The organism is Rhizobium sp. Leaf341, from assembly GCF_001424325.1.
In the GTDB taxonomy this organism is placed as follows: Bacteria; Pseudomonadota; Alphaproteobacteria; order Rhizobiales; family Rhizobiaceae; genus Ferranicluibacter.
This window is the reverse complement of the sequence record NZ_LMPE01000010.1, coordinates 1-57303: the sequence shown is the minus strand read 5'-3', so window position 1 is coordinate 57303 and position 57303 is coordinate 1. Positions and strand designations below refer to the sequence as shown.

The following is a 57303-nucleotide window of genomic DNA, read 5'->3' as shown; positions in this document are numbered from 1 at the left end:
GTCGAGGCCCTCCTCCGGCCTTGTCGCGCAGACGCGCGCAACCCCTGCCAGGGTGCAGCCTGTCTCCCGCACGTCGCGTCAAGCCTGCGGCTTACGCGAAAAGACCGGGCGGCTCCAATTCATTTCCCTGAACGATCAACGAATTCTGGTGACACACGACCGTCGCTTTTGCCTGCAAGGTGGAGAGCGGCGGGCTTTCCCGCCCAGAGCAGGCCGGATCGCCGGAGGGGATCGCACCGAGGATCGTCCGGCACGGGATCCGGCTTGAGAAGAACCGGCACGAAAGGAACGTCATGTCCTCCCCCTCAGCGCCCGTCTGCCCGTCCGAGGGCCGCCCATCCCCAACCCGCCTGTCCCAGAGCCGCCTGCCCCAGAGCCGTGCAAACCTGACCGGAACAAACGCCGGCGTCAGCCGCCGCACCTTTCTCGGGGGACTTGCTTCGGCATCCGGGCTTGTGATGCTCCATCCCTTCGCCGCCCGCGCGGCCGCCAACCAGGCGCATCTGCGCATCATGGAGACGACGGACATCCACGTTCACGTCTACCCGTACGACTATTACGGCGACAAGCCGAACGAGACGCTCGGCCTGTCGCGCACGGCCTCGATCATCGACGCGATCCGCGCAGAAGCCGGCAATTCCTTTCTGGTCGACAATGGCGACATCCTGCAGGGCAATCCGATGGGCGACTTCATGGCCTATCAGAAGGGTCTGAAGGCCGGCGACGTCCATCCCGTCATCAAGGCCATGAACCTGCTCGGCTACGAAGCCGGCACGCTCGGCAATCACGAGTTCAACTACGGGCTCGACTACATGGAGAAAGCGCTGGGCGGCGCGAACTTTCCTTACGTCTGCGCCAACCTGACAAAGGGAATGCTGGCCGAGGACCCGACCCGGGACGCGCTGTTCTTCAAGCCCTATACGATCATCGAGAAGACCGTGACGGACGGCACCGGCGCGGCGAGCCCGCTGAAGATCGGGCTCATCGGCTTCGTTCCGCCGCAGATCATGCTCTGGGACATCAAGAACCTCGAAGGCAAGGCGCAGACGCGCGACATCGTGGAAGCCGCCCGCGCCTGGGTTCCGGTGATGAAGGAAGACGGCGCCGACATCATCGTCGCCCTGTCGCATTCGGGCATCGACGGCACGGGCCAGACCGACCGCATGGAAAACGCCTCGCTCTATCTGGCCGGCGTCGAGGGCATCGACGCCGTGCTGACCGGGCATCAGCATCTGGTTTTCCCCGGCCCCAAGAGCTTTGACGGCATTGCGGGCGTGGATCCGGTCAGGGGCACGCTGCAGGGGAAGCCTGCGGTCATGGCCGGCTTCTGGGGCTCCCATCTCGGGCTCATCGATCTTCTGCTGGAGCGCGACGGCCGGCGCTGGAAGATCATCGACTTCACCACCGAGGCGCGCCCGATCTATCACCGCGAGGACAAGAAGGTCGTGGCCGACGTCAATGACCGGGCCGATATCCTGACCGCCGCCAAGGACGAACATGAGGCGACGCTGGCCTATGTCCGCACGCCCGTCGGCAAGACATCCGCGCCGCTCTACTCCTATTTTGCGCTGGTGGCGGACGATCCGTCCGTTCAGATCGTCGCCCAGGCACAGACCTGGTACGTCAGGGACATGCTGAAGGAGACGGCGTGGAAGGATCTGCCCGTCCTCTCGGCGGCCGCTCCCTTCAAGGCCGGTGGCCGCGGCGGCGCGGATTACTACACCGACGTGCCAGCCGGCGACATCGCCATCAAGAACGTGGCCGATCTCTATCTCTATCCGAACACCGTCCAGGCGGTGGTCATCACCGGGGCACAGGTGAAGAACTGGCTGGAAATGTCGGCGGGCATGTTCAACACCCTCATACCCGGACAGACCGACCAGCCGCTCCTCAATGCCGGCTTTCCCTCGTACAACTTCGACGTCATCGACGGCGTGACCTACGAGATCGACCTGTCCCAACCACCCCGCTTCGACACGGACGGCAGACTTGTGAACGAGACGTCCCACCGGATAAGGGACCTGACGTTCGACGGAAAACCCATCGATCCGGAAGCGAAGTTCGTCGTCGCCACGAACAATTACCGGGCCGGTGGCGGGGGCAAGTTCCCGGAGATCGCCAGCGACAAGGTCGTCTTCGCGGCCCCCGACACCAACCGCGACGTCATCGTCCGCTATATCCACGCCGAGGGCACGATCAACCCCGCAGCCGACGCCAACTGGCGCTTCAAGCCGATGCCGGGAACGACGGCACTCTTCGAAACGGGACCGAAGGCACGGCCGCTGCTCGGCGAGGTCAAGGCCGCGCGGATCGAGGATGCCGGCGACGGTGCCGACGGGTTTGCCAAGTTCCGGCTGGTGCTCTGAGGCTGGCCGAACCGCCATCCGGCGCGCGCCGCGCTTCCAGCGGCGCGCATCCTCCGGCAGTGTTCGCTCGAGACACCCGCCCGGGCTGTCTTATGGCAGCGACGTCTGCAGGCGGACCCTACTCTGCCGCAGCCGCCACCACCTCGTCGCGGTTCTTCAAAAGCTTGAAGACGATACTGTCCATCAGGGCCTGAAACGAGGCGTCGATGATGTTGTCGGAGACGCCGACGGTCCACCAGCGTGCACCGGTGCCGTCGGTGGATTCGATGAGCACGCGGGTCACGGCTTCCGTGCCGCCATTGAGGATGCGCACCTTGTAGTCCGCAAGCTCGAGATCGCCGATCTCGTTCTGGTACTTGCCGAGATCCTTGCGCAGAGCGAGATCGAGCGCGTTGACCGGGCCGTGACCTTCCGCAACCGACAGGGTCTCCTCGCCGTCGATGGTCACGCGGACGACTGCTTCCGACACGGTCTTCAACTGGCCGTTGGCGTCGAATCGCCGCTCCACCATCACCCGGAAGCTCTCGACATGAAAGAAGTCGGGCACATGACCGAGCGTTCGGCGGGCCAGGATGGCAAAGCTGGCATCGGCGCCTTCATAGGCGTAGCCGGTCGCTTCGCGTTCCTTCACGATGGAGATCAGCTTGTCGAGCCGCGGATCGTCCTTGCCGACCACGATGCCGCGACGCTTCAGGGCGTTGATGAAATTCGCCTTGCCGCCCTGGTCCGACACCATGACCTTGCGCAGGTTACCGACGCTTTCCGGCGTGACATGCTCGTAGGTGCGCGGATCCTTCAGAAGCGCCGACGCGTGGATGCCGGCCTTGGTGGCGAAGGCGGAGGCGCCGACATAGGGCATCTGATGGTCCGGCGAGCGGTTGAGCAACTCGTCGAAAGCGTGGGAGAGCTTCGTCAGTTCCTGCAGGCGGTCGGTATCGATGGCCGTCTCGAAGCGGGCGGAGAAGACGTCCTTCAGCGCCAGTGTCGGGATGATCGTGACCAGATTGGCATTGCCGCAACGCTCGCCGATGCCGTTGAGCGTTCCCTGGATCTGGCGGACGCCGGCCTCGACCGCGGCAAGCGAATTGGCGACGGCCTGCCCCGTATCATTGTGGGCGTGGATGCCGAGCCGCTCGCCGGGGATGCCGGCGGCGATGACCGACGCGACGATGGCGCGGATCTCTTCCGGCTGCGTGCCGCCATTGGTGTCGCAGAGCACGACCCAGCGGGCGCCGGCATCATAGGCGGCGCGTGCGCAGGCGAGCGCATAGTCGGCATTGACCTTAAACCCGTCGAAAAAGTGCTCGCAATCGACCATGGCCTCGCGACCGCTGATCACCACGGCGTCCACGGATGCCGTGATGTTGTCGAGGTTCTCCTGGTTGGTGCAGCCGAGCGCCACGGCCACGTGGTAGTCCCAGCTCTTGGCCACGAGACAGATCGTGTCGCTTGCCGACTGGAGAAGCGCGGCCAGCCCGGGATCATTGGCGGCGGACACGCCCGTTCGCTTCGTCATGCCGAAGGCGACGAACCGGGCGTTGCGGGTCCGGCGCTTGGCGAAGAAGGCGGTATCGGTCGGGTTGGCACCGGGATAGCCGCCCTCGACGTAGTCGATGCCGAAATCGTCGAGCATCGCGGCGATGGCGATCTTGTCCTCGACGGAGAAATCGACGCCGGGCGTCTGCTGACCGTCGCGCAGGGTGGTGTCGAACAGGAAGATGCGCTCGCGCGTCATGGTCAGGCGTCCTTTCCGGCAAAGCTGTCGGTCGCGCGGATCAGCCGGTCGAGGATGCCGGGCTCGTTCATGGCGTGACCGGCGCCTTCGACCAGGTGGAACTCTGCCTGCGGCCAGGCCTTGTGCAGGGCGTAGGCGTATTTCGCGGGACACGGCATGTCGTAGCGCCCCTGGATGATGACGCCGGGAATGCCCTGCAGCCGATGCGCATCGCGCACGAGCTGGCCCTCGTCCATCCAGCCGCAATGCACGAAATAGTGCGTTTCCAGCCGGGCGAACGCGTCGGCGAAATCGTCCTCGGCAAACTTGCCGCTGGTGTCGGGCTGCGGCAGAAGCGTGATCGTCTCGCCCTCCCATGTGCTCCAGATCTTGGCGAGCCTGCGACGCAACGCGATATCGTCGCCGGTCAGGCGGCGGTAATAGGCCTGCATCATCTCGTGCCGTTCCTCGGGCGGGATGGGCGCGACGAAGCGCTCGTATTTGTCGGGGAACATCTCGGAGACGCCGAACTGGTAGTACCAGTCGAGCTCGGCCTTCGTCAGCGTGTAGATGCCGCGCAGGACGAGCTGCGAGACCCGCTCGGGGTGGGTTTCGGCATAGGCGAGCGCCAAAGTCGAGCCCCAGGAACCGCCGTGGACCAGCCATGTCTCGACCCCGACCATCTCGCGTAGCCGCTCGATGTCGGCCACCAGATGCCAGGTCGTGTTGGCTTCGAGCCCCGCATGCGGCGTGGACCTGCCGCAACCGCGCTGGTCGAAAAGGAGCACGTCATAGAGCGCAGGGTCGAACAGGCGGCGATGGTTCGGTCCGCTGGTGCCGCCCGGTCCGCCATGCAGGAACACGGCGGGCTTCGCCCCGGGGGTGCCGGCGCGTTCCCAGTAGACCCTGTGCCCGTCGCCGACATCGAGATGGCCGGATGCATAGGCTTCGATCGGTGGGTAAAGGCCGCGCAGGCTGGTGTCCGTGTCGTGCTCTGGGGTCATAGGCTCAGTCCGTGGGTCGGCCAATCGGCGGTCTCGTGATCGGGGTGCTGGAAGGAAATGACGGCTTCCTGCTGCGCATAATAGTCCGGGTCCGTGTGGACCGGCTGGTCGAAGATGGTGGTGACCCAGGGAAGCCGGGCCTTCACGTTTACCTGGATCTGCGGCGCGAGATCCGCCCGGTCATCGAAGGCGCCGATGGCGATCTCGAGGCCGCCGGGGTGGCGATAGGCCAGCGGCGTGCCGCAGGCGGCGCAGAAGCCGCGCGCGATGTTGACGGAGGACTGGAACCAGGCCGGCTCGCCCCGGCTCCAGACGAAACCGTCTTCGGGAACCGTGACCAGCGGGCCAAAAAATCCGCCGAACGCCTTCTGGCACATGCGGCAATGGCAGATCGACGGGCGGCCGAGCTTGCCGTCGACACGGAAGCGCACGGCGCCGCACTGGCAGCCGCCCGTCCTTTCGCGGCCCGTTGTTTCGCCGCCTGTTGTTCCGCCACTTGGCGGGGTCTGGTCCGGGATGATGGCCTTGCTCACTGCGGTCTCTCCTGCGGCGGCCATTGGTCGGTCTCGTGGTCGGGATGCTGGTAGGACACCAGGGACTCCAGGAACGGCGCTGCCGTGATATCGGCCATCGTGTCCTGTTCGGGCAGATCACGGATGCCATCGACGCAGGGCAGCTTTGCCTCGGTGCCCCACTGGATGACGGGCCTGATCGCTCCCGGGTCGTCGAAGGTGGCGATGGCGAGCGCGATACCGTCCGGCGCCTCGTAGGTCAGCGGCGTGCCGCAATCCGCGCAGAAGCCGCGCTGCACATGGTTGGACGACCGGAAATGCCTTGGCTGCCCGCGTGTCCAGGCGAGCCGGGCCGAACGCGCCGAAACCAGCGGCAGATAGTACCCGCCGCACGCCTTCTGGCACATCCGGCAATGACAGACGGAGGCATCGCCGAGCGGACCTTCCACCCGGAAACGCACCGCGCCGCACTGGCATCCGCCTGCACGCATGTCATCCGTCATGCTGCGAACTCTCCTTGGTTGCGCCCTACAGAAAATCCTATGAACATCAGCGACATGGTGCCCGCCGCTCCCAAACGGAGTCCGGAGGCTGACGCGTCGCATGAAGGAAAGATCCATTGCCTGTCGTGCTGCGCAAAAATGCCTTCCATCCTGTACGCTCGCGTTTCGTTTTGCATTTCATGTCGATCGTCGCCGGATAGCAAGGCCGGCGCTCGCTTGACGCCTCTAGCGCCGGATCTCCCAGGTCGTCACACGCTCTCCCGTTTCCGCGTCCTTGCCGTCCTTCAGCTGGATGCCGTCGGTCAGAAGCTCGTCGCGGATGCGATCGGCCTCGGCGAAGTTTCGCGCCTTGAGAAGGTCGAGCCGCTGCGCGATCCGCCGGTTGACCTCGGACCGCGTCTCCTCGTCGTCATGACCGGAGGCGCGATCGTTTGCCTGCTGGCTCAGGTGCTCGATCGCCTCGAAGCCCATGAGGTCGAGGAGCCCGAGAAAGGCGGCCGCAGCGTCCAGATCGCCCTTTGCCGCGTCGGCCGCGAGCTGGTTCATGCCGGTGATCACCGGGTAGAGGTTGAGATCATCGAGAACGGGGCTTTCGGCCGGCAGCGTCCAGGCGCGCGCGTCGGGCCGACCGGCCAGGACGGCTTCGACCCGCGGCTTGGCATCGGCCCAGCGACGCATGATGCCCTGGGCTTCTTCTAGCCGCTTGAGGCTGAAGTCGATCGGCTGGCGATACTGCGTCATCAGCATGGCCAGCCGCAGAACTTCGCCCGGCCAGGCCCGGCCGCCGAACTCCTCCGTGTGGAGAAGCGCGTGAATCGTGACGAAATTGCCGTCCGATTTCGACATTTTCCGGCCTTCGATCTGCACGAAGCCATTGTGCATCCAGACGTTCGCCATCGCGCTGGTGCCATGCGCGCAGCGCGACTGGGCAATCTCGTTCTCGTGGTGCGGAAAGATCAGATCGAGCCCGCCGCCGTGAATGTCGAAGGTTTCGCCAAGATAGCGGTGGCTCATCGCCGAGCATTCGATATGCCAGCCCGGACGGCCGCGGCCCCAGGGGCTGTCCCAGCCGGGCTCGTTTTCGGACGACATCTTCCACAGCACGAAATCGCCGGGGCTCTTCTTGTGGGCATCGACCGCAACGCGGGCGCCCGCCTGTTGTTCGTCGAGATTGCGATGGGAAAGCGCACCGTAATCGGCCATCGAGGTCGTGTCGAACAGCACCTCGCCGGCGGCGACATAGGCGTGCCCCCGCGCGATGAGCGCCTCGATGATCGCGATCATTTCGGCGATGTTGTCCGTCGCACGCGGCTGCACGGTCGGTTCCAGGGATCCGAGCGCACGGGCGTCCGCCAGGAACTGCGTCTCGGTCTTTTCCGTGACGGCCCGGATGGCGTCGTTGAGGGGCAGATCCGGAAAATCGCGCAGCGCGCGGGCGTTGATCTTGTCATCGACGTCGGTGATGTTGCGGACATAGGTCACCTTCGCCTCGCCATAGAGATGCCGCAGCAGGCGGAACAGGACGTCGAACACGATGACCGGGCGGGCATTGCCGATATGCGCGAAGTCGTAGACGGTGGGGCCGCACACGTACAGACGGACATCCTCGGCATCGATCGGCGTGAACACGGCCTTCTCGCGTGTCAGCGTGTTGTAGAGCCTCAGTGCCGGCACGTCCGTCATGCGTATGGTCTCCCTGTCTAGGTTCGTTGTCTTTGTATCGTTGTCGTCACGTCGTCGGCTTCCTGCCCGAACGCCCCGTCCGGATGATCTCCGCGAGGGATCGACCGCGCCGGCCTGCCGGCCTTCGCGTTGTCATCTTTGTCTTGGGTAAGGAGACGAAACGGAAAAGGCCAGCGACGAGCGCTAGCGAATGATCGAGCCGCAGATAATGCAGGTGTCCGTTTTCATGCCGGCTTTATCGCCGTTCTCGTCCTTTGGGTCAAGGGCCGAACCTGACCACCAGAACCGAAAGGCCGTCCGCACCGACGGTTGCATTGCAGCATGAGCTTTGCCGCGTTGCAGCATGCTTTTGCTCGCAAAAAGCTCGCAAGACGGACATGAATTTGTCATGATTGAACCGCTTCAAAACCATAGATTTCTTGGAGAGTCGAGCTTGCGGGGACAACGCAGGAAGCTTGGGTCTCCCGGAACGAAAGGGGTGCAGCAGGTTGTATAAGTGACCAAGCAGCACCCGATCCGGGACGGAATGAAATTAAGGAGAGAGTGACATGACGGAACGCAAGACGGACACGGCGGATACCGCTGCCAAGAACGAGACATTGATCGACCGCTATCGCCCGCTCGGCCTGAAGGCCGTGGCTGCCGCGGCTTTGCATCAGAAGCCCAAGGCATCGACCCAGACGACGAAGGTTTCGGATCGCGCCCGCGACTGGCGCGAGCACTGATCGCGGAAGGCAGCCGAGGTCCCGCAGCGTTGCGACCGGGCGCTCAGAACAGCGACAGCTGAGGCCCGTCACTCTTGTGCAGCGATGCTTCAGGCCCGGCCTTGGCGCCTCCCGGCTTCCTGTCGGACGGGCTCTGGGCGTTGACGGCCTGCCGCGGCACCGCGGCGACGGTGACCGGCGTCTGAATGTCCGGTGTGGTGTTGGCGACCTTGTTGACCGCGTCGGATACGGGCACGAACTCGAAGAGATCGTCGTCGGCCGGAACCATCAGGTCGGCGACATCGCGCGGCTCCTGCGTCTTGCAGTCGAGCCAGCGCTCGAAATTTTCCGGACGGATGACCACGGGCATGCGATCGTGAATGAACGCCATCGCCGCGTTGGCGCGGGTGGTGAGGATCGCGCCGGTATCCATCTCGGATCCGTCGGCCGAAGCCCAGGTTTCCATCAGTCCGCCGAAAGCCACGACTCCTCCCGCCTTCGGCCGGATCCAGTAGGCCTGCGACGGCAGGCCGCTCTCCTTCGGATGACGCCGCCATTCGTAGAAGCCGGAGGCGGGCACAAGCACGCGGCGATGGCGCATGGCGGCCCGGAACGAAGCCTTTTCGATCGCCGTCTCGGCGCGCGCGTTCAGCAGGAGGGGAAAGTCGCTGGGATCCTTGACCCAGCCGGGTACCAAGCCCCAGCGCACGAGCCCAGCGCGGCGCGGCGGCGTGTTGCTGCGCGGGTCCGAGCGGTCGGCGGCGGCGACCACCAGGATCGGCTGCGTCGGCGCGATATTGTACCGCGGCGGAAAATCCCCGGCGTCGATGACGGCAAGTGCCTCTTCCAGTTCCTCGGGCGTGACCGTCAGGGCAAAACGTCCGCACATGATGTCGCTCTCCCTGTGACCGACCGGCGCCGGACCATTCCGCCGGGCCTTGGCCACTCTGCGGCGACGCATAGGATCGCGTTCGCCCCGTCCCTTGATGTAGGAACGATTCGCATGCAACGCCAGAACGGAACCGACATGACGGCCTCTCTTTCCCCCGCCCCGCCTCCTTCTCCCGCCCTCGCCTCGTCGGCGATCGTCGTGCGCGCTGGACGATACCTCCTCGTGCGCCGCTCCAAACCCCCGTCTGCCGACATGTATGCCTTTCCGGGCGGCCGGTCCGAGCCGGGGGAGACGCCGGCGGAAACAGCGATACGGGAGCTGCTCGAGGAGACCGGCATCGTCGGATCCGCGCCGCAGCTCTTTGCCACCTACGACCTGCCGGCAGCAAAGGCGGACGGTGCAGGCGGGCGACACTTCTTCCTCTCGGTGTTCCGCGTCGAGGCGGAGGTCGATGCCGAAGCCGTGGCGGGAGACGATGCCGCGAGCCTTGGCTGGTACACGGCGGACGAGATTGCTGACCTGCCGGCGCCGCCGAGCGTGCGGGACTGCATCGCCAGGCTGGAAGCCCTGCGGGCATCATGAAGCGGGCGGGACTTGCGAAATCGGCGAAATCCGGCATCTTCGCCGGCATGACTTTTGCCCCCTTCTCGCGCCGCGTCTGTCGCCTGCGTTGCGCCACCGTCTGTCTGCTGCTTCTGGCTCTGCCCCTGCCGGTCGCCCTGGCTCAACCGGCCGCGGAACGCGCGCCCGCGCCGAGCGTCGATACGGCCGCCCCGAAGCCGGCGCCCTACGATGCCCGCCTGCTGCGCATGGCGGAAATCGTCGGCTCCGTCACCTATTTGCGGACGCTCTGTGCCGACGCCTCGGCCGGAGAATGGCGGGAGGACATGCAGGCGCTGATCGACCGGGAGGCCGGCGCGGAGGCGGATCGGAAAGCGCGCCTTACCGCCGCCTTCAACAGGGGCTATCGCAGTTTTGCGGCGGTCTATACAGGCTGCACGCCGAGCGCCCGGCTTGCCGACAAGCGCTACCGTGACGAAGGCGCAACACTGGCGGCCGAAATCGTCTCGCGCTTCGGAAATTAGGGGTGCGTTAACCTTTTTTCGAACGGGCCGTGTCGTTTCGGTAAAAGACTGCTAGTCTTGTTAAGACCATGGTAACAAGTGCCGCCGCGATTCCGATGCGGCGTGATGTGAAAGCGTAAATAGCATGGAACGATCGATGGAGCAGAGCCTCAACGAGATAGACGACATGATCGTCCACGAGAAGATGCAGGCGGCCCTGGAACATCAGAACGAGGCGTGGGCTGACGGCATGGCGGACGGTATCGAGCCGGAGATCATCGCCGATGCCGCCATCGCGCTGGCCATGCGCGAGACGATCCGTCTTCACGGCGAGGACGGGGCTGAAGCCATGCTCAATTCGCTGCGCGAGCGCATGCTTGCCGGCGAGTTTTCTCCGCAGCGCTCCCTTCAGTAGCCGCTGCCCGATGCGGGCACGTCCGTCTCCGGACGCCCCAGACGTAAAGCGCCGGCCGTAGCGCCCTTAGCAGTAGCGCCCCAGCAGTAGCGCCCCAGCAGTAGCGAGAGTGCCATGACACGTTCGTCGGACAGCCGGAGTCCATCCGTTCTTGTGGGTGCGCTTGCCGTCGCCTCCCTGATCGCCTCGACGTCCCTCCTTTCCACGACACCGGCTCTTGCCCTCAGCCAGTTGCGCACGATCCCGGACGATGCCGGTCCCGATGACGCGGGTTCAAGCGGCGCGACCACGGGCGCGCCGGACGCGCCGTCAAAGGACGACGCCAGCGCCCCGAGCAAACCCGCCGCACCGGGCGCTATCCCCATGCCCGATCCGCTGGTCAACAAGCCGGTGGCACCGGCACGGCCCGGCAAGGCCGAAGGGCAACCCGGCAAGTCACCCGCCGCCGGCGGCCCCACCGCCCAGCCCCCCGGCAGCGAGACGCGCGAAGGCCCGGTCGAGGTCCTGACGGATGTGTCCAAGATCCCGAAGCCGGTCGCCCGCATGCGCGAACTCATTGTCGAGGCTGCCGCCTCCGGCGACATCGAGCGCCTGCGCCCGCTGCTCGGCAAGGGCGAGACGGCGACGGCCATCGGCGACAGTGAAGAGGAAACCGATCCTGTCGCTGCCGTGAAAAGTCTTTCCGGCGACGCGGATGGTCTGGAAATCCTGGCGATCATGCTCGACGTCCTGTCCACGGGCTTCACCGTGATCGACAAGGGTACCCCGGACGAAATGTATGTCTGGCCCTATTTTGCGGCCAAGCCGCTCGACAGCCTGACCCCGCCGGAGAAAGTCGACCTGATGCGTCTCGTCACCGCCGGCGACGTGGCGTCCATGCAGGAGTTCGGCAGCTACAATTTCTACCGCATCGGCATCACGCCCGACGGTCAGTGGAAGTTCTTTATCGGCGGCGATTGAGGCTCGCGCCCGTCTGGAAACGCTTTGCCGGTCATGCGCTGCCGCATGGGGCGGAGTGCTTGCAGCGCAGCCGTCGAAAGCCTACCTCTCAAGCATTCGTCGCGTGCTTCTGCCGGTCTCTTGGGTCGAACGGAAGCTGCGCCGACCGGTGCAAGGCGTGCGGCCGTCCTTCGTCGAAGGCCTGCGCGGTGCAGGTGCGCCATCCCGTTCAATGCCTGGGCGTTCCGGCCCTTTCAGGATCGATCATGTCTCTTCTCTCTGTCCCCGACCGCGCTCTCGTCCTGGTATCCGGAGAGCCGGCCATCGCGTTTCTCCAGGCGCTGATCACCACTGATCTCCTGCAATTGGAGGCGGATGAGGTTCGTCCCGGCGCCCTCCTCACCCCGCAGGGCAAGATCCTGTTCGACTTCCTCGTCAGCCGGACGGACAACGGCGTCCGGCTCGAAACCGATGTCGACCAGGCGCCCGCGCTCATGAAGCGGCTGACGCTCTACAAGCTGCGTGCGCCCATCACGCTCTCGCTGGATGCCGAAACCGCTGTCGCGGTGTCGTTCGAGCCGGCCGAGGGCGCGTTGCGCGACGTGCGCTTTGCGATGTCGGGCGTTACCGCCTATCGGATCTACGGCGCGAGCGGCGTCGACGACAGCAGCGGGCGTGTCAACGCTGCGCGCATCGCCGCCGGGATTGCGGTTTCCGGCGCGGATTATGCGTTGCAGGATGCGTTTCCCCACGATGTTCTGCTCGACAAAAATGGCGGTCTTTCCTTCCGCAAGGGTTGCTATGTCGGCCAGGAGGTGGTGTCCCGCATGCAGCATCGGGGTACGGCGCGGCGACGCGTGGTGACGGTGGAGGCAAACAGCGCCCTGCCCGGGTCCGGCACGCCGATCACGGCGAACGGCAAGGTCATCGGCACGCTGGGAAGCGTCGCGGGACGCGCAGGCCTTGCCATCGTGCGGATCGACAAGGCGGGCGAAGCCCTGGCGGACCGGACGGATATCCTGGCAGGCGACGTCAAGGTGGCGCTGGCGCTGCCGGCCTGGACCGGGCTCGCCTTCCCCGTGCCGTCACCGGACGCGGCTCCCGAGACCTCCGAGGCGGGCGCCTGATGTCGCCACGAGCCTGGCAGCGCATGCTCTCCGGTCGGCGACTGGATCTGCTCGATCCGTCCCCGCTCGACGTCGAGATCTCCGACATCGCGCACGGACTTGCTCGCGTCGCGCGCTGGAACGGGCAGACGGATGGCGCGCATGCCTTTTCGGTCGCGCAGCACTCGCTGATCGTCGAGGAGATCTTTCGCCGCAACGGCAAGGCCAGCGCCGCGGAATGCCAGATGGCGCTTCTCCACGATGCGCCGGAATACGTCATCGGCGACATGATCTCGCCCTTCAAGGCCGTGGTCGGCGGCGGCTACAAGGTGGTGGAGAAACGGCTCGAGGGTGCGATCCATCTGCGCTTCGGCCTGCCGCCGATCACGCCCGAGGCCGTGAAGGAGCGGATCAAGAAGGCCGACCAGATCGCAGCCTATTTCGAAGCCACCGTGTTGGCCGGCTTCACGCTCGAGGAAGGCCGCCGCATCTTCGGCCAGCCGCGCGGCATTACGCGCGACATGCTGGCGATGGAGCCCCTTCCCGCGCTCGAGGCGCAACGGCTCTTCGTCGCGCGCTTCGAGGCGATCGAGGCGGAGCGGACGGCCGGGCAGACCGTGCAGGAGGCGCGCACATGAGCGTGATCGTCGTTTCGCCGCTCGCCCGCATCGGGGAGATGGCCGTCCGTCATGGCTGCCGGGACATGCTGAGCCTGATGGCTGTCGGGCACACATTTCACAGGCCTGGGGTGATTGCGGCGACGCGGCACCTGACGCTCGGGCTGAACGACATCACCTTTGCCGGCAACGACAAGCTGATTGCGCCGGCCGAGGAGCACGTGGAAGAGATCGTGCGGTTTGCCCACGGCTGGGATCGCCGGACGCCGCTCCTCGTGCATTGCTGGATGGGCGTATCCCGCTCGCCCGCCGCCGCGGCCATTGTTGCGCTCACGGTTGCACCCGATCAGGACGACGAGACACTGGCAGACCGGCTGCGTGCGGCGTCGCCCTTTGCAACACCCAATGCCCGCCTGATCGCGATCGGTGACAGCATGCTCGACCGCGGCGGCCGACTGGTCAGGGCCATGAAACGCATCGGTCGGGGCAAGGATGCGGATGGCAACACGCCGTTCGTGTTCGATCCCCTGCCGCCGCCGGCCATCCTGTCTCCCGCCCCTGCGGATCGCGGAGTGCCTGCCGATGCCACGTGAGGCGGTACCGGGCGGCATGACCGTCGAGATCGGCCTTAATGCGGCGATCGTCGCGATGGTCGATCGGTCGCCCCGCATTCTCGTCGTCAACGATGGCGGCGATGGCGGGCGGGATGCCCTGCCCTTCGGCCCTTTCGACCCGGCTGTTCACCGCACCTTCGAGACGAGCGTGCGGGCCCGGGTCGAGGAGCAGACCGCCCTCGATCTCGGCTATATCGAGCAGCTCTACACCTTCGGCGATCGTGGCCGGCAGCGGCTGGCCAACGAGGATCGCCTGCATATGGTCTCCGTCGGCTATCTCGCACTCACGCGGAGCGACCCGGAGACGACATCGCACCTCGCGCAAGCCGGGGTCCACTGGCGCGAATGGTATGTCTACCTGCCGTGGGAAGACTGGCGGCGGGGACGCCCGGCCGTGCTCGATCGTGTGATCCTGCCGGCCTTGAGCGTGTGGGAACGGGAAGACCCGGGCAGCCGCCGCAGCCGCCTGCGGCTCGCCTTCGGCCTTGACGACTTCCCCTTCGACGAGGAGCGCGTTCTCGAACGCTACGAGCTGCTCTACGAAGCCGGCCTCGTTGCGGAAAGCCGGAGCGGCACGGCGGGAAACGGCGCGGAGACGCCGTCTCCCTCCGCGGGCCTTCCCCTGGGTCAGGCCATGCGCCATGACCACCGGCGCATCGTTGCCACGGCCGTCGCCCGGCTGCGCGGAAAGATCAAGTATCGACCCGTCATCTTCGAACTCATGCCGCCGGAATTCACGCTGACGCGCCTGCAGGAAGCGGTGGAGGCGATCTCCGGACGGCATCTGCACAAGCAGAATTTTCGCAGGCTCGTCGAAGGCGCCTCGCTGGTGGAACCGACCGGCATGACCACCGGGGGAACCGGCGGGCGACCGGCCGCGCTCTTCCGCTTTCGACGGCAGATCCTCGACGAGCGACCGGCACCGGGGCTCAAGCTCGGCACGCGCTGACCGTACCAAGCGGCGCCATGCGGTTGACCCCCGGAGCTTCCGCCCCATGTCCCTCCTTCCAACGAAGAGGGCCTTTCATGGAAGCACAACAGCCGGACGTCATCCTTGCGACCCGCACGGCGCTCAGCCAGGCATCCGCCCTGGCCGTGCAGTATTCGTTCTCGATCGTGGGCGCCCTGGTGCTGCTCTGTGCGGGTTGGCTCATTGCGCGTCTCTTGCACAACTGGGCCTATGCCGGCCTGAAGCGGGTGCACGGGATCGATGAGACGCTGGCCCGGTTCTTTTCCAACATTATCCGCTATGCCCTGCTGGTGCTGGTCTTCGTCACCGTGCTTGGCCAGTTCGGGGTGCAGACGGCCTCGATCATCGCAGCCCTGGGCGCTGCCGGCCTGGCCGTTGGCCTTGCGCTTCAGGGCACGTTGCAGAACATCGCCGCAGGAATCATGCTTCTCGTGCTTCGTCCCTTTCGGGTGGGCGAATCCATCGAGACGTCCAGTGTGACCGGCACCATCCGCGAGATCGGACTGTTCGCGACGGAGCTTGTGGATTCCGACGGTGTCTATCGGCTCGCGCCCAACTCGACGCTGTGGAATACGCCGGTGCGCAATTTCAGCCGTCTGCCGACACGCAAGCACGACCTGACCATCTCCGTCGGCGCCGACCGCGATCTCGACGGCGCGATGCAGCGGCTTCTCGACATCGCCAAGGGCAACGAAAACGTGCTGAAGACACCGGCACCGGCCGTCTTCATCTCCGAGCTTTCCGGCGACGGGGCCAGCGTCACGCTGCGCTACTGGGTCTCGACGCCGAACTGGTGGGCGACGACCCGCAGCATGCTGAAGCGCGTCAAGGACGAGTTTGCGGTGAAGCCTGAACCGAACCTGCCGATGGAATCCCAGACAGACGAAGACCGGGGCGACAGCCCCGGTCCGCTGGGTTCGTAGTTTAGATACCGACGACGTTATCGGATGACGGCGCAGGCGAGACGCTCGCCTGCATCGCCGGACGGCTGGCTGCGGTTGTCGTCCGGCTTGGCGTGGATCATCAGGGCGCGTCCCCGAATGCCATTGGCCTTGTCGTCGAGCGTGACCATGGTGTTGAACACCTGTGCGCGCAGCGTGCCGTCCGCACCCACATATTGATTGGGCATATCGCCGGCATGCGGGCCGTTGGCGGCGAGAAAGCCGTGCTCCGTCTTTTCCGGATTGAAGTGGCCACCCGCGGATTCATGCGCGTGGGCGGGATCGCACTTTCCGGTTTCGTGAACGTGGAATGCGACCCAGGTTCCCGCCGGCAGGCCCGTCACCTCGACCTCCATGAGAACGCCGTGCTTTCCGGCGGTCAGGACCGCACGCCCGGTTTCCTTGTCGTCCTTGCCGACAAAGCTGGCCATGGCCGTCTGGGACTGCATTTGGGCGGCGGCGGGAACCGCGGCGGCGACGGTGGCCGCAAGCGCGGCGGCCGTGAAAGTGATGAGCGCTGACGTCATGATGTTCCTTCCCTGATGATCCCGATGTCCGGGAAACGAAGCCGCGTATTCGCAGACCTGCATGGACGCAACGCCGCCCGCCCGCGCGATGTTCCCCACACAACCGCGTGAGGCATGCGCGAGCAACGAGATGCAGAGGATCAGAAGAAACGGATGAGGGACGTCACGATGATGACGAAGGAAACGGCGACCATCAAGGGCCGGACCGGCAGGTGCTTGACGATATACGCCCCGACGGGTGCGGCCAGAACCCCGCCGATGATGAGGCCGACCGCGGCATCGAGCTGCGACCAGCCGAGCGTGACGATGAAGGTTGCGGAGATCGTCAGCGTTACGGCGAATTCGGTGAGGCTGGTGGAGCCGATCACCTTTTTCGGATGGTGCCCGCGGCCGATGAGCGAGGTCGTGACGATCGGACCCCAGCCCCCGCCGCCGGCCGCGTCGAGGCCGCCGCCGGCAAAGCCGATCAGCGGTACCATCCGGTCGTGCACCTCCCGTGTGAATGTCGGTCGGAACGCCTTGATGAGAATATAGATGCCGATGAGGATGAGGTAGACGGAGACGAAGGGCTCGATGACCTTGCCGTCGATGTTGGAGAGCACATAGGCACCGAGAACGCCGCCGATCATGCCGGCCGGCGCCAGCCGCACGACGAGCTTCCAGTCGACATTCCGATGCCAGGCATGCGACGCGCCGGACGCCGCCGTGGTGAAGACCTCGGTGATATGCGTCATGGCGCTTGCGACCGCCGGCGGCATGCCGAAGGCGAGAAGGGCTGTGGTGCAGAGAACGCCGAATGCCATGCCGAGCGCGCCATCGACCAGTTGCGCGAAAAAGCCGATGAGGATGAACATCCAGATGTCGCTCAAATGCCGTCTCCGTTTCGTCTATCGCGCAGCCGTTCCCGGCGGTTCGTTCTGCTCGGACACCCGGACACGCAGCACGCGCGTCGAGGCACCGCCGCGGCCGTCCCGTCAATCGGCGCCGATCCCGATGTCGAGACCGATATCGAGCGTCGGCGCCGCCATAGTGATCTTCGACGTGGAGATATAGTCCACCCCCGTCTCGGCAATGGCGGCGATGGTCCCGAGATCGACGTTTCCCGACGCCTCAAGCCGCGTGCGCCGCCTGTCGGTCGGATAGAGATCGGCGGAGAGCTTCCAATGCGCTGCATTGAGCGCGACCGCCTCGAGCAGGACGTCCGGGGGCATGTTGTCGAGCAGGATCGCGTCGGGCGCTTCCCGCAGCGCATCCCGCATCTGGTCCAACCCGTCCACCTCGACCTCCACCTTGACCAGATGCCCGGCATAGGCTTGGGCCGCCCGGATCGCCGGTGCCACGCCACCGCAGACCGCGATGTGATTGTCCTTGATCAGGATCGCGTCGTCGAGGCCGAAGCGGTGGTTCGACCCGCCACCGAGCCGCACGGCGTATTTCTCGACCGCACGAAGCCCCGGCAAGGTCTTACGCGTGCAGCAGACCCGTGCCCTGGTGTGGGAGATGGCATCGGCATACCGGGCGGTGGTGGTGGCTATCCCGCTCAGATGCATGAGGAAGTTCAGTGCCACCCGCTCGGCCGAGAGGAGCCCGCGTGCCGGACCGGAGATCCGAGCGATGGACGTGCCGGCCGGCACGCGATCGCCGTCGGACGCAAGCGCTGCAAAGGTCAGAGCGGGGTCCACGAGCCGGAAGGCGGCACGCGCAAGGTCGAGCCCCACCACAATGCCCGCGTCCCGGACGTTCATGGTGGCCGTTGCCGTGAGATGCGAAGCGACGGTGGCCGCCGTGGTGATATCGCCGGCCCGACCGAGATCTTCGAGCAGGGCGGCACGAACGATTTCGTCGATCATCAGCGGAGGAAGATACGGTGGATGCGCGGTCATCGGCGGTCTCTTTGTAAACTGGGGCGTGAAGGAGCTGGAAGCCCGGACGTTCAGGCGAAGGCAGTTTCCGTCACATCGGCGAAGATCCGGTCGGCTTCCGCAAGGGTCATGAAGGTTCGGCGCTTCCACCGGGCGTCCGGCTCGGGAAAGTCGCGGCGGAAATGACTACCGCGACTTTCCTCGCGCGCCAGAGCGCCGGCGACGATCAGTTTGGCGGTCGTGACGATATTGCTGAAGCGCAATCGCGGCGTGTTGCGTTCCAGCGCGGCAATGGCGCGCGCCGCGGTCATCAGGCCCGCGCGATCCCGGACGACGCCGGCATGGGCCGACATGATGCGGCGGAGCTCGCGCAGCTGCGGGCTATCCTCGATGGTCACCAGATCGTCGCTCTCGCCGGCATTGCCGGCCCAGTTTCCCTGGCGCGGGGCGGGAAGCATGCCCTGGATGTTCTCCGCGATGCGGGCCGCGAAGACGACGGCCTCCAAGAGCGAATTGGAGGCGAGCCGGTTTGCGCCATGGACGCCGGTGGACGTCACCTCGCCCGCCGCCCACAGACCGTCGATCGAGGTGCGGCCCTCGGCGTCCGTGAGAATGCCGCCCATGTGGTAGTGGACCGCGGGCACGACCGGGATCGGCTGCGTCACCGGGTCGATGCCAGCCGCCCTGCAGGACGCATAGACCGTGGGGAAGGCCTGCGGGAAATGCGCCCCCACGGCCGTACGGCAATCAAGGAAGGCGCCCCGGCCGGCGGCGACCTCGGCGAACACACCGCGCGACACGATATCGCGCGGTGCCAGTTCGCCATCCGGGTGGATGTCGAGCATGAAGCGGCGGCCGTTCCGGTCGACGAGGTGGGCGCCGTCCCCGCGGAGGGCTTCGGTGGCAAGCGGGGCCGGATCGCGGCCGACGTCGATCGCGGTCGGGTGAAACTGGACGAATTCGGGATCGGCGATGATGGCGCCGGCGCGTGCCGCCATGCCCACGCCCTGCCCGCTCGCCTCCCGCGGGTTCGTGGTGACCGAAAAGAGGTGACCGACCCCGCCCGAGCAGAGGACGACGGCCCGTGCCGGAAACACGATGCGCGTTCGGGACTGCCCGGCATCGGGCCGTGCGATCACGCCCGCAATGAAGCGCCCTTCGCGGATCAGGTCCTCCACGACATACCCCTCCAGCACGCGGATGGACGGCGTCGCCCGGACGGAGGCGATCAGCGCCTCCATGATGGCGCGCCCGGCCATGTCCCCTTTGACGCGGACGATCCGACGCTCGGAATGCGCCGCCTCGCGCGAGAGCAGCAAGTGCCCTTCCAGATCGCGATCGAAGGGCACGCCATAGGCGAGGAGATCATGGATGCGGGCCGGGCCTTCCGCCACCATGCCACGCGCCATCTTCTCATCGACAATGCCGGCGCCGGCGGCCAGCGTGTCGGCGACGTGGCTGTCGATCGTATCGCCCGGGCTCATGGCCGCCGCGATCCCGCCTTGCGCCCAGGCCGAGGATGCGCCGTGGCCGATCGGCGCGGCGGCGAGCACGGTGACCGGACGCGGACTGAGCTTCAGCGCGCAAAACAGGCCGGCGAGCCCGCCTCCGACGATGACGACGTCGTCGATGCCGTTGAAGGACTGGGGACGAAAATGATCGGTCAGCATGGCGTTCTCCTCCGCCGTCGTCATCGGGCCGTCCTTAGTTCCGCAGACGCCGCCGTGTTGTCCCCGGCAACGATGCGGCGCCGTCGGACTTACGGCTTGAGGTTGATCATCCGCTCTACGGCAAGCCGCGCACGGTCGGCGATATCCGGATCGATCACCACCTCGTTCGTCATGGTCAGCAGGCTGTCGAGGATCTTCGGCAGGGTGATGCGCTTCATGTGCGGACAGAGATTGCACGGCTTGACGAAGTCGACGCCCTCGACCTCCGCCTCTATGTTGGACGCCATGGAACACTCGGTGACCAGCAGCACCTTCGGCGGCCGCTTGTCCTTGACATAGCCGATCATGCCGGCGGTCGACCCGGCGAAGTCGCAGACCGCGATGACGTCCGGATGGCATTCGGGATGCCCGATGATCTCGATGCCGGGATGGGCGGCCTTGTAGGCGAGCAGTTCGGCCGCCGTGAAGCGCTCGTGCACCTCGCAATGTCCCTTCCAGGTCAGGATGGTCTTGCGGGTCTGCCGGGCGACATTCATCGCCAGGTATTCGTCGGGGATGCAGAGCACGGTGTCGCTCTCCAGGCTTTCCACGACGGCAAGGACGTTGGACGAGGTGCAACAGATGTCGGTCTCGGCCTTAACGTCGGCAGAGGTGTTGACGTAGGTGACGACCGGAACGCCCGGATAGCGCGCCTTCAGAAGGCGGACATCGGCCCCGGTGATCGAGTCCGAGAGCGAACAGCCGGCACGGGAATCGGGAATGAGAACCGTCTTCTGCGGATTGAGGAGTTTCGACGTCTCGGCCATGAAGTGCACGCCGCACTGGACGATGATATCCGCGTCGACCCGCGTCGCGTCCCGCGCAAGCTGCAACGAATCGCCGACGATATCAGCGACGCAGTGGAAGATGTCCGGCGTCTGGTAGTTATGGGCCAGGATGACGGCGTTCCGCTCCCGCTTCAAGCGGTTGATGGCCGCGACATAGGGCGCATAAACCGGCCACTCGAAGGCAGGAATAAAATCGCGGACCTTCGCATAGAGATGCTCCGTTTCCCGGGCGACCTCGGAGGTAAAGGTGAGATCCGGCAGGGGACGGACGCCGAAGCGCTCGGCAGCGGTCGGACGCGCGGTAGCCGCAAGCCCTTGTCCTCGATGAACCGTCTGTGTCATGCCGCCTCGCCTTCCGCCGCTCCACCAGGGCAGCACATATGCTCGAAATGAGCATAAACAAGCCAAAACAAAACCGGCGGTGCCGGTCCTGCTCAATTAGAAAGTTTTGTGACAGAGATCAAGCCAGCCGCGGTGACTTTTTATCATCTCGAGCATAACTGACGGCATCACGCGATCGCCGGGCGCACGACAGCTTTTTCCTCAATGGGCCAGTGCACGAGCGCTGCGAAAAGTCCGAGCGCGACGCCGATCCACCAGACCGGATCGTAGGAGCCGAAGTGATCGTACAGATACCCTCCCATCCACACGCCGAGGAACGAGCCGAGCTGGTGCGACAGGAAGACGATGCCGCCGAGCAATCCGAGATGGCGTGTCCCGAACATGATGGCCACCAAGGCATTCGTCGGCGGCACCGTCGACAGCCAGAGCAGGCCCATGGCGATGGCGAAGAGAATGACGGTCAGCGGCGACTGCGGCAGCAGGAGAAAGGCGGATACGACAATGGAGCGGCCGATATAGATCAGAGACAGGAAATAGGGCTTGGAAAACCGCTGCCCGATGATGCCGGCCGACAGCGAGCCGATGATGTTGAAAAAGCCGATGAGCGCGAGCGCAATGACGGCGTAGCGGGCATCGATGCCGATATCGCCGATATAGGCGGGGAAGTGTGCGGTGATGAAGGCGACCTGATAGCCGCAGACAAAGAAGCCGGAAACGAGGAGGAGATAGCTCTTGTGGCCGAGCGCCTCCTTCAGCGCTGCCCCGATCGACTGCTTGTAGGCCGAGGGGCTCTGCGAACCGGAGGCGGCGTTCCCGCGCAGGGGAATGGCGACGAGCGGGACGATCAGCATCATCAGCCCGAGGTAGACGAGGCTGTCCGACCAGCCGAATGTCGAAACGAGGCCCTGGCTCAGCGGTGCGAACAGGAACATGCCGGCCGATCCGGCGGCCGTCCCGATGCCGAAAGCCATGGAGCGCTGCTCCGGCGTGACATTGCGGGCGAAAGCCGAGAGAACCGTTCCGAACGACCCTGCCCCCACGGCAAGGCCGACGAGAACGCCGCCCCCGACATGCAGGAAGACCGGGGCGGTCGCGAACGCCATGACGATCAGGCCCGTGGCATAGAGGACCCCGGACATGGCGAGCACCCGCCAGGTGCCGTACTTGTCGGCGACGGCGCCGAAGAACGGCTGGCTCAACCCCCAGCACAGGTTTTGCAGGGCCATGGCCAGACCGAAGGTCGTGCGGTCCCAGCCGAGATCGGCGAGCATGGGCAGTTGGAAGAACCCCATGGCCGAGCGCGGCCCGAAGGTGAGCATCGCGACCAGCGAGCCGGAAAGGATGATGAGCCACGGCAAGCCACGGCGGGGCGCGACGGCGGCAGCGGACGGGATGGCGGCGGACATGGTCGGGCTCCGGAGAATGTGCCGTGGAGGGCGAGGCGAAGTCGCAAGATTAGGCGAGCGGACGCGGGATCGAAAGTGAAATTGCGTGACGCTCGGATCAATCGGATTGATCAGACGCGAAGAGGCACGCAACTCGACATGCTGCAGGCGCGAATAACCGTTTGCATTGCAACATGCGCCCGCAAGGTCTATGACGTTTTCATGACATTCCGTTCCCTGCTCCGAGCGGCCGCCTGGGCTGCTCTTCTCGTCCTGGTCTTCGTCACGGTCTCGCCGATCGGGTGGCGACCGCATACCGTCACGGATGTCAGTCTCGACCGGGCTGGCGCCTTCGCGCTGGCAGGCGCGATCTTCGCGATCGCCTATCCGCGCCGATGGATTTCTCTCGCCTTGTTCCTGGTCGCGGCCGCCATGTTCATCGAGATGATGCAGTGGCTTTCGCCGACCCGGCATGCGGAGATTTCCGACGCTGTTGTGAAGTCGATCGGCAGCCTCGTGGGCCTTTCGCTCGGCAAGCTGGCACTGGTCGCCCGCCGGCGCTGGCGCGCCGAGGCGCCTCTCCCTACCCCTCTTCCACGCCCGGGCGCGCGTGAGATCAGCCGCGACGCTTCATAGGCCACCGCTCGTTCCGGGTCGACAGCAGGCGGACGGCGTTGCCGAGCGCGATGCGGCCCGTGCCGCGCGGCACGGCATTCCATCCGAACACCACGCCGGGAACCCGTCGGTCGGCCGACAGGCGCTCCATGCGCAGGCCTTCGATGGGGTTTCCACCCGTCCGCTCGCCCGTCTCCTGGTCCTGCGTCGTCACCACGCAGCGAGCGCATGGTTTGACGAGATCGAAGCGGATGCCGCCGATTTCGACCGCTTCCCAGAGATCCTCGTCCCAGGCCGCGTCGTGATCGATGACGATGTTCGTGCGGAATCGATCCATGCCGACGGCGGGCTGGTTCATCGAGACGAGCGTCCGGTTGAGGGCGTCGAGCGAACCGGTCGTGGTGATCAGGAGCGGGAACCCGTCGGCAAACCCGACCGCTGCCGGCTCTCTGGCCCATTCCGCACCGAGGCTTCGCTCGGCCCTGTCATCCATGAAGACCAGACGGACCGGGCGGGCGAGCCAGGAGGACAGGGTCGCGTTGACCGCATCGTCGGCGCAGGCCGCATCGACCACGCTCGTCCAGACACGAACCGTCAGACGCCGTTCACCGACAAACGAAGCCGACAAGGTGGCATCGCCCATTGTCAGGTGAACGCCGTCGGCCTGCGGCACCGCCGTCACCTGTGCCAGTGACGGAAACTCGCGCTGCGTGATGAAGCTCCCCTCGGGATCGACCAGCATGAACCGGCGATCGCCGACAAAGCCGTCGAGCCTGACATCGGCCTGCTCGACCGCGATTGCCCGACCGCTCTTCAGCGGGTGGATATTGAGAGCGGCGACACGGGCGTTGAGGGTCACTGTCGGCTTGAGGGGCATCGCGGCGGTCCTTTGGGGCTTCACAGCCGTTCTTCTAGCCGCTGGGGCATCACGCCGTCGATACCAATCCTTCCTGCATATCCCGTCCCTTCGCGTCCCGCGCCGGCAGGTCTCCAGGACGGGCCGCGGCCCGGCTCCGTCGTGCGTGCTGTTTCCAGAACTCGACCAGCCTGCGGCGGGCCCGGTCCTCGATCAGATGATAGGAGAAGGTGGCGAAGACGACGGCAACGCCGATGGCCAGCACGACCGACACGGCGCCGGGCAGGAACAGGCCGAGCGTCTTCATGGACAGGAACATGACCGGCACGTGGAAGAGATAGAGCGAGAAGCTGATCTTGCCCAGAAACCGCAAGGGCGGGCTTGCAAGCACGGCTTTCGACAGGGCGTGCTCCTGTGCCGTCAGAAAGACGATCATTCCCGCCGTGGCGGCCATTGCCAGCCCCCAGCCATCATGCTGGTCCCGCAACATCAGGATCTTCGACAGGAAGACGAAGCCGAGCAGGCCCAGCGTCGCGAGGCCGACCACCGGGCCGGTGGGCGTCAGGCGGCCGGACGCAAAGAGAAGCCCGGCCGCAACGCCTGACAGAAAGAAATGGATCTTGGACGGCAACAGGATCCCGGGTCCCGGAAATCCGAAAACGGCATCGACCAGGAGACAGCCCACCAGGAACGCGGCGAGAAACCGATACTTCCGAGGGTCGGACAGGCAGAGCCAGACGAGAAGGAAAAAGAAGTAGAACTGGATCTCCGGCGGCACCGACCAGAAGACGCCGGACGAGCCGAGCATGACGACATGCCGGAGGATCTCGACGTGACCGTGGATCGCGTGGATGTAGTCGAGGCCGGGAACCGACGACAGCAACACGACCAACAGAACGGCAACGAGATAGACCGGATAGATGCGGGCGAAACGGTGGACGAGATAATCCGCGGCCGCCTGCCGATCGAGCGGACGCGCCGCATAGAGGCTGGCCATGAGGAAGCCGCTGAGCGCGAAAAAGATTTCGACCGATTCCGCGCCGATATTGAGCGAAAACCATGTCGGCAGATGGGGATAGAGAAGAGCGACGTGCGACATCACCACCAGAAAGGCGGCCATGCCTCTCAGGCCGTCGAGGCTCGCAATGTGTCTGGTGGCGCGCATGGACATCCCGCTGGCAGCCCCTTCCGGTCACGTCTTCAAGAGGGAAACTCCAGGACACAACACCATCGCGATGCCGCCAAGTCAAATATTCGCGTCTCCTTTCAGAAGTCGCGGTTAACGCTTGAAAAGGTCGAGACGCTCGAAACAGCGCCTGTCCGGAGCGCCGATGTCTGGGATCAGCCGATCTCCTGCATCAGCATGTCGACGATGGCGCGCAGTCGCGCTTCCCGCTCCGCAGCCAGCCGTCGGCCGCTCTCGGTCTGGAAACCGGCCGCCAGCTTGAACAGCTTGACCGCGAAATGATCGAGCGCGAACGCCTTGTCGTCGAGGGGACGATCGAGCGCCAGGGGATCGAGCGGATCGTAGAGACCGCTGCCGAGGCGACCCGCGATATAGAAGCAGCGGACGGCACCGATCATGCCGATCGCATCAAGCCTGTCCGCGTCCCGAAGGATCCGGGCCTCCAGCGTCTCCGGCGGGAGGCCGGCCGAGAAGCTGTGGGTGAGAATGGCATGGGCAACGGCTGCGATATCCGACACGCTCCAGCTAAGACCGGCCAGGAGACCGCTGGCTTTCTCCGCCGACAGCCGGGAGGCATTTGCCCGGTCCGGCGCGTTTTTCTCGACCGCCACCCCGTCATGCAGGAGAACGGCGGCGCACAGAAGACGCAGGTCGCCACCCTCCTCCGCCTGCAGGCGGCAGACATTGCGCCAGACGCGGATCAGGTGCGCCGCATCGTGCGACCCGTCGTCGCCCGCCGCACCTTCGGCGAGCAAGGCCCCTGCCAGGTGTTCGAACGGGGCGAAGGCAGCCGCAAGGTCCGGCAGGGCGCTTGTCATGTCGCTCGTCCTTGTCATGCCACTCGTCAGGGGGCCGTTGTGACCGACGGCGCATCGTCCGGCTTTTTGGGCCGCGATGTCAGGACCTTCTGGTAGAACAGGCCGATGCCGATGAGCACGATGCCGAGGCCGATGAAGGACAGCGCCCGGAGCAATCCTTCCAGATTGGCCATATCGAACAGGAAGACCTTGAGCACCGTCACGAAGACGAGCACGCCGGAGACGATGCGCATGCTGCGGCTGTGGAAGCGGAGGCTTGCGACGAGCAGCGCCACGCCGAGCACGAGCCAGACAACCGAGTAGGTATAGGTTTCGCCGGCAAGAAAGCCTTTCCAGTCGGCGATCCCCGGTCCCTGCCAGGCGCGGCGGACCGACAGCGTGGCCCAGGCGAAGGCGAGCACGGCGGCCGCCGTCGCTAGCGCCGCGACGAAGGCGGGCGGACGCCGGCCGACTGCCACGCGCGCAAGTCCGGCATAGGCGAGACCCGGCAGGAGGTAGCCGATCAACAAGAGATCGAACAGCGGATAAGGACCGAGCATTTCCCCGGTTAGATAGGGATTGAGGGCAATGAGATGGGCCGATAGCGTCATCAGCAGCGAGAGGACGCCAAGGCCGATGCTGCCATAGCGCAGGAACGAGCCGGGACGGCTGAGATCGAGCCGCATCAGGATCGCGGAGCCCCCGATGACCAGCAGCGTATAGATCGACTGTTCGGCCAGCGACGGCGCCCCGCCCTGAAGCTGTCCGCCGTTCATGGCGTGCCGCACGAGAATGGCGAGCGTCAGCAGGGCGAACAGGCTGGCAATGGCCTGCAGCGTGTTGCGCAGGCGATCGGACGGCCAATCGCGCAGCCTGTAGGCCGACCAGAGCGCAAGAAGCGCAGGAATGCCGTATCCCGGCAGCAGCGCGTTGAACACCGGCGTGCGGCCAAGCGCCAGCGGCCCGACCACGGTCGGTTCCCAGCCGAGCCGTACAAGCACCAGCACGAAGCCGAGCGCGCCCACCCAGGGAAGCGCCGCCCAGTTTCGAACCTGCGTCGCAGCGACGAAAGCGCCCGCAAACGCCGCCATGGCGAGAACGGTCCACAAACCGTCGGACAGGGCGTGGGCGGCAATCACGAGATGGCCGAGTGCGCCGGCCAGCAACAGCCCGAGCGCGACCGGAGGCAGGTTCGCGTCCCGGCGGGATACCCGCTCCGCAAGCGCGAGGAAGGCGACGGCAGCGACCGTTGCGGCGAAGCCATGCAGCGGATCGAAGGCATAGGTGCCGAGCATCAGGAAGGACAGCCCGATGCAGGCGACCGACGTGATCGCCGCCAGCCCTGTCCAGAGGACCGCAACATGCGGCCTTCCCGCATGACGGTGGAGGGCGAAGGCGCAGAGCGCGATGAAGATGGCGGCAAGGCTGAACGCCGCCAGAGGCGAGGTCGAGAACGGCCTGTCGGCGACGATCCCGACGCTGGAGAGCTCCAGCAGCTGCGGCAGGGTGGCAAGCGTGGAGACGCCGAGCACGGCCATCAGCCCCGCCGCAAGGGCGGCCACGCCGGCCCGCGCGCGGAACGCGCCGAGCAGCCCGAGGGCGGCTGTGACCAAAACGAACTCGAAGGTCGGATTGCCGTCTGTCTCCGTCAGCGGGCCGATGAGCGAGAGGCCGGTCATCAGCACGGCAAAGGCACCGGTGATCATGACGGGAGCATGGCGTGGCAGCAGGAGGCGCCGCCAGGGCGCCGCGTGGCGGATGGGCGGTAGCGCTGCGGCCTCCCCAGCGTCACCCGTGGGGTCTGCTTCACCCGTAGGTTCCGCTTCATCCGTGCGGGGCTGGTCCGAAGCCGAGAGGGAACGAGCCTCTTCGACGGTTTCCGGCTCCGCGTCATCCGCGTCGCCCGGCCAGACGAAGGCATGGCCCGCGATGAGGACAAGCAGCGCGAGGGAGACCGGAAGGGTCACGGCGGGATCGTCTGCGATCAGATAGATCGTGCCCCAGAGCGCGAGACCGATATTGGCAAAGGCCGGCACGATACGCCAGCGGCCGATGCGCGCCGCGGCCATGGACGCGAGCCATACGAGCGCCAGAAACGCAAAGAGGCTCCAGGGCGATGGATCGTCGGCGTCGATCAGGAGCGGCGTGACGAGCGAGGCGGCGAGACCCAGCCCGGCCAGCGCCTGTCCATGGCGCAGCGACAGGAACAACACGAGGAACGAGACGAGGCCCATGAGAACGAAGGCGGTCGTTGGTCCGAGGAAGCCGTAGACTGCGTGGGCCGCGAAGATCGCACCGAGCAGCGTCACCGCGCCGGCCGCCGTCAGGATGCCGGGGATCATGGCATTGCCGAACCGCTTGGCCCCCTCGAGGGAGCCCCGTCTGAGGATCATCTCGCCGCCGGCCATCAGCGCCGCGCCGAACAGGGCGGCGAGCACCAGGCGCACGGCCGGGCTCAGCAGCCCGGCATCGATCGACACCTTGACGAGGAAGATGCCGCCAAGCGCCAGCGCGATGCCGCCCACCCAGACCGCCCAGCGTGCGCCGAGCCAGCTTTCAAAGGATTCGCGCGGCGTCTGGGGTTCGGCGTCCTCGCTCGCGGCGGAGATCTGTGCGGCCTGCACGGTTTCCGGCTCGCTTGCGGGCTCGCTCACGGGCTCGCTCGGCCGGACGTCATCGGCTGCGTCGATCCGCGCGTCCGTCAATTCGCCATCTGCCGCAACGGCGTCCGCATGCGGCGCAGGCGGCCGTTCGGCCGAAAGACGCGCAACCTCGGACTGGAGGAAGGCGATGTCTCGGGTGAACCGTTCGTTCGCCTGGCGGGTCCGGGCGAAGGCGAGGAACGACAAGATGAAGGCGGCGAGGACGAGGAGTTCGGGCATGGGCACCTGTCACACAGACCCCGGAAGCAAGCGCTGCCGGAGGCGATACGGAAAGACGGCAACTTATCGTCCTTCCCGCAGAAACCAAGACGGGCACGGCGGGAATCTCTCGCGAGGATACGAATCGTTTCAAAGAGATGGGAGATCGCGCAGCTGATCGCCTGTCGCCGGAGGGTCGACCGGGGATCGACCCGGGCCGAGCGCCTTCAGCGCAGCCTGAACAAAGCCGTTCCTGGCGGCGGAAACATCGATGCCGCGCGGCTCGTAGACATGCCGGTGCAGGAAATAGCCGGTCATGCGCAGCGCATCCTCCAGGCTCTCACGATCGGCCGCCCGCCCCTCGACGGACAGGAACGGTGGCAGCGCGAACATCCGGTCGGCGTAGGGCAGTCCTGCGGTGCGGCTGACGGCGCGGCCCGACTTCGGCGAGACGAAGGCCAGATCCTCGAGCGTACCCGTCGCCGCGCAACGCGCGAGATCGAGCCCGAAGCCCAGATCCTCGAGCACGGCGATCTCGAAGCGCACGAACAGCTCTCCGGCATCCCGGGGATCATGCAGATGGTCGAGGATGACGGACAGAGACGTGAAGAGGTGGGGATGCGGATCGCGCTCCGGCAGCAGGCGCAGCAGGGCCGCCATCGCCTGCACCCCATAGACGGCGGCTGCCGTCTCCATGAGACGCGCCGCCCGCAGTTCGAGCGGCTCCATCCGGAACTCGCCGAGATGTTCGTCCAATCGGGCGCGCCATGTGATCTCCACGGCGTTGCCCGGCTGGAGAACGGGCTGCAGGCTACGGGACCGCCCGCCCCGCACGAGACCGAGATGCCGACCCCGCGCCCGCGTCATCACTTCGGCGACGACCGACGTCTCGCCGTGACGTCTTACGCCAAGGATTATGGCCTCATCGGTCCATTGCATGCCCGGGTTTACCCGCGTTTGCCGGAATTTTCAATCGCGCGTTCCGGCAGCGGCCGGGCGGGCGGGATCGCAAAACGGACGCGACATTCCGAAAACGATGCACCGTTCAAATTTTAAGCATCCGGGAAAGCGGCCCGTAAAACCTCCCTGCTAATGCTGGTCTCACAGAAACAAACAGGCCCCCCAGGGGGCGCCGCATGCAAAACGCCCAGGTGAACACACTCATCGCAGCGCCAGAAAAGGGGAACAGAATGATCCGACATCTCATCGTGGCCTTCTCCGTAACGGCCTCCCTGATGGTCCCTTTCCAGGCGACCGCCGCGCCGCTGGGCGAACTCTCCCGCGGGGTCGGCTTTGCAAACCCCGCTCTCTATCTCCAGCAGAAGGGGCCGACCCTCGCACCCTTCGCGCAGATCCGCTTCTGCGTGCAGAATCCGAGCGACTGTGCGATCGGCTCCGGTACCGCGATGGTCACGCTGACCGCCGAGAAGAAAGCCGAACTCCAGCGCGTCAACCGCACGATCAACCGCAAGATCATTCCCGTGAACGACCAGAGCGGCCCGATGGGCGACGTCTGGCAGGCCGACGTTGCGGCCGGAGACTGTGAGGATTTCGCGCTCACGAAACGACGTCATCTGATCTCGCTCGGCTGGCCGGCGACCGCGCTCCGCATCGCCGTTGCCCGCACCCGCGAGGGCGAAGGCCATGCGGTCCTCGTTGCAAAGACAAGCGAAGGCGACCTCGTTCTCGACAACCGCACGAGCCGGATCCGGCCGTTCCGCCAGGCCGGCCTGTCCTGGATCAAGATCCAGTCCGGAGAGAACCCGCGCCTGTGGTTCGCTCTCTAGCCGATCCGTCGGATTGACAATCTTCGCTGCAGCGCACAATTTAACCATGAATCGGTGGCAATGTGCCGGTTCCAAGTGATTTTGCACGCAGCGGTGGTCTTCATGGAAACAACCAATCTTACATCGAAGATGATTTCGTCAGCGTCCTATGACGTGGCGGCCAGCTCTCTCCTCATCAAGTTGAACGACGGCAGCGTCCGGCGCATCAAGGCGCCGCGGATCATGTACGAGAACCTGATCTCGGCGGAGTCGCCCGGCTGGTACTACATGCGCCACATCCGGCCCCTGATCTCGCACTGATCCTTCTTGTCCCGGTCCTTCTTGCGAACGTTCGTTTCGCTCGGATCCTCTCCCTGTTCGAAACGATGGCGCCGCCTCAGACATGAGCGGCGCCATCTGACGTTCTAGAGGACGCAAAGCCCGCCACTATAGCACGTTGCGTGAAAAAGGATTCACGCACCGCGCTTTAGGTCTTGTTTTGATGCATGTTGTTTCCCGAAACCGCTGCACACTTTCGGGCGACATGCCTTCGTGGCCCGGTGCCGCGCGCTGGGCATTGGTCAGTTCAGGAGATCGGGACGCCGATAGAGTTTCGCCGTGCGCATGTCCACCTTGGTCAGGATCGCGCCGACGCATTTGTCGATCACCAGCGGCGCGCGATCGAAGGCCTGGAGCACGGCCTTTTCCGAGATGCCGCCCCACTCCACCACATAGACGAAACGATCGATCAGATGCGCCATCGCGCGCGCATCGACCAGCGGCTCCAGCGGCGGCAGGTCGATGATGACATAGTCCGCCGATTGGCGCAGATCGGCCAACAGTGCCTGCATCCGGTCGGACGACAGGAGATCGGCGGAATGCGAGACCCTGTGCTGGATGATCGCCGGCAGGAACGTCAAACCGCTCCGCGGGTCCACGATGATGTTCGCATCCAGAGATCCGTCCTCCATCAGCGTCTGCAGGAGGCCGCGCGTCGCAGCCGGGGCCAGCGCGCGGGTCGCGCCGGGATTGCGCAGATCGCCGTCGATGAGAACGACGCGTTTGCCCTGGCTCGCCAGAAGCTTTGCGAAATTGATGGCGATGGTCGATTTTCCTTCGCCGGGCGCGGTGGAGACGATGCCGATCACGGCGGCACCGGATCTGCTCGTGGCGATATCCAGCGCGATCTTCGTGCTGCGCAACGTCTCGGCGAAATCGGAGAAGGGATTGTCCAGAACGTAATTCGAAAGCGCCGCCTGAGAGCCGAGCAGCGATCCCGCCCCGACATCGGGCGCCGCAGCGGGCGGATCGATCCGGGGCACCACGCCGAGAAAGGTCAGCGAAAGACCGTCCTGTATCTGGCCGCCGTTCCGGAAGAACTTTTCGCGGCTTTCCCGCATCGCGGCGACACTGCCACCCCCGATGATGCCGATCATGAAGAAGAGCGCCATGATGAGAGACTTACTCGGATAGTTCGGCGCATCAGCGGCGCGCCCCGCCGTAACGACCCGCGATCGGGAGACCGGGATATTCTGCTGCTGGAGGGCCTGCTGGTAACTGGCGAGAAACGCGCCGTACAGTCGACGATATGTTTCGGCGGTCCGCTCGAGTTCGCGCATCTCGACCTGATCGTGAGACGCGAGTGTCGTGACTGCAGTGGCCTTCTTCACGCGCTCGGTGATGTTGGCCAATCGCGTTTCCGCAACCGTCATCTCGCTGAAATAGGTCTCTGCGACGCGCTGGAGCTCCTCGAACATCAGTTTGCGATAGCCCTCGATCGTCACGCGCTCCCGCACGGCCTGAACATGGTTCGGGCCGAAACGGCGGCTGAGGTCGGCCTCGATGCGCACGGCGTCGAGGTATCGCTGCCGCAGATCGTTCGACAGGAAACTGCGGATCGTTGCCGACACTTCGGAATCGATCCGTCCGCTGTCGACGATGCGCTTGATCTGTTCGTATTGGGCCCGCAGATAGGATGCGTCCGCCGTTGCAGCCGAGAGGTTCTTGTTGAGCTCCTGCAATTGCTGGTCGGAAATGAGGAGATCCTCCTCCGTTTCCTTGTCGGTCGTGGACAGCAGGTCGTGCTCGGCGCGGAAGCTCTGGACCGCCATGTCGCTATCGAGAGCCTGCTGACGCAGCTCCCCGATCTTGGCTTGCAGCCAGCTGCCCGCGAGCCGCGTGGCATCGTAACGCGCGCTCAGCAGATCGGTCGCATAGGCGTCGCCGATCGCATTCACGATGCGGGCGGACAGATCGCCGCTCGTCGAGACGTACCGCACGCGCACAATGCTGGATTCGCCGATGCGCGTGACGCGCAGTGCCGAAAGCAGACCGGCCCGCGCAGCTTCGCGCGCCTGGTCCGCATCCGCTGCGACACGGCCGTCGGAGGCGATGTCCAGGAAGACCAGGATCTTCGTGCGCACGTTCAGCAGCGAGTCGCGCAGCGACCGATTGGACTCCTGAAACGCCGGGTCGCTCAGCAGACCCAGACGGTCGATGACCCGATCGAGCACCGCGTTCGAGGTGAAGAGCTGCATCTGCGTGAGAATGTAGGGACTGTTGCGCGTCGGGTCGATCTTGGCCCAATCGCGCGCGGACTGAGACCGCTGTTCGCTGGGCAGGTCGCCATCTTCATCGAGCAGGACCAGGATGTCCGAGCTGTAGAACGGCTTGGCCATGGACAGATAGAGGCCGCCCACGCAGAGTGACGTCAGCAGGATGATCAGGAAGATCCTCACCTGCCTGCGGATCACGGCAACGACATTGTCGAAGTCGATGAACTCGGCCCGGCTGCCGGGCGGTCCGATCGGAACGTTGATACTGTCCGCCTTGTAGAGCTTCAAAGCCACCTCTTTGCCGGCAACCCGCCTTCCGGAGGGGTGATGCCGAGCCCTGTTAACGCGATGCGATCAGTCGCATAAATTAGCGGTGGCAACAAGCGGAGATCAGGGGCGCCCGGCCATCCCGACCGTCACATCCGTCGTCTCCGCCGCCGGGAGATCAATGACGACAGGCTCCGGACCGAGGGTGAGCGCGCCGGCGTTCCTAGGGGCCTCGGAGCCGCAGAGCGGCCGCGCCGACGCGCCTTCCGTCTTCCCAAGGGTGAGCGTCCCCGGCTTTCCCGCTCCTGTGGTCCAGGCCACGAGGTGCTGCCCGCCTTCGCCCGCGATATGCAGCACGAACATGTCGGGAAAGGGGCGCTCCAGCCGGAAGGCTTTTCCGCCTTTCACGAGACGCGTCGCCTCGCGCACCGCGCAGGCTGCCGGTTTCGGCGCGTAGTCATAGTCGTAAAGGCCGAAATTGAACTCCATCTCGTCGGGATCGCGCCCCTGGTCCTTCAGCTGGTACACCCAGGCCCCCTTCATCCAGGGGGTCGCTGCGGACCAGAGCAGAAACTGGGAAATGTTGTCCGCTGCTGCCTGCTGGCTGATCACGCAGGGCTTGCGTGCCGTCGGCCAGCCAAACTCCGTCACGTAGACGGGCTTTGGCCCGCCATCCTTCGACAGGCGATCCTGCAGCCGGGAGAGCCTGTCGATCATCTCCGTCGCCGTGCGCTTGGTCTCGTCGGGATCGCAGTGATTGTAGAGGTGCACGGACAGAGCGCTCGCCTTGCGGACCGCACCGTCATCGACGATCGCCTTCGTCCATTGCCAGTCCTGATCGGCACCGACGGCACCGGACAGAACGGTCTGATCCGGCGCGACCTTGCGAACCGCGGGAACCGCCACGTTTGCCAGCGCCGCATAATGGGCAGCGGCGCGCTTGTCCGAGGGGACGCCCGCGCCGATCAGCCAGGGGGGATTGAAGCCTGCCTGGACGTTCCATTCGTTCCAGATCTCGTAGATCGGATCGAAATGACGTGTCGCGGACGCGGCCCGCGCGGCGAAATCGGCAAAGGCCCGCCGCCCCTCTTCGGTCAGGGGCGGGTTGCCATCCTTCACCCGCTCGTTTCCATGGCCGAGAATGAGAAGCGGGCGAAGACCCGCGACCGCCATGAAATCAAACAGCTGACGCGGCTGATAGGCGCCTTTCACGCTGCCCGGCTGCTCGAAGGCCGGCCAGGCCAGATCGTCGCGATAGGAATCGACGCCGAGCTCCTTCAGGCGCTCGGCGGTCTTGTCGGCCACGTAGTTGAAGTCGCCGCCGATGCCGAAATGGACACCGACCCCGATGACGAGCGGTTCCGCGCGCGCGACCAGCGAGCCGGTATCGAACACGATCGTCTTTTCCGCATCCTCGGACTGTGCCTCGGACATGGCGAGCGCGCAGGCGGACAGGGCCAGCGCGGCGACAAGCAGGGTTCTCATATCACATCTCCACAGACGGGCGCATGGCTGACACCGAGTCGGCATCGGCAACCGGACTTCTGCCGTTACGACTTCAGGTTTCCCTTACGAATAATGGGCGCGATACCATTCGGCAAACCTTTCGACGCCGACCTCAAGGCCGATCTCCGGACGGAAGCCGGTCAGGGCGACGAGGAGATCCGGGGACGCGTAGGTTCTGGGCACATCGCCCGGCTGCATGGGCAGCATGTTGCGCACGGCAGGCTTGCCCATCGCCGCCTCGATCGTCTCGACGAAGCGGAGAAGCTCGACCGGCTGACCGCCCCCAATATTGACGACGCGGAAGGGGGCATGCTTCGACAGCGTATCGTTGACACCCTCCGTCGTGACCCTGTTGGACTCATCCGGTGCAACATCGACCAGACGGACGATGCCTTCGACGAGATCGTCGATATAGGTGAAATCGCGGCTCATCCGACCCTCGCCGTAAATGTCGATCGGACGGTCGTTGCGGATGGCCTCGACGAACTTGAAGAGCGCCATGTCCGGCCGACCCCAGGGACCATACACGGTGAAGAACCGGAATGCCGTGGTCGGAACATGGAACAGATGGGCATAGCTGTGGGCCATCAGTTCCATCGACTTCTTCGTGGCCGCGTAGATGGTCATCTGTTCGTCGGCCTTGTCGCTTTCGGCGAACGGCACCTTCTCGTTCGACCCGTAGACCGACGATGTCGACGCCATCAGCAGATGCTGCGGCTTCAGATTTCGTGCGATTTCGAGAATGTTGAACGAGCCCACCACATTGGACTCGACATAGGAACGCGGATTTTCGAGGCTGTAGCGAACGCCGGCCTGTGCAGCGAGGTGGATGATGACGTCCGGCTCCGCCAGATCGGCAGCGCGATCGATGGCGTCCTTGTCCTCCAGCATGCCGATGACGGGCTTGAACCCGTTCGACCGTTCGAGAATCGCATGCCGCTTCTTTTTCAGCTCGATATCATAATAGGCCGTCATCCCATCGAAGCCGACAACGAAATGTCCGGCATCCAGAAGTCGTCTTGCAAGATGAAAGCCGATGAAGCCGGCAGTGCCGGTAATCAAAAATCGCATGATAGACGTCTTTCCACAATTAAAGGTTACATTAACGCAATCTTACTGTAGAATATACTTGATTAGACTATTCTACCGTCGTTTTGCATGATTCACCTGTCGTCGCCCGATACTGCCCAAATTTCGCCCATACTGCAATGCAATATTGAGGAATTACAAAGGACTAGCTTTAAGGGCTTTGCATTGCACAATAATTTGCTATCTTTGCGTTACGTACGGACGCGGGACAAAGCGAGCTTTGGGTCCGTCTGATAACTTGTTTTTAGTCTCACGAGCAACAGATTATGCCGTTCGTGACGTGAATTCACAACCGGAGAGCGACCTCCTCACACTTGAGACGAGAAGGACTAGCGGCCCGATACCGTCTGGAAGCGGGCACTCCTCCCACATTCCATCCCTGCCTGCGCAAATGCACGGAAGGCGTGGCGAACTTGAATTGGTTTACGACATGCGCATCCTCGTTTTCTCGGCAATGTTCCCCCCCAATATCCTGGGAGGCGCGGAGATATCTGCCTTCAACCTCGCATCCTGGCTCTTGAAGCAAGGGCACGAGATCGGCGTGGTCATGGCCGCCAAGGCGCCGGAGGAACAGAAGTTCGGCGAAATCGTCGACGGGATGAAGATCTGGAGCCTGTACATGCCCCGACCATACCCGATCTTCAAACAGGGGCGTGTCGACAAGACCTATCAAAAGCCGCTCTGGCATTTGCAGGATCATCTCGATCCCCGGAACGCGGCGCTTGTGGCGCCCATCCTCGATGACTTCAAGCCCGATTTCTGCAATGTCCACTATCTCACGGGGCTTGGACACAATATCCTGGAGGAGATTGGCAAGCGGGACATTCCTGTAATGTATGTCATGCCGGACATGGCGCTCTCCTGCATCAAGCTGACGATGTTCGTGGACGGCAAGACCTGCGAAACCCAGTGCACGACCTGCAAGATTTCAGCCCGCTCGAAGCGCAGGGGCATTCGGGCCACACGCCGGATCGGCTTCTGCGCACCGTCCCGCGCCAATCTGGAACGCAATGCACGTTTCCAACCGCTCGCCGACTATCCGATGGCGCATATTCTCAACGCCAACAAGTACCCTGCCCCAACGATCGTCCGCAGCCCATCCGACACGGTCCGGTTTATCTATGCCGGTCGCCTGGAGCCGGCCAAAGGCGTGGACGTTCTCCTGTCCGCAGCGGAGACGCTGAAACAGCAGTTCGACTTTACCTTCAAGGTGGTCGGCAGCGGCGCAGCCGAACCGGAACTGCGAGCGCGCTTCGGCCACCATGACTGGATCGACTTCACGGGTCACGTGCCGCTCCAGCAGGCCATCGACAACATTGCCGGCAGCGACATGCTGTGCATTCCCTCGATCTGGATGGAAAACTCTCCCGGCGTCGTCATCCAGGCGCTCGGCATGAGCGTGCCCGTGATCGGCAGCGATGTCGGCGGCATCCCCGAACTCGTGCGCCATGACGAAAACGGCCTTCTCGCGAAACCGGGGGATCAGGAGTCTTGGCGCGATGCCCTGCACGCCATTCTCTCGGACCGGCCACGGCTGGCGCGTTTCCAGCGAAACGCGGCCGACAGGGCCGGAGAATTCGACCAGGACCATCTCGGGGCAAAGTATCTCGCGTTCATGGACGAGATTCGCACCTTCACGCCTGCTATGCGCCGCTAACCCGATCTCAGGTCGTCGAGGCGACTCGCGGCGCGGGCCGACGGCCTGCGTCCAGCATGAAGCTGCAGCGAGACGCCCGTTCCACCGGCGTCAGGCGCAGACACGCCGCGTTTTCGGCAACGATCCTCGACCCTTCCGGCCATCGCTGCCGACCTTTCGACCTGCCTTCATCTCCCTGTTTTATTGAGGCGCTATGAGCGAGACATCGGTCTCGCGTCGATAGGCTGAAAGATCTTGCGCGCATGATCTTGGCTTACGAAATCCGAGGCCAAGGGACATCGCGAAATCTGGGGAGACACTGCTCCTCAGCACTTATTGCGCCGCACCATTTTTCTGATATACAAGCGTTGTCTACCTTAATATACTTTGATAGACATTGTGATTTCAATGTTAATAAAAGCTTACTAACGATGCCGCTGAAGTTTCACTTGTCTCGAAACTTTGGTCTTTTCTTGTTCGTACTTCAATTCATGTAGAGAACCGACACTCCTTGCTTACGCCAGGGGATTGCGGGCGGTTGAACATGAGAGTGGAATCCCATGCGCATTCTGGTTGTTTCGGCAATGTTTCCGCCCCATATCCTTGGTGGCGCAGAGATTTCGGCGTTTAATCTGGCGTCCTGGCTCATGAAGCAGGGCCACGAGATCGGTGTCTTCATGGTCGCCCGTTCACCGGAGGAGGAAAAATCCGGAGACATGGTCGACGGCATGAGGGTGTGGGCACGATACATTCCGCGGCCCTACCCGATCCAGAAGCAGGGGAATGTCGAGCAGACCTACCTCAAGCCGCTCTGGCACCTGCAGGATCATATCGATCCGCGCAATCCGGGCATTCTCGGTGAGGTCCTCGACGCGTTCAAGCCGGATTTCTGCAACGTCCATTACATGACGGGGATCGGGCACAATGCCCTTGCCGAAATCGGCAAGCGGGACATCCCGATGATGTACGTCATGCACGACATGGGACTTTCCTGCGTGCGCATGACGATGTTCGTCAAGGGAGAAAACTGCGAGACGCAGTGTACCGTCTGCAAGGTTTCCGCCTGGTCGAAGCGCAAGGGCATCAAAGCGGCGCGGCGCATCGGCTTCGCTTCGCCGTCTCGCGCCAATCTCGAGCTGAACGCTCGCTACCAGCCACTCCACGATTACCCGACGGCGGCAATTCCGGACGCGAACAAATATCCCGCGCCCACGATCGCCCGTCAGCCGTCCGACGTCGTTCGCTTCATCTATGCCGGACGCCTCGAAGAAACCAAGGGGGTCGACGTGCTGCTGACGGCGGCGGAAGCCGCACGGAAAAACGGTAACTTCACGTTCAAGGTCGTTGGAAAAGGCTCTGCGGAAGCCGAGCTTCGTGCGCGCTACGGACATCATGACTGGATCCAGTTCACCGGCCATGTCACGATGCAGGAAGCCATCGACCACATCGCGGGCAGCGACGTCCTGTGCATTCCTTCCCTGTGGTTCGAGGTTCTCGGCGGTGTCGTGGTGCAGGCGCTGCAAAACAGCGTGCCGGTGATCGCAAGCAAGATCGGCGGCATCCCCGAGCTTGTGGAGGATGGGTACAACGGGTTGCTGGTGCAGCCGGGCGATCTCCCGGCATGGCAACAGGCTCTGGAGACCGTTCTCTTGCAGCCCGAGAAACTGGCTCATTTTCGCGCCAACGCCGCAGCGCGCAGCAGCGAATACGATCAAGACCATCTGGGTTCGAGATATCTCGCCTTCATGGAAGAAATTCGGGACGGCAGGCCTGTCGCACGGCAGGCTTAATCTCTATACATACAGGTAGGAGGAAAACGTTCGGCGTCACGTCGCCGGGCGGACAGGGAGTCTGGGAAGTCCGTGCGCCTTCATCGTCGCACAATTGTCGCTCTGGGGGGCCATCATTCCGTCTGAAAAGACGAAAGGAGTCATTGCCCTGTCTTCAAGATCCTCGAATCGCCTGCGGTGGGCAGCGTCCATCATTGCCGCCCTGATCGCCACCAGCGCCTCTGCCGAGACCCGCACCGTGACCTTCGACCCGGTGGCACCGCAAGCCCGGGCGTTCGAGCCGCCCATCATCGGCGTCAACGTGTATTACGGCCCCTCGCGCGTCCTCGGCTACAACAATTCCGATACGGGATTGCGCCAATTGCACGAGGTCGGCGCCGTTTCGACGCGGGATTACCTTCCCTGGCAGGCCTTCAAGTTTCCGCCGGGCGGCAGCGTCGTACGCGCCGGGGGAGAGCGCATGATGCGCTTCCTGCCGAAATCCGATCTCCTGCCGCTGATCAATCTCGGCCACACCAATTCCCTGACCGTTCCCGGCGGCATTCCCCCGATCACGGATGAAGGCCTGCGGTATTTCGGCGCCTATCTCCGCAAAGCCGTCGAACTCACCGGGCCCTACAACCCGATCTACGAGATCTGGAACGAATGGAACATGACGATCGGCTATGGCGAGCGGGAAAAGACCCTCGATGGCGAAGGGCCGTCGGAGGATCCCCGCGCGGCGGTGCATTATGTCCGCGTCGCCAAGTTCGCCGTTGAGACAATCTGGCAGAAAATGCCGAATGCCCGTATCCTGGTCGGCGCGGTCGGCGACGATGAGGGCTGGAAATGGGCGCAGGCCGTCGTGCGGGATGGCGCGCTCGACAATACGCTCGGCCTGTCGGTCCACCTCTACAATCAGTGCCGCGCGGACAAGGCCCATCGCACCGCTGCCGAAATGATCGAGCGTGTCGAAGATCTCCAGGCCAAGCTGAAGGATATTCGAGGCGGCGTGGAGACCCCGATCTACGTGACCGAATATGGCTGGCCGACGTTGAAGGGCAATTGCGGGATGCCGTATGACGACACGGCCTACAACTTCGCACAGTTCATCCTACAGAGCGCGACGATCCCCTGGATCAAAGGCATCTGGATTCATGCCTTGAAGAATATCAGCCCGGATCCGCTGGATCGCGAAAGCAATTATGGCCTCTTCACCTATGACGACAAGCCAAAGATGGCGGTCTGCTTCGTCCGCGCTGCAACAGACCTGGTCAAGTCGGCCGATGCCATCGAGGTCCGGCAGCCGTTCAAGGATGTCTTTGTCGCGCGCGTGACGTCCGGCCAAAGCCAGAAGATCATCTTTTGGACGTCCTACAAGGAACGGTCGGCCACTGTCGCCCTGCCCTTCGGCACGCAACCGGGACAGACGATGTGCGGCGAACGTCATGCTGCACTGCAAAAAGTTGCTCTCGGTCCGGCACCACTCGTGTATGATGTAGATTCGAGCCGGCCGTTCGCGATCGATGTCACTGACGGGACATCCGCCGTTCCGTCTCAAAACTAGCGTTGTGAAGCAGGTATCCATGCTGAAGTTTTTGATGATGCTGACGGACAGGGTGCGTGCGGCAAAGGCCGGCAAGGCTGCGCGCCCGCGCATCTGGATGATCGGCCCGATGCCACTGCCGCTCAACGGGCAATCGAACTACAACGCCACCATCGCGCGGTTCTTTGAAGCACAGGCCCCGACGACGGTTCTTCCGACGGGCGGCACCGGGGCCGAGAAGATCGTGGCGGGCCTTCTTCTGCCCTTCATCATCCTGTTCTGCGTCCGTCGGGACGATCACGTCTACACCTCTCCTCCCGGCCAGAACGGTGTCTGGCTGTTCCTTCCGGTAATCGCGGCATTGCGACTGCGCAATCTCGATCACATCGTCCATCACCATTCGTTCCGGCCGATCAATCTCGGCCCGACACGTGCAAGTCGCATCCTCTGCCGGCTGGGCGGACGTTTCCAGCGCCATGTCTTCCTGTCCGCGAAGATGCGGGATAAATACGCAGCGCTTTATCTGACCGACCTGCAGAAGAGCCGCAGTTTCGTCCTGCCCAACGCCTTCTTCTTCTACGATGAGAAAGGGCGGCTGGCGCAGCGCCAAGGCCCCGTCACGATCGGCCATCTCAGCGTCATCACCCGCGAAAAGGGCGTCGATTACCTGCTTCAGCTCGTCGAGCGACTGTTGACCCTGCGGACCGATTTCCGCTTCTGCCTCGCCGGCCCTGTGGCCGATGCCGCGCTCCACCAGGAAATCGTTGCGTTCTGCCAGCGTCATCCAGCGATCGCGACCTATCTGGGCTCCGTGCAGGGCGACGCGAAGGCCCGCTTTTACGAGGACGTCGATATCTTCATTCTCCCCACACGGTTGGTAGACGAAGCCGATCCGCTGGTGATACTGGAGGCCTACAGCTATGGAAGCGAGATCCTCGCTTCTTCAACCGGATGCATTCCCGAGCGGATGCGTCTTCCGAGCATGCTCATCTCCTTCGAGCTTGAACAGGACGTGCAGCTTCTGGATCGTGCGATCACGGATGTTGCCGCGCAACGGACCCGCATTTCCCAAGCCTGTGTTCAGCACGTCAAAGCCATGCATGAAACATCCCGGTCGGATGCCAGGACGTTCTTTGCAAGTTTGGGACTCTCCATACCCGACCAAACAGAAGAAACATCGTTGTGAGGTTCTCATGTCACACCGCCCCAGTCTGAATGTCATCATCGTCAACTACCGGACGGTGGAACTCACACTGCGCTGCGTCGCGTCCATCGTCGATCGGAACATCTGCGCACCGGAAGACATCATCGTCGTCGACAATCTCTCTCCCGACGATTCGGCGGAGCGCCTGAAGCGCGAGCTTCCGCCGTCGATCAAGCTCGTTCTGTCTCCGACGAACGAAGGCTTCGGCTCCGGCGTGAACATCGGCGCCATCGCTGCCACAGCCGATTATCTGCTCGTGCTCAACCCGGATACCTATTTCGAATTCGACAGCGTGACCCGGGTGCTCGACTATATGGCCAGCCATCAGGACGTGGGTCTCGTCGGGCTCGACCTGATCAATCCGGACGGCAGCCGGCAGTATTCTGCCCGACGGTTCTATTCGGCCCTCGACGTCGTTGCCCGCCGGGTGTCCCGGCTCAAGCCGCTTCTGCAAAAGCAGCTGGACCAGCACCTGATGCTGGACGCATGGCCGCGCGAAGAGCCTTTCGATGCGGAATGGGTCATGGGAACCGGCTTCCTCATCAGCCGCGCCCTCTACAAGAAGCTGAACGGCATGGACACGCAGTACTTCCTCTACATGGAAGACGTCGATCTGTGCGCCCGGGTCTGGTGCTACGGATACAAGGTCAAGTGCTTTCCGGGCGCCGAGCTTGTCCACGACCACCAGCGCTCCAGTGCCAGCGGGCCGATGACCTTCGCAGGGCGCGCGCATTTGCGCAGCATGATGCTGTTTCGCAAGCGCTTTACCGTTCCGCTGCTGAAGCCGCCCGGCATTGCCCGCATCGTGAAATCCTGCACCGGCGTTCCAGGCCTCCCCCGCGCCAACGCGCAGGCTCTGGCAGAGTCTCTTGCGCAGGGCCGCAGAGAGGTCAGCTCCCCCGTCGGTCACCATGTTGGTTAGCCACTACAAACGTTAGCGATTGACGACAAGATAGCTAGGTTATAACAGAAAATACGAAGATATCCGGTTGTTTTTGGAGTCGAAAGAAACGTTATTTTATGAAGATCTTGCACGTTTGCGAAACAATTATTGGCGGAACGGGTTCTTATCTTGCTGAACTCGTTCCGCATCAGGTTACTAAGTACGGCATCGAGAACGTTTCCCTTTTGGTTCCGGACTCGCACCTCCAATACATCGACCCGAAAATACTTTCGTCGGGCATTCAAATCGCGACGTTTCGCCGACCAAGACGGCTTTCTGGCGCATTTATGCTTGCCCGGAGATATCTTCAGGTCTTGAAGTCCGTCAAGCCGGATATCGTCCACGCGCACTCCTCGATTGCGGGTGCCGTCGTGCGGGTTGCACGCGGCTTTACCAAGGCCCGGATCATCTTCTGTGCGCATGGCTGGTCCATGGACATGACCGGCACCCCGAGAACGCGAAAGCTCGCCGAACTCGTGGAGCGAGGCCTTGCGATCTTTCCGGACCAGATCATCGTCATCTCCAGCCATGAACTGGGCCGGGCGCTGAAACTGGGCATTCCCTTCAGCCGCCTCAGTCTCGTTCCCAACGGCATCGACGCTACGGCCCCAGCGGTCGAGCCGGCCGCGTGGGTCGATGATCGAATCAAGGTCCTCTATGCGGGACGCTTCGATTATCAGAAGGGCGTCGACGTGCTGATCGAGGCCGTGCGAGGCCTTGACGACAAGCTCAGCGTCCGTCTTGTGGGCGACAACGCCGTCAGCCGGAACGTCCTGCCCGAGCCCCTGCCCGACTGCATCGTCAAACTCGGATGGCTCGACAGGAACGGGGTGACGGCACAGATGAAAAGCTGCGACGTCCTTGTCGTCCCCTCGCGCTGGGAAGGTTTCGGCCTCGTCGCCATCGAGGCGATGCGCCTGTCGAAGCCGGTCATCGTCTCCGCGGTGGGCGGATTGCAGGAAATCGTCGACCATGGAAAGTACGGCTATCTTGTCGAGGCGGAGAACGTCGCGCAGCTTCATGAGCGGCTCCGCACGCTCGACAAGGCGAGCCTGAAAGAAATGGGTGCGATCGGGTATCAGCGCTTTGCCTCGACCTATACGGCCGATCGCATGGTCCGCCAGATCGATGCGGTCTACGCGGGCAGGTCGCTGCCCGAAACGGATGTCGCTTAGGGATATCTCGGAAAGACAATGCGGAACAGGCCCCGGGCGGAAGACCGGGGCCTGTTCTCTCTTCAGCCAGCCACGGTCGAAATCACCGTCAACTGCGGCATGTTGATCCGCACCGTGCCCGTGCCGGGGGTGCCGCAGAGCAGGTTCAGCGCGCGAAAGCTCAGATAGGCGCGCGCGCTATAGGCCGGCACCTGGATCTGCTCGGTGGCGTGCTCGAACACGTATCCTTCCGTCGAAGGCAACAATCCGCTCGCAAGATCACCCAGCAGCGCATGGGTCGTCAGGGTCGTGCTGTTGCCGCCAAGCGTCCCGTTCATGTCGAGGCTCGTCTGCACCGAGGCGATCCCCGTCGATCCCGCCGCGACCGAGATCCTGGAGAACCCCTGCAGCACCGTGCCCGGCATCCAGTAGTCGCCGTTCGGGCTGGTGCCCGCGAGGTCCTGGTCGATGCGGACGCCGCCACCGGCCGTGGTGACGGTGTAGGTGATGACGACGTCGTTGCCGTTGCCGTCCGCGTTCGGCTCGACCCCGACGGTGAAGCTCGTCGTGGTGTCGCCGTTCAGCCGGTTGAACAGCCATTCGCGCGGAACCGCCGCCGTCCCTGCCGCCAGCGACCCCCCGGCCCCCAGCAAGCCTGCATTGCCGGCCGCCGCATTGAAGAACGGGTTGTTCGCCAGTTGCTGGCCGTTGGCCCGCTGGTTGGTGCCGTCGACGGTGTTGCGGGGAAGAAGCCGCATGACCTCGCCGAGAATCCGGGCGAAGGCCTTGCCCACGAAGTAGGCGCCGGTCGTCGCTTCGTGGACGACCGTTGCCTCGCCGGAGCGCATGTAGCCCGTGCGGAAGACGATGCTCGTCGGAGAGGTTGCGGGGTCGTGCAGGATCGCGGGGCTGTCGAGCAGCCAGACGTTCGGCCGAAGCTCGGCCATCCGCCGCAGCGCCGCATTGTAGATCACGAGCTGCTTGATCATCGCCGCGGTGAAATTGGCCGCACCATGGCAAAGCACGACGATGACGCGCAGGCCCAGCGCAAGCGCCGCGTCGACCTTCGCCAGCGTATCGGCAAAGGCCGAGGCCCCGACGGTTGCAGCCGGAACGGTCTGCCCGGTCACGGCATGGGTGTAGGGCGCCTGGGCAAACGAGTTGATGCCCTCGCTGATGTAGAGGACGCCGGCGTCGGTTGCGAGCGCTGCCGACAATCGGGCAAGCGTCTGGTCGGTACGCTCGCCGGAAATGCCGAAGTTGTAGGCGCGGGCGATGCGGTTGCCCGAAAGCGCATTGCCGACGAAGAAGTGGTTGTAGACCGCGCGGTTCCGGGTTGCAGCCGCATCCAGATGCATCTGCTGGACCGTGCTGTCGCCGAGCGCGGCAATGATGTTGAAGGACCGCGGTGCCGCGATTCTGCCGATCGGCGCCCGGCCGAAGAGCCCCTGCGCGTCGTGACCGAGGACGTGGGTGAGCGTGCGGATGTCGGAGAGTTCGATTTCACCAGCCATTATGTCTTCTTTCCCATGAGAGCCATTCTCGACCCGTCCGGCAGCAGGCCGAACAGGGTCGTGTCGTCACCGGAACCGGTTCTTCCCTTCAGCGGGAGGTATGCGGCAGCGGTAACCGTCGGGGCGGTCAGAAGCGCTGAGAGCGATAGGCCAATACCTGTCCAGATCATGGAAGCCTCGTTTCAAGTGACGGGCCGACTATCCCACTGCCGAACCGAGCGTGGACAAGCGGAGAAGAGGGCTGGGTCATCATGACGGATTTCCCCATGAAAACGCCGCGCGCCGACACGGGGTCAGCATGCCTGTTCATGAGGGGAAACAAGGATTTAAAGTCGAGGGCGGATTGTTTCCCGGCAGAGGGCGCGTTAAAGTCAGCGCGCCCGTCTTCCCCGGTCGCATGTGTCATGCATGTGCCTCTTTTCAACTGTGACAGGATTCGACATGGCTGCCCGATATGTCGTGAACGTGCAGATCCTGCGATTCTGCGCGGCTGTTCTCGTCGTGTTTGCGCATGTGGGGGTGGAGATCGAGAACAGGGCCCGCGCGACCGGTCAGGCTTTCGCGATGTGGCATCCGCTCGACTGGGGGCTCGGCGTCGACATCTTCTTCGTCATCAGCGGCTTCATCATGTACTATCTCATGCATGACCGGTTTGCCGCGCCGGGAACTGCCAAGCGGTTTCTTCTGCGCCGTCTCGTCCGGATCGTGCCGCTCTACTGGATCTGCACAACCTTGATGCTGATCTCGATCGTGGCGGCCGGTAGCATGATCAACAATAACGGGCTCGACCCCGCGCACATCATCGCGTCCTACGCTTTCCTGCCGTGGCCCCGGGCCGATGGCGAGCTGTTCCCGCTCCTGTCGCTGGGCTGGACGCTGAACTACGAGATGTTCTTCTATTTCGTATTCGCGCTCGCGCTCCTGCTGCCGAAGCGCCTCGGCCTCGGGCTGCTGGTCGCATCCTTTGCGCTGCTCATGATCGTCGCGCTGGTCGTGCCGCCGGCGATATGGCCCCTGCGCTTCTGGGGCAACTCGATCATCGGCGAGTTCCTGCTCGGCATCCTGGTCGCGGCTCTGTTTCTGCGGAAAGTGCGGTTTTCCCTGCCGGTCTCAAGCCTTCTCGTCGTGTCCGGGCTGACCCTTGCCGTCCTCTTCTTCCAGACAGGCAGCTATCTCACGACGCCCCGTCTGGTCACGGGCGGCATTCCTGCGGTGCTCATCACGGCCGCCGTGGTGCTCGGCCGTCCGGCTCCGGACGGGCGTTTGTCCCGGTTTCTGGCCCTTGGAGGAGATGCGTCCTACGCGCTCTATCTCACCCATCCCTTCACGATCAAGATATTGGCCGCCGTCGGATCCAAACTCGGCCTGCCTCTCCATGTTCTGTACTGGATCGGCTTCCTCGCCGCCGTCCTCGTATCGTTGTTGGTCCACCTGTTCGTCGAGAAGCCGATCGGTGCCGCGCTCAATCGCCGGCTGGACACGGGCCGGGCACGCCCCGCCGTCTGACACCAGGCCGAAGCGGGTCGTCGGCTTGCCGATCGGCAACGGGCAAACATTCTTTCACGCCGATCTCGCGCGACAGACCGGTATTCCGCTTGACGCTGATCAAGCGCATGCCGAATACAGGGGCTCACGCGAACGTGGAGTGCCCTCATGAAAGAAACGCCAGTCAGGTTCGACGCGCTGGATTCCTGGCGGGGTATCGCCGCCTTGCTGGTTGCGTTGTTTCACTTCCAGGCCGCGGGCTTTTTCTACAGCATTCCGTTCGTGCGAAACGGCAATCTCGCTGTTCCCTTCTTCTTCGTTCTCAGCGGCTTCGTCATCACGCATGCCTATCGTTCCAGCCTCGATGGCCCACAGGACGGCGTAAGATTCATGATCCGCCGATTCGGCCGGCTCTACCCGCTGCACATCGTGACGCTCGCAATTCTCGTGCTTCTGGAACTCGCAAAGCTCTACATGTCGTCGCGCGGATATCAGGGGTCCGAAGCGCCGTTCGCCGGGACAAACAATCTGCCGTCGCTGGTCGCGAACATCTTCCTGCTTCAGGCCGTCATTCCCTTTCCCGAGCTGACCTGGAATGCCGCCAGCTGGTCGATCAGCACCGAATTCTACACGTATCTGATCTTCGTCGCCGTCTTCCTGGGATGTGGAGCCTACCGGCAGTGGGGCGCCGTGGTCATGTTCGTCGCGTCGGGCCTGCTGCTGGTCTGGCTGGATTACATCGAAACGACGCTGAACCTCGCATCCGGTCTCGGCATGGTGCAATGCGTGTTCGGCTTCTTCGCCGGCAACCTGACGTACGACATCTATCTTCGACTGCGGGACAAGCCCTATCTCAAGGGGACAGGGCCGGAACTGGTGGCAACGGCCATGATGGTGCTGTTGTTCTGGTTCAAGCCCCGTTACGTCGCGGCCGACATCATCGCTTTCGGCGTGGTCATCCTGCTGTTCTCCTTCGAGCGCGGACAGGTCTCCCGGCTGCTGCGCGTGCGGCCTCTCCTGTTTCTCGGCATGCTGTCCTACTCGATCTATCTCGTCCATTTCATCGTGTTCACGGTCCTCTTCGCGATGGTCCGAATCGCGCAGGGGCGGCTCGGGATCGAGCTCATCCGTTTCGACGGCATTCACGAGCTGATGGATTTCGGCCCTGCGGGTCTGATGGATCTTCTTGCCCTCGCCTATCTCGCGACCATCATCGTGTTCGCGACGATCACCTACCACCTCGTGGAGGTGCCGGGACGGCAATTCTTCAACCGGCTCTCATCCGGTTTTTCCGCAAGACGCCAGACGTCGCCCTCGATCGGCTGAGCGGCACGACCGTGCCGCTGCCGTGATGTCACCTCAACGCGGCAGCAGGGATGCGTAGATCGCCTGGTAGTCGTCGACGACGTTGGAAAACACGCGTCGCGCCTGACGCCGGTCGGCGAGCGCCCGATGCGCGGCCAGAACCAGACCGGGTTGCTCGACCAGCCGGGCCATGCCGGCGGAAAGATCTCTGACCGTCGCATCTGCGATCCAGCCGGTCACCCCGTCCTCGATGATCTCGGGAATGCCGCCGAACGGCGTGCCGATGACCGGCCTGCCGGCCGCCAGCGCATCGACGAGCGCCAAAGATCCCGGCTCGTGCCAGATCGACGGCATGACGACCACCTGAACCTGCCGATAGAAGTCGGACGGCGAGACGAACCCGACGAATTCTATCTCGGCCTGGGGCGCGAGGGCCGTAAGCGTTTCCTTCTCAGCCTCTGACACACGCCCTGCCAACAACAGGCGTACGCTGCCCGGAGGAAGGCAGGCGACGGCCTCCAGGAGCAGGCGCACGCCCTTTTCTTCGGAGAACCGCCCGAGATAGCCGATGGTCAGCGGTCCGTCGGACAGCGTCAGATCCGAAAAGACAATGGCGGGATTGGGAACATTGCGCACCACATGCGTCTGCACCGTGTGATCAAAAACGCCATTCTCTCGGTGGATATCCAGCGTGCGCTGGCTGACACTGGCAACGGCATCCACAAGCGCCGTTCTCCGCCGCCGGTTGGCCGACAGAACCTGACAGGACCCGCAGGTCGTCTGACACGCCGCCCCGGATCTGAAGCGCGAGCAGCGTGGGCAGATGAGGTAGTAATCGTGCATCGTATGGAGAATGGGCAGGTTCTGCCGCTTGGCCATCCGCCAGACATCGGTGCTCAGGCCGTTCAGCGTATGCGAATGAAGAAGGTCCGGCCGTATGTCCTTGAGAATGCGCTCGATCTCCGCGCTGGCGTGAACCCGGTCGTCGATCGCGTGCCAGGCCAGACGAAGGAGCGGATTCTTCCGCTCCGCGAAAGGCGGAAAGAGATTGCGCACCGGGATGAACTCCACCCGGACGCCGTTCACCGTCTCGGTCGCGCGGCTCCCGGTCAGCGAGGATCGCAGAACCGTCACGCTGTCGCCGCGCTCCACCAGCGCTTCGGCGAACTGGCGGACGAACACCTCCGCGCCGCCGAAGATCAGGGGATCGCCGGGTGTGGGGTAGAGGGCATTGCATATGGCGATCCGCACGATGTTCGATCAACCTTGTCGTTGGCGATGGTCTGGTTCACCCCTAGCTTGAAAAGCCGCGCAATGAAAGCACCGAGCCTGTCGGGACATACGATCGCAGCAGACATGGCTGGAGACATGGTGCGCGTCATGGTTGGGGACACGGCTGGGGACATGGCTGCGAACGAACGTGCTCGACACGGTGAATGCTCGCGAGGCAGCTGGAAGGTGTCCTTTTCGCCACGGCGACTGTTCAACCTCCGTTCGCTCGGCGGCACATTGCGAGACTTGTTTTGTGCGCCGCACCATTTCATGGCAACACAGGCGGAAAATGTCTGTCTGTTCCCGCCTTCGCATCGGCGGCCAATGTGATTGATCATGTCATGGCGTCAGGGCCTCTCTCTCTTCGACACGTTCCCATCTACGTCAACGGGCGCTTCCTCGGACGACCGATGACGGGCGTGGAGCGTTTCGCGCGGGGCATCCTGCATGCGATCGACGACATGCTGGACGATGCGCAGGCCGCGACCTGGACCATTCTGGTGCCGAAGGGCGTTCCGCTGGAGCAGGGTTTCCGCAAGATTAGGGTGCGCGCCGCCGGCAGGCTTCAGGGTCATGCCTGGGAGCAGATCGACCTTCTGGCCGCCAGCCGCGGCGGTGTTCTCATCAATCCCTGCAACTCGGCGCCGGTTTTCCACGCCCGGCAACTGACCGTGATCCACGACGCGCTGGTCTACCGCTTTCCGCAGGGCTTTTCCCGCTCCTATCGGCTGCTGCATCAGACCTTGGGGCGCCTGCTCGCGCGCCGTTCGCGCCTCGCAACCGTTTCCGCCTTTTCGCAGCGGGAACTGTCGAGCGTGCTGCATGTGCCGCAGGACACCATTTCGGTCATTCCCAACGCAGTGGATCATCTGGCAGGCGTGACCGCCGATGTGTCGGTGCTCGATCGGCTGGCACTGCGGGACCGCACGTTCCTTCTGTTCATCGGTTCCCCAGCCCCCAACAAGAACCTCGCCCGGGCCATTGACGCGTTCGGGGCGCTCCGGCGCGACGACATATCCTTCGTCATGGTCGGCAAGGCGGCGAATGTGTTTTCCAGAAACGCGCTGCAGGAGCGCCCGGCCCATGTTCTCGAGACCGGCCGCCTGACGGATGCCGAAATCATCGCCCTCTACGGACATGCGCGGGCGCTGGTGTTTCCGAGTCTCTACGAAGGGTTCGGCATTCCTCCGCTGGAGGCGATGCGCGAGAACTGTCCCGTTCTGGCCTCCGATATTCCGGTGCTGAGAGAAGTCTGTGGCGAGGCCGCCCTCTACTTCGATCCGCTGGAGACCGCTTCGATATCCCGCGCCATGCTGGCTGTGCTGGACGACACCGCCGATCTCGCCGCATTGAGAGCCGCCGGACGATTGCGAGCGGCGGATTTTTCGTGGAAGAACAGCGCCACCGAACTGCTGCGTGTCGTGACGACCATCGCGGCGTCCCAATGAAAGATCATCGCTGATGCGTCATTTTCGTAAATTGTCCGGCTTGGTGAACCTGGCGTTTCGGGGATCGACGCTGGTCTTCCGGTTCCTGCTGTCGTTCTACATCATCAAGTATCTCGGCTTCGAAGCCACCGGCATCTACGGCCTGGCGCTCGGGGCGATCGGCATTCTGCCCGCCATGCTGGGATGGGGGCTGAACTATCTGGTCTCGCGCGAAGTGATCGGCAAGGATCCCGCCTTCGCTGCCGCCATCGTCAAGAACCGGCTGTTTGTCACGACCGCCACGCTGATCGTCTCCACCATCCTTGGCCTGATCGTCGCCTATGCGATGGGATACCAGATCACGTTCCTCTACGGCCTGATCATCGCGCTCATCTGGCTTGAGACCTATGGTCTCGACATCCACCTTCCGCTGATCGGACAAAGCATGGCGACCGAGGCCAACCTGCTGGTGTTCGTGCGCTCCGCCCTCTGGGTGCCGATCGTCGTCGGCCTTGGATTAGCCTTTCCCGTCTTCCGAACGCTGGAAGCGGTCTTCATCGGCTGGATCGCCAGCTATGTGCTTGCGGCAGCGCTGCTCGCCTATCTGCTGCGCACCTGGCCGCTGCGCCAGACGGCGGCGACACCCGTCGATTTCCGCTGGATCCAGGAGCGGCTTCGGCACTCCTGGCACATCTATATCAGCGATCTCAGCATCGTCGGATTGATGTATGCCGACCGCTACATCGTCAACTACATGCTGACCCTGACGCTGACCGGCGTCTACACGTTCTTCTGGTCGCTGACCAATGCCCTGCAGACGCTGATGCAGACGGCCGTGATCCAGCTCGCCCTGCCGATCCTGTTCCAGGCCCGGCACAAAGGCTCGATCGCGGAGTGGAAGCGCGTCTTCCGCAAGCAGATCATCAAGACGGCCGTCATCGCGACCGTGCTTGCCGCCGGCGTTCTCGGCGGAAGCGAGTTCCTGATCCGCTTCCTGTCGATGTCGGAGATCAGCGAGCACCGCGGCCTGTTCATCCTGCTGCTGCTGGCGGCCATCGTGCGGTCCTGCTCCGATCTGCTCAATGTCGGCCTGACGAGCCTGAACAAGGACAGCCATTATGCGTCGATCAACATGTTCGGCGTCTGCCTGTCGGTGACGATGACGGCCGCCATGATCTCCTGGCTGGGCTTCAATGGGACCGGGGTCGCAGCGCTGATCACGGCCGTCGTCGTGACGGGGATCCGCGGCGCCTATCTCCTGACCTTCTCGCGGCAGGCCGATCCGCTTCCCGCGGACCGGTCCGAGCCGACGCCGGATCGATAAGCAGGCGTCGGCGTGTCAGGCCGGACGGGCGGCCGGCTCTTCCGCCTTGCCGACGCGCAGGAGCCTGCCGGGATTGCCGGCCACGACACTGTCGGCGGGAACATCCTTCAGCACCACCGTTCCCGCGCCGACGATGGCACGGTCGCCAATCGTGAGCGGACCGATGACAAGCGCATTGGGATAGAGAACGCAATCGGCGCCGATGACAGGATACTGCGGAGACGCCGTCTTCCCGATCGTCACCGACTGATAGATCGTGGTTCCCGCACCGATCCTGGCGCCGGACCCGATCACGATGCCCGTGGGATGCGGGAGGAAAAGCCCCGGCGCGATATCACTGTCAAGATTGATGTGGCAGGCTGAGCGGCCGACATTCCAGCGCCAGACAAGAAGTCCCAGGCGACGGCGGATCACCCCGCCCTGCCGCAGCCGGCATGCGACGCGATGCAGGAAGATGGCCGCAAAACCCGGATTGAAAATGAAGGTAGGGAGGAGCTTCAGCATTTTCGCATGCCCCGCATTCGCGCGCAGATCGGCTCTGACCACATCCCAAAATTTCATCATGCTTCCTCTTCAAAACGCAGGTATCTTACAGACCGGTTCGAATGGCATGGATGTAAGGCCGATTGGTGGCCTGACGGCCGTCAAGCCGGCTGGCCGACCGGCTGCAGGGCGGGACTGCTCTCGGGTGTCGGCCGCAAAGACAGGCGTGACGGACGATGCACCGAGATCCGCCCGAAGATCTCGCTGATGGCGTAGCCATAGAGCAGCGTCGCATAGGACGGACCGTAAAGCTGCACAGTGACCGAATACACGTTCCAGAGCATGAGAATCGACAGCTTGATCGGATCCCGCATCACGGGAACCTTGGCAAACAGAAGAGCGACGAACAGAAGAAACGGATATCCCATCATCAGGAACGTCGTCATGTAGAAGTTATCGAGTGGCAGGTTGTACTTCGCCATGTCGGTGTAGGACATGGGGTAGCTGTAGCAGCCGATCCCGCATCCCGTGAACATGCCGGTCGGAAACAGTTCGGAGACCCAGATGAACGGCCCGTTCCACGTGTTGTTGATGCGGTCTGCGAGACTTTCCAGCTTCGGATCGATGGCGCCGAGATCGACTCCCCCTAGCGTGATCATGAGAATCGGCGGGACAAGCAGACACAAGAATGACAACTGCGTGAAGGTACGGATGATACGAACCCGATAGGCTCGGGGAATGACATTCATGTAGAGGTAAAGAACGGCATAGATGCCGAAGAGACCGATCGCCGTCTTGCTGTTGGTGAGGTAGAGCGCCGTGACGATCAAGGGCCAGCAGACGATATTGAAGATGATCCCGCGATAAGGCGAGACCAGCAGGTACGTGAACAACGTCATGAAGCCGGCCATGGTGCTGTCGCCCGCAAAACCGCCATACCGTGGCACACCGTCCGTCCACCAGAGCTTGGACGCCTCTCTCGCGCCGCCAAACGTCTCCAGGACCTGGCCGACCCAAGGATATTCCACGTAAGGATTGAGAATGACGCCGATGGAAGAGGTAAAGAAGACGAGAATAAGAACAATCTGGAGCCAGCGCACGTCGGTGACGCTTCTCTTGTAGAAACAAAACCCGACGAACATCGGGATGAACATCTTGATCGACGAAAACAGGGTAAACAGCGTATCATTCATGAAGATAGAGCTGATGTAGACAGACCAGCAAAATGCTATGATGAAGAAGATACCGACGGGGTTTCTTTCTTTGAAGATCTGTAGATAGGAGAAAATCAGGACGCAGCCGAATGCCATGAGATCGGGCACGAACCACAAAATGTCGATCTTGAACATCTGCAGATAGTAGCGAGCCGAGCCCGTGAAACCGTCACGCAGGCAGAACAGCAGAAAAGCGATCAGACAATAGTTGAAGATGTAGCGTTCAAGACGCTCGTGCTTCTGCTCGCCGTTTACCATCAAACTCTCATCCGAAACTTTTGGGTCGCGTCGTCATGGCGCAAGAATGCGCATATCATAAGGCACAAGGCATGAACAGCGATCCGGTTCTTCGCCGACTGGCTCTCCAGTCTCTACGCCGGCAGTCACACGGCTTCGGCGAGAGGCGGCCTTCTCCAGATCGATGACACCATCCCGATGGCCGGTTTTTCGAGCCAGCGGTGGAATGCCCATGACGCACCGTAACACGTCAAGATGACGAACAGAAAGCACAGATACGGACTCAACTCGATCCTCCCGGACAGCCGCTTGTTCAGCTTCAGCAGGACCGAAATAAGGGGGTAATGGATCAGGTAGAGAGCATACGACGACGCGCCGGCGGCATCCAGCAACGCGACGGGCCTGTTCAGGCGTTTGAGTGCGACCAAACCATAGATGACACCGCTTGCGCCGGTCCCGAACATGAGGATGGAAAAATCCGCATCGAGAGGCATCTTGAGACTGAGGGCATAGCTCGCTGCGAACACGGCAAGTCCGCCGGCAAGAACAGCCACGCCGCCAGGCAAATCTCCCCGCAGAGACACCCAAGCAATGCCCATTCCAGACAGGAACAGGAGATGATTGGGACTGAGCAAAAACTCGACCAACCAATGTTGTTCCGACAGACCCGCAACAGCAGATCCCACGACGGCCCAAGCAATCAAGATGATCAAACCAACGCGGCGATTCCAAAAGAACAACGCGAATAGAAGATAGAAAAGAATCTCATGGCGGAGCGTCCATTCCGTGCCGAGGATCACCTCGTTGTGCACAGGCAGTATCAGGAAAGCGGCGACAATGTCGTAGACAGCTGGCATGCCTGTCCCGATCCCGGCCATCAGCATTACCGTCAGTGGCAGAATGACAAGCCACAAGGGCGGATAAATCCTGCGGAAACGCTTGAAGGCAAACAGGGAGAGAACGTTCCAATCCCGTTCTCTGTCGCGACTGTGTGCCAGAAAAACGACAAAACCACTCAAGACAAAGAATAGCTGGACCCCGGCATGACCTGACTTGAATACGGGAATCACACTGGAGCCGAAATATGTCGGAAGCGCCATCGTGATCTCGCAATGATAGCCAACGACCAGAAACGCGGCGACAGCTCGAACCCAGTTGAGTTGCGATATCTTATCATTACTTGGAATTGCCATTTTTTACCAAGCCCGTCCAAATCTACAAATGAATTAGCTGCTGTTAAAACCGCTCGCGACAGTCAGAAACCTGATTTTGCGCCAGCGATACACACTTGAAGCTGTGTCAAAATGCGCACGGCTTCATCGCTCTTCCGTCACCGTCAAGACAGCCTGGCGCCGGCGTGATGCTGGAAGAGCAGGATCGAGGCTCCTTAACCGCCGATGGCTCCTTTTGTATCATCTTTGCCTAATGAAATTGGAGTTTACTTTTTATTAAATTAGCGTAGTCTTTTATAAAAGTCTACTGATAATTTTTGAGGATTTAATGATGACTTTGACTGTATTGCCGTCAACAAAATCGGTTGATTCGAGCTCTTTCGTAAGGTCAATTTCGATAAACACTGGTACCGGCCATTACATGGACGCCTACAGGAATTCGAGCCAGACGTTGTCGAGCCTGAAGTACCTAGGTATCGACACGGTGCGGGATTCTCTGGTCGCGTACGGCGAAGCCAGGCCGGTTCTGGACGCCATGGCAGCCGCCGGCATCAAGTTCGACTTCATGACGGATGGCGCCCTCGTCGCCCAAGGTGCGAGCGGCCTTGCGGCCTATATCGACACCCTGAAGGCGTTCCAGGCGGCGCATCCCGGCAGCATTATCTCGGTGGAGGGCCTCAACGAGGCCAACACCCCGGGCGCCTATATCGGCGCCTTTACCATGGAGGCGGCCGCCGCCTTCCAGAAGGCCTTGTACACGGCGGTCAAGGGCGCCTCCGGCCTCAGCGACGTCGCCGTGCTCAATCTCAGCATCAGCCATGACAGCCTGGAAGCCTACAAGGCTCTGGGCGATGTCGGACAATATTCCGACTATGCCAATGCCCATGCCTACCCCAACACGGGTATGGTCATCGACAACAGTATACAAAACTCGATGGATCTCGCCGCCGCGGCGTCCAAGGGCGATCCGATCGTCATCACCGAGACGGGATATACCACCTACACGCCGGCCAAGGGCGTCGGCGCGAGCGAGACGGCCCAGGCTAAGCTGATCCTCAACAACCTGCTCAACGCCTATGACAACGGCTCGCAAAGGACCTATATCTACGCACTGTTCGATACACCTTCGAGCGCCTTCCGCGGCCCGATGGAAGTTCAGTTCGGCATTTTCAACGCCGATGGCAGCCCGAAACTCGCCGCAAGTGCGATCCACAACTTAACGACCATCCTGACATCCGGCAACAGCGGTACGACGGCCGCTGGCACAACCATCAACTACAGCCTGAGCAATGCACCGTCTGAAACCCATGCAATGGCGATGCAGAAATCCGGCGGCGTCTACGATCTCGTGGTGTGGACCGACAAGATCGTCTGGAACGAGACGACGGGCAAGGACGTCGTCACGCCCGCGACCGATGTGACGGTCGACCTCGGCAAGGTCGAGGCGCTGGTCTACGTCTACG

Annotated in this window: 50 protein-coding genes and 1 pseudogene; 25 read left to right on the top strand and 26 right to left on the bottom strand. The window is 63.3% G+C overall.

Annotated features, from left to right (window positions below; translation table 11 throughout):
• Positions 1–458 precede the first annotated feature (458 nt).
• Positions 459–2366 (top strand): bifunctional 2',3'-cyclic-nucleotide 2'-phosphodiesterase/3'-nucleotidase, encoded by a 1908-nt coding sequence (locus tag ASG03_RS10075; protein WP_244475224.1) that lies wholly within the window; start codon positions 459–461, stop codon positions 2364–2366.
• Between the two features lie 118 nt (positions 2367–2484).
• Here the strand turns inward: ASG03_RS10075 and cimA are convergent, their stop codons facing one another.
• The 5 genes from cimA to cysS form a co-directional block, all read right to left on the bottom strand.
• Positions 2485–4101, bottom strand: coding sequence for a citramalate synthase (cimA, locus tag ASG03_RS10070; RefSeq protein ID WP_062693489.1), 1617 nt, complete (start codon positions 4099–4101; stop codon positions 2485–2487).
• Between the two features lie 2 nt (positions 4102–4103).
• On the bottom strand, positions 4104–5084 hold the full coding sequence (gene pip, locus ASG03_RS10065; RefSeq protein ID WP_062693488.1) for a prolyl aminopeptidase: 981 nt from the start codon (positions 5082–5084) through the stop codon (positions 4104–4106).
• The gene (locus tag ASG03_RS10060; protein WP_062471974.1) at positions 5081–5602 is read right to left on the bottom strand and encodes a GFA family protein; all 522 of its coding nucleotides are present in this window, start codon (positions 5600–5602) and stop codon (positions 5081–5083) included. Before ASG03_RS10060 ends, pip begins: the two co-directional genes overlap by 4 nt.
• An 11-nt stretch (positions 5603–5613) precedes the next feature.
• Positions 5614–6099 (bottom strand): GFA family protein, encoded by a 486-nt coding sequence (locus ASG03_RS10055; RefSeq protein ID WP_062468924.1) that lies wholly within the window; start codon positions 6097–6099, stop codon positions 5614–5616.
• Between the two features lie 225 nt (positions 6100–6324).
• Positions 6325–7782: a cysteine--tRNA ligase gene (gene cysS, locus ASG03_RS10050; RefSeq protein WP_062693487.1), complete on the bottom strand. Its 1458-nt coding sequence runs from the start codon at positions 7780–7782 to the stop codon at positions 6325–6327.
• A 548-nt stretch (positions 7783–8330) separates the two neighbouring features.
• On the opposite strand from cysS, the gene ASG03_RS21795 reads away from it, so the two are divergent.
• Entirely contained in the window at positions 8331–8507 is a 177-nt protein-coding gene (locus ASG03_RS21795; protein ID WP_164490737.1) for a hypothetical protein, read from the top strand.
• A gap of 43 nt (positions 8508–8550) precedes the next feature.
• Here the strand turns inward: ASG03_RS21795 and ASG03_RS10045 are convergent, their stop codons facing one another.
• Entirely contained in the window at positions 8551–9375 is an 825-nt protein-coding gene (locus tag ASG03_RS10045) for an SOS response-associated peptidase (protein ID WP_082475674.1), read from the bottom strand.
• A gap of 114 nt (positions 9376–9489) precedes the next feature.
• On the opposite strand from ASG03_RS10045, the gene ASG03_RS10040 reads away from it, so the two are divergent.
• The 3 genes from ASG03_RS10040 to ASG03_RS10030 all read left to right on the top strand — a co-directional run bounded on the left by ASG03_RS10040 (position 9490) and on the right by ASG03_RS10030 (position 10857).
• Positions 9490–9960, top strand: a complete 471-nt coding sequence (locus ASG03_RS10040) for an NUDIX hydrolase (RefSeq protein ID WP_443216597.1) — start codon at positions 9490–9492, stop codon at positions 9958–9960.
• A gap of 47 nt (positions 9961–10007) precedes the next feature.
• Positions 10008–10463: a TIGR02301 family protein gene (locus ASG03_RS10035; protein ID WP_062693613.1), complete on the top strand. Its 456-nt coding sequence runs from the start codon at positions 10008–10010 to the stop codon at positions 10461–10463.
• A 124-nt stretch (positions 10464–10587) separates the two neighbouring features.
• Positions 10588–10857, top strand: coding sequence for a hypothetical protein (locus ASG03_RS10030; RefSeq protein ID WP_092988168.1), 270 nt, complete (start codon positions 10588–10590; stop codon positions 10855–10857).
• Here the strand turns inward: ASG03_RS10030 and ASG03_RS22115 are convergent.
• The gene (locus tag ASG03_RS22115; RefSeq protein ID WP_274533644.1) at positions 10851–10973 is read right to left on the bottom strand and encodes a hypothetical protein; all 123 of its coding nucleotides are present in this window, start codon (positions 10971–10973) and stop codon (positions 10851–10853) included. The genes ASG03_RS10030 and ASG03_RS22115 overlap by 7 nt on opposite strands.
• Between ASG03_RS22115 and ASG03_RS10025 the strand changes: the two genes are divergently transcribed.
• The 6 genes from ASG03_RS10025 (at position 10972) to ASG03_RS10000 (ending at position 16026) form a co-directional block, all read left to right on the top strand.
• Complete coding sequence (locus tag ASG03_RS10025; RefSeq protein ID WP_062693486.1) at positions 10972–11817, top strand: hypothetical protein; 846 nt, start codon at positions 10972–10974, stop codon at positions 11815–11817. The two genes, ASG03_RS22115 and ASG03_RS10025, sit on opposite strands and share 2 nt — an antisense overlap.
• 245 nt (positions 11818–12062) lie before the next feature.
• Positions 12063–12923: a CAF17-like 4Fe-4S cluster assembly/insertion protein YgfZ gene (gene ygfZ / locus ASG03_RS10020; protein WP_062693485.1), complete on the top strand. Its 861-nt coding sequence runs from the start codon at positions 12063–12065 to the stop codon at positions 12921–12923.
• Positions 12920–13540, top strand: coding sequence for an HD family hydrolase (locus ASG03_RS10015; RefSeq protein ID WP_156381810.1), 621 nt, complete (start codon positions 12920–12922; stop codon positions 13538–13540). The genes ygfZ and ASG03_RS10015 overlap by 4 nt, the downstream gene beginning before the upstream one ends.
• On the top strand, positions 13537–14112 hold the full coding sequence (locus ASG03_RS10010; protein ID WP_062693483.1) for a tyrosine phosphatase family protein: 576 nt from the start codon (positions 13537–13539) through the stop codon (positions 14110–14112). The genes ASG03_RS10015 and ASG03_RS10010 overlap by 4 nt, the downstream gene beginning before the upstream one ends.
• A complete protein-coding gene (locus tag ASG03_RS10005) occupies positions 14102–15082 on the top strand; it encodes an NUDIX hydrolase (protein ID WP_156381797.1) in 981 nt (326 codons plus the stop codon). Before ASG03_RS10010 ends, ASG03_RS10005 begins: the two co-directional genes overlap by 11 nt.
• Positions 15083–15159: 77 nt before the next feature.
• Entirely contained in the window at positions 15160–16026 is an 867-nt protein-coding gene (locus ASG03_RS10000; RefSeq protein WP_082475673.1) for a mechanosensitive ion channel family protein, read from the top strand.
• A gap of 17 nt (positions 16027–16043) precedes the next feature.
• Here the strand turns inward: ASG03_RS10000 and ASG03_RS09995 are convergent, their stop codons facing one another.
• The 6 genes from ASG03_RS09995 to ASG03_RS09970 form a co-directional block, all read right to left on the bottom strand.
• Positions 16044–16571 (bottom strand): superoxide dismutase family protein, encoded by a 528-nt coding sequence (locus ASG03_RS09995; RefSeq protein WP_062468954.1) that lies wholly within the window; start codon positions 16569–16571, stop codon positions 16044–16046.
• A gap of 140 nt (positions 16572–16711) precedes the next feature.
• Entirely contained in the window at positions 16712–17425 is a 714-nt protein-coding gene (locus ASG03_RS09990; protein ID WP_062693611.1) for a sulfite exporter TauE/SafE family protein, read from the bottom strand.
• 120 nt (positions 17426–17545) lie between these two features.
• Positions 17546–18454: a carboxylating nicotinate-nucleotide diphosphorylase gene (gene nadC, locus ASG03_RS09985; RefSeq protein WP_062693482.1), complete on the bottom strand. Its 909-nt coding sequence runs from the start codon at positions 18452–18454 to the stop codon at positions 17546–17548.
• A 50-nt stretch (positions 18455–18504) separates the two neighbouring features.
• A complete protein-coding gene (locus ASG03_RS09980) occupies positions 18505–20103 on the bottom strand; it encodes an L-aspartate oxidase (protein ID WP_062693610.1) in 1599 nt (532 codons plus the stop codon).
• An 89-nt stretch (positions 20104–20192) separates the two neighbouring features.
• Complete coding sequence (gene nadA / locus ASG03_RS09975) at positions 20193–21272, bottom strand: quinolinate synthase NadA (protein WP_062693481.1); 1080 nt, start codon at positions 21270–21272, stop codon at positions 20193–20195.
• 167 nt (positions 21273–21439) lie between these two features.
• A complete protein-coding gene (locus tag ASG03_RS09970) occupies positions 21440–22678 on the bottom strand; it encodes an MFS transporter (protein WP_062468963.1) in 1239 nt (412 codons plus the stop codon).
• A gap of 201 nt (positions 22679–22879) precedes the next feature.
• Here ASG03_RS09970 and ASG03_RS09965 point away from each other — a divergent pair, with 201 nt between their 5' ends.
• Positions 22880–23293, top strand: coding sequence for a VanZ family protein (locus ASG03_RS09965; protein ID WP_062693609.1), 414 nt, complete (start codon positions 22880–22882; stop codon positions 23291–23293).
• On the opposite strand, the gene ASG03_RS09960 is transcribed toward ASG03_RS09965, so the two are convergent.
• From ASG03_RS09960 to recO, 5 genes are all read right to left on the bottom strand, one after another.
• Entirely contained in the window at positions 23274–24149 is an 876-nt protein-coding gene (locus tag ASG03_RS09960) for an MOSC domain-containing protein (protein WP_062693480.1), read from the bottom strand. The genes ASG03_RS09965 and ASG03_RS09960 overlap by 20 nt on opposite strands.
• A 49-nt stretch (positions 24150–24198) precedes the next feature.
• A complete protein-coding gene (locus ASG03_RS09955; RefSeq protein ID WP_162241376.1) occupies positions 24199–25293 on the bottom strand; it encodes an acyltransferase family protein in 1095 nt (364 codons plus the stop codon).
• Positions 25294–25469: 176 nt separating this feature from the next.
• Positions 25470–26132, bottom strand: coding sequence for an HD domain-containing protein (locus tag ASG03_RS09950; protein WP_062693478.1), 663 nt, complete (start codon positions 26130–26132; stop codon positions 25470–25472).
• 26 nt (positions 26133–26158) lie between these two features.
• Positions 26159–28993 (bottom strand): DUF2339 domain-containing protein, encoded by a 2835-nt coding sequence (locus ASG03_RS09945; RefSeq protein WP_062693477.1) that lies wholly within the window; start codon positions 28991–28993, stop codon positions 26159–26161.
• Positions 28994–29122: 129 nt separating this feature from the next.
• Positions 29123–29911 (bottom strand): DNA repair protein RecO, encoded by a 789-nt coding sequence (gene recO / locus ASG03_RS09940; protein ID WP_082475671.1) that lies wholly within the window; start codon positions 29909–29911, stop codon positions 29123–29125.
• A 251-nt stretch (positions 29912–30162) separates the two neighbouring features.
• On the opposite strand from recO, the gene ASG03_RS09935 reads away from it, so the two are divergent.
• Both ASG03_RS09935 and ASG03_RS09930 read left to right on the top strand, forming a co-directional pair.
• Positions 30163–30759, top strand: a complete 597-nt coding sequence (locus ASG03_RS09935; protein ID WP_062693476.1) for a transglutaminase-like cysteine peptidase — start codon at positions 30163–30165, stop codon at positions 30757–30759.
• 102 nt (positions 30760–30861) lie between these two features.
• Positions 30862–31059, top strand: coding sequence for a KTSC domain-containing protein (locus tag ASG03_RS09930; protein WP_162241375.1), 198 nt, complete (start codon positions 30862–30864; stop codon positions 31057–31059).
• 260 nt (positions 31060–31319) lie between these two features.
• On the opposite strand, the gene ASG03_RS09925 is transcribed toward ASG03_RS09930, so the two are convergent.
• The 3 genes from ASG03_RS09925 to ASG03_RS09915 form a co-directional block, all read right to left on the bottom strand.
• Positions 31320–33581: an AAA family ATPase gene (locus tag ASG03_RS09925; RefSeq protein WP_062693474.1), complete on the bottom strand. Its 2262-nt coding sequence runs from the start codon at positions 33579–33581 to the stop codon at positions 31320–31322.
• A gap of 102 nt (positions 33582–33683) precedes the next feature.
• Positions 33684–35045: a cellulase family glycosylhydrolase gene (locus ASG03_RS09920; RefSeq protein WP_062693473.1), complete on the bottom strand. Its 1362-nt coding sequence runs from the start codon at positions 35043–35045 to the stop codon at positions 33684–33686.
• An 84-nt stretch (positions 35046–35129) separates the two neighbouring features.
• A complete protein-coding gene (locus tag ASG03_RS09915; RefSeq protein ID WP_062693472.1) occupies positions 35130–36137 on the bottom strand; it encodes an NAD-dependent epimerase in 1008 nt (335 codons plus the stop codon).
• A gap of 448 nt (positions 36138–36585) precedes the next feature.
• Between ASG03_RS09915 and ASG03_RS09910 the strand changes: the two genes are divergently transcribed.
• From ASG03_RS09910 to ASG03_RS09885, 6 genes are all read left to right on the top strand, one after another.
• Positions 36586–37812, top strand: coding sequence for a glycosyltransferase (locus ASG03_RS09910; protein ID WP_062693471.1), 1227 nt, complete (start codon positions 36586–36588; stop codon positions 37810–37812).
• 539 nt (positions 37813–38351) lie between these two features.
• Positions 38352–39581, top strand: coding sequence for a glycosyltransferase (locus ASG03_RS09905; protein ID WP_062693470.1), 1230 nt, complete (start codon positions 38352–38354; stop codon positions 39579–39581).
• A gap of 238 nt (positions 39582–39819) precedes the next feature.
• Positions 39820–41127 (top strand): hypothetical protein, encoded by a 1308-nt coding sequence (locus ASG03_RS09900; protein ID WP_156381795.1) that lies wholly within the window; start codon positions 39820–39822, stop codon positions 41125–41127.
• Positions 41128–41146: 19 nt separating this feature from the next.
• Complete coding sequence (locus ASG03_RS09895) at positions 41147–42292, top strand: glycosyltransferase family 4 protein (RefSeq protein WP_062693468.1); 1146 nt, start codon at positions 41147–41149, stop codon at positions 42290–42292.
• 7 nt (positions 42293–42299) lie between these two features.
• Positions 42300–43232 (top strand): glycosyltransferase family 2 protein, encoded by a 933-nt coding sequence (locus ASG03_RS09890; RefSeq protein ID WP_082475667.1) that lies wholly within the window; start codon positions 42300–42302, stop codon positions 43230–43232.
• Between the two features lie 98 nt (positions 43233–43330).
• Positions 43331–44428: a glycosyltransferase gene (locus tag ASG03_RS09885; protein ID WP_082475666.1), complete on the top strand. Its 1098-nt coding sequence runs from the start codon at positions 43331–43333 to the stop codon at positions 44426–44428.
• A 62-nt stretch (positions 44429–44490) separates the two neighbouring features.
• Here ASG03_RS09885 and ASG03_RS09880 read toward each other — a convergent pair whose 3' ends face one another.
• Complete coding sequence (locus tag ASG03_RS09880) at positions 44491–45921, bottom strand: SGNH/GDSL hydrolase family protein (RefSeq protein WP_062693466.1); 1431 nt, start codon at positions 45919–45921, stop codon at positions 44491–44493.
• Between the two features lie 441 nt (positions 45922–46362).
• On the opposite strand from ASG03_RS09880, the gene ASG03_RS09870 reads away from it, so the two are divergent.
• Together ASG03_RS09870 and ASG03_RS09865 are read left to right on the top strand one after the other, a co-directional pair.
• Positions 46363–47427 (top strand): acyltransferase family protein, encoded by a 1065-nt coding sequence (locus ASG03_RS09870; RefSeq protein WP_062693464.1) that lies wholly within the window; start codon positions 46363–46365, stop codon positions 47425–47427.
• A 147-nt stretch (positions 47428–47574) separates the two neighbouring features.
• Entirely contained in the window at positions 47575–48732 is a 1158-nt protein-coding gene (locus tag ASG03_RS09865) for an acyltransferase family protein (RefSeq protein WP_062693463.1), read from the top strand.
• Between the two features lie 33 nt (positions 48733–48765).
• Here ASG03_RS09865 and ASG03_RS09860 read toward each other — a convergent pair whose 3' ends face one another.
• Entirely contained in the window at positions 48766–49962 is a 1197-nt protein-coding gene (locus tag ASG03_RS09860) for a glycosyltransferase family 4 protein (protein ID WP_082475664.1), read from the bottom strand.
• A gap of 362 nt (positions 49963–50324) precedes the next feature.
• On the opposite strand from ASG03_RS09860, the gene ASG03_RS09855 reads away from it, so the two are divergent.
• Together ASG03_RS09855 and ASG03_RS09850 are read left to right on the top strand one after the other, a co-directional pair.
• Positions 50325–51431, top strand: coding sequence for a glycosyltransferase family 4 protein (locus ASG03_RS09855; RefSeq protein ID WP_162241374.1), 1107 nt, complete (start codon positions 50325–50327; stop codon positions 51429–51431).
• Positions 51432–51444: 13 nt separating this feature from the next.
• On the top strand, positions 51445–52734 hold the full coding sequence (locus ASG03_RS09850) for a lipopolysaccharide biosynthesis protein (protein WP_156381794.1): 1290 nt from the start codon (positions 51445–51447) through the stop codon (positions 52732–52734).
• A gap of 15 nt (positions 52735–52749) precedes the next feature.
• On the opposite strand, the gene ASG03_RS09845 is transcribed toward ASG03_RS09850, so the two are convergent.
• The 3 genes from ASG03_RS09845 to ASG03_RS09835 form a co-directional block, all read right to left on the bottom strand.
• Positions 52750–53298, bottom strand: a complete 549-nt coding sequence (locus tag ASG03_RS09845; RefSeq protein WP_082475662.1) for a serine O-acetyltransferase — start codon at positions 53296–53298, stop codon at positions 52750–52752.
• Positions 53299–53378: 80 nt separating this feature from the next.
• Positions 53379–54689 (bottom strand): hypothetical protein, encoded by a 1311-nt coding sequence (locus ASG03_RS09840; RefSeq protein WP_062693459.1) that lies wholly within the window; start codon positions 54687–54689, stop codon positions 53379–53381.
• A gap of 125 nt (positions 54690–54814) precedes the next feature.
• Positions 54815–55861, bottom strand: coding sequence for an acyltransferase family protein (locus tag ASG03_RS09835; protein ID WP_082475661.1), 1047 nt, complete (start codon positions 55859–55861; stop codon positions 54815–54817).
• Between the two features lie 400 nt (positions 55862–56261).
• On the opposite strand from ASG03_RS09835, the pseudogene ASG03_RS09830 reads away from it, so the two are divergent.
• Positions 56262–57303 (top strand): annotated as a pseudogene (locus ASG03_RS09830) (RHS repeat protein); the annotation flags it as partial.

Bases quoted from the DNA above. Each gene is read 5' to 3' on its own strand.
- ASG03_RS10035 (WP_062693613.1), top strand. From the start codon at position 10,008: ATGACTTTTGCCCCCTTCTCGCGCCGCGTCTGTCGCCTGCGTTGCGCC.
- ASG03_RS09880 (WP_062693466.1), bottom strand. From the start codon at position 45,921: ATGGCTGGTGAAATCGAACTCTCCGACATCCGCACGCTCACCCACGTC.
- ASG03_RS09955 (WP_162241376.1), bottom strand. From the start codon at position 25,293: ATGCGCGCCACCAGACACATTGCGAGCCTCGACGGCCTGAGAGGCATG.
- ASG03_RS09965 (WP_062693609.1), top strand. From the start codon at position 22,880: ATGACATTCCGTTCCCTGCTCCGAGCGGCCGCCTGGGCTGCTCTTCTC.
- ASG03_RS09855 (WP_162241374.1), top strand. From the start codon at position 50,325: ATGGCGTCAGGGCCTCTCTCTCTTCGACACGTTCCCATCTACGTCAAC.
- ASG03_RS10055 (WP_062468924.1), bottom strand. From the start codon at position 6,099: ATGACGGATGACATGCGTGCAGGCGGATGCCAGTGCGGCGCGGTGCGT.
- ASG03_RS09910 (WP_062693471.1), top strand. From the start codon at position 36,586: ATGCGCATCCTCGTTTTCTCGGCAATGTTCCCCCCCAATATCCTGGGA.
- cysS (WP_062693487.1), bottom strand. From the start codon at position 7,782: ATGACGGACGTGCCGGCACTGAGGCTCTACAACACGCTGACACGCGAG.
- ASG03_RS09905 (WP_062693470.1), top strand. From the start codon at position 38,352: ATGCGCATTCTGGTTGTTTCGGCAATGTTTCCGCCCCATATCCTTGGT.
- ASG03_RS09835 (WP_082475661.1), bottom strand. From the start codon at position 55,861: ATGGCAATTCCAAGTAATGATAAGATATCGCAACTCAACTGGGTTCGA.
- ASG03_RS09990 (WP_062693611.1), bottom strand. From the start codon at position 17,425: ATGTTCATCCTCATCGGCTTTTTCGCGCAACTGGTCGATGGCGCGCTC.
- ASG03_RS09915 (WP_062693472.1), bottom strand. From the start codon at position 36,137: ATGCGATTTTTGATTACCGGCACTGCCGGCTTCATCGGCTTTCATCTT.
- ASG03_RS10045 (WP_082475674.1), bottom strand. From the start codon at position 9,375: ATGTGCGGACGTTTTGCCCTGACGGTCACGCCCGAGGAACTGGAAGAG.
- cimA (WP_062693489.1), bottom strand. From the start codon at position 4,101: ATGACGCGCGAGCGCATCTTCCTGTTCGACACCACCCTGCGCGACGGT.
- ygfZ (WP_062693485.1), top strand. From the start codon at position 12,063: ATGTCTCTTCTCTCTGTCCCCGACCGCGCTCTCGTCCTGGTATCCGGA.
- ASG03_RS10010 (WP_062693483.1), top strand. From the start codon at position 13,537: ATGAGCGTGATCGTCGTTTCGCCGCTCGCCCGCATCGGGGAGATGGCC.
- ASG03_RS09850 (WP_156381794.1), top strand. From the start codon at position 51,445: ATGCGTCATTTTCGTAAATTGTCCGGCTTGGTGAACCTGGCGTTTCGG.
- ASG03_RS09890 (WP_082475667.1), top strand. From the start codon at position 42,300: ATGTCACACCGCCCCAGTCTGAATGTCATCATCGTCAACTACCGGACG.
- ASG03_RS22115 (WP_274533644.1), bottom strand. From the start codon at position 10,973: ATGGCACTCTCGCTACTGCTGGGGCGCTACTGCTGGGGCGCTACTGCT.
- ASG03_RS09845 (WP_082475662.1), bottom strand. From the start codon at position 53,298: ATGATGAAATTTTGGGATGTGGTCAGAGCCGATCTGCGCGCGAATGCG.
- ASG03_RS10000 (WP_082475673.1), top strand. From the start codon at position 15,160: ATGGAAGCACAACAGCCGGACGTCATCCTTGCGACCCGCACGGCGCTC.
- ASG03_RS10075 (WP_244475224.1), top strand. From the start codon at position 459: ATGCTCCATCCCTTCGCCGCCCGCGCGGCCGCCAACCAGGCGCATCTG.
- ASG03_RS10030 (WP_092988168.1), top strand. From the start codon at position 10,588: ATGGAACGATCGATGGAGCAGAGCCTCAACGAGATAGACGACATGATC.
- ASG03_RS10025 (WP_062693486.1), top strand. From the start codon at position 10,972: ATGACACGTTCGTCGGACAGCCGGAGTCCATCCGTTCTTGTGGGTGCG.
- ASG03_RS09920 (WP_062693473.1), bottom strand. From the start codon at position 35,045: ATGAGAACCCTGCTTGTCGCCGCGCTGGCCCTGTCCGCCTGCGCGCTC.
- ASG03_RS09930 (WP_162241375.1), top strand. From the start codon at position 30,862: ATGGAAACAACCAATCTTACATCGAAGATGATTTCGTCAGCGTCCTAT.
- ASG03_RS21795 (WP_164490737.1), top strand. From the start codon at position 8,331: ATGACGGAACGCAAGACGGACACGGCGGATACCGCTGCCAAGAACGAG.
- nadA (WP_062693481.1), bottom strand. From the start codon at position 21,272: ATGACACAGACGGTTCATCGAGGACAAGGGCTTGCGGCTACCGCGCGT.
- recO (WP_082475671.1), bottom strand. From the start codon at position 29,911: ATGCAATGGACCGATGAGGCCATAATCCTTGGCGTAAGACGTCACGGC.
- ASG03_RS09865 (WP_062693463.1), top strand. From the start codon at position 47,575: ATGAAAGAAACGCCAGTCAGGTTCGACGCGCTGGATTCCTGGCGGGGT.
- ASG03_RS09970 (WP_062468963.1), bottom strand. From the start codon at position 22,678: ATGTCCGCCGCCATCCCGTCCGCTGCCGCCGTCGCGCCCCGCCGTGGC.
- ASG03_RS09935 (WP_062693476.1), top strand. From the start codon at position 30,163: ATGATCCGACATCTCATCGTGGCCTTCTCCGTAACGGCCTCCCTGATG.
- ASG03_RS09885 (WP_082475666.1), top strand. From the start codon at position 43,331: ATGAAGATCTTGCACGTTTGCGAAACAATTATTGGCGGAACGGGTTCT.
- ASG03_RS09895 (WP_062693468.1), top strand. From the start codon at position 41,147: ATGCTGAAGTTTTTGATGATGCTGACGGACAGGGTGCGTGCGGCAAAG.
- nadC (WP_062693482.1), bottom strand. From the start codon at position 18,454: ATGACCGCGCATCCACCGTATCTTCCTCCGCTGATGATCGACGAAATC.
- ASG03_RS09950 (WP_062693478.1), bottom strand. From the start codon at position 26,132: ATGACAAGCGCCCTGCCGGACCTTGCGGCTGCCTTCGCCCCGTTCGAA.
- ASG03_RS10005 (WP_156381797.1), top strand. From the start codon at position 14,102: ATGCCACGTGAGGCGGTACCGGGCGGCATGACCGTCGAGATCGGCCTT.
- ASG03_RS09870 (WP_062693464.1), top strand. From the start codon at position 46,363: ATGGCTGCCCGATATGTCGTGAACGTGCAGATCCTGCGATTCTGCGCG.
- ASG03_RS09840 (WP_062693459.1), bottom strand. From the start codon at position 54,689: ATGGTAAACGGCGAGCAGAAGCACGAGCGTCTTGAACGCTACATCTTC.
- ASG03_RS09945 (WP_062693477.1), bottom strand. From the start codon at position 28,993: ATGCCCGAACTCCTCGTCCTCGCCGCCTTCATCTTGTCGTTCCTCGCC.
- ASG03_RS10040 (WP_443216597.1), top strand. From the start codon at position 9,490: ATGCAACGCCAGAACGGAACCGACATGACGGCCTCTCTTTCCCCCGCC.
- ASG03_RS09995 (WP_062468954.1), bottom strand. From the start codon at position 16,571: ATGACGTCAGCGCTCATCACTTTCACGGCCGCCGCGCTTGCGGCCACC.
- ASG03_RS09980 (WP_062693610.1), bottom strand. From the start codon at position 20,103: ATGCTGACCGATCATTTTCGTCCCCAGTCCTTCAACGGCATCGACGAC.
- ASG03_RS09960 (WP_062693480.1), bottom strand. From the start codon at position 24,149: ATGCCCCTCAAGCCGACAGTGACCCTCAACGCCCGTGTCGCCGCTCTC.
- pip (WP_062693488.1), bottom strand. From the start codon at position 5,084: ATGACCCCAGAGCACGACACGGACACCAGCCTGCGCGGCCTTTACCCA.